Source organism: Sphingomonas lacusdianchii, from assembly GCF_022664395.1.
Taxonomy (GTDB): domain Bacteria; phylum Pseudomonadota; class Alphaproteobacteria; order Sphingomonadales; family Sphingomonadaceae; genus Sphingomonas; species Sphingomonas lacusdianchii.
This window is the reverse complement of the sequence record NZ_JAKRET010000020.1, coordinates 1-55,043: the sequence shown is the minus strand read 5'-3', so window position 1 is coordinate 55,043 and position 55,043 is coordinate 1. Positions and strand designations below refer to the sequence as shown.

Here is a 55,043-nt window from a genome sequence, read left to right as displayed (position 1 = left end):
ATGAGGACCAGGACGCGCGGATCTCCATCTTGGCCAACGGCTCCATGCTGAAAGGCCGGATACGTTTTCGCAGACTGCTCAGATCGTCAGAAACAAACCGCTTGCCGACGGGGCGAGCCATACGTTTCCGCCCGCTGCCGAGACGTGGGCGCGGACCGTGGTGCTGTCGATGCTGTAGTGGCCGGTATCCGCCATGATCTCGGCCAGCGTCACCCCCACGATCTCCCAGACCCCAGCCTCGCTCCATCGACGGAACCGGCGATAGATGGTGTTCCAGTTCCCGTATTTCGGCGGCACGTCGCGCCACGGCGCACCACATCGCAGCCGCCAGAGTATGCCGTTGATAATGGAACGGTTCTGTTCGGGAGGTCGGCCCCGACTCCGGTTCTTGCGCTCGATCGGCAGCAAGTCTTTCAGGATGCGCCATTCCGCCTCGGTGAGATCGCCCCGGCTCAAACCTGCCTCCAAAAGACAGCCTTGAATCAACGGAGAGAGACGGCGTCAATTGCATGAACGCCAAATAGGCGGCAAACAAACGAAATGGAGAAGCCAACACCGACGAGGTTCAGCGTTCTGCCAGAGAACGAGGCTGCTGCCGTCGCTTACCTTAAAGAGCGTGGCTATCCTCCCATGGCGAGCGAAAAAGACGGTGATGGCCTGATCGTACTGATCTTCAAAGCGCTACCTGACGATGAAATGTTTGGGCTGGTCCAGGCGTTGCCAGTCCACCTGAGCGCGAAGGTCGGCATCTTGATGGGCGATCGTCCGCCTTTTACGCCGCGCCCCAACACATGACCTGATTTTGTCCACGCGACCTAGCACCAACAATTATTGATACAGATGGAAAGAGGCACTCGCAGCGAAGCGAGCGCCTTTCCAAACCGACTTCCCATGCGTGGCACCTATCGGCCTGGCTGGTCCGAAGTCGGCAGTGTTAGATGCCGTTCTTCAAATTCGTGTCGGCATCGTGGGTGCGCATGTCTTCTGCCTGGTTCTTGCCGGTCGCGCGCACTGCTTCTGCAGTGTTCCCGAGATTGGCTTCGGCTGCTTCGCTCGTGACGTTATCGGCGGCCTCTTCAAGGTTATCGGCGACCGTTTCCGCGTTCGCTTCGATGCGACTTACTCACTTGCGCCTGCAACGCCCGGTATTGGAATGCGCGCACGACCTCTTTCCCGGCACCCTCCGCGATCAGCGCACCTTGGGCCATTGACCGCCGCTAGGTGAAGATGGCGCCAAGACGGACGCCACTCCCGGAGCATTGACAGTGACGACCCCCATCGACTGTCCTCGTGCTTGTGTCTGCGAAAACCGAACAGGTTTCAATAAATCGGCAAGTTATAGACTGGACAGGTAGATCCAATCGTCTTGAACTGAGACAGTTCTAAAATAATCGAGGGTTATAGAAGCGAAAAGGTGCGGCTAAGGCTAACGCTAAGAAGTTAAGGCTGAATCCGTGAGTGTTTACATATTTTCGCCACCACCTACCGGCCCGAACGAAGCGGAACGCGAACGCGCCGTCGTCGACACAGGTGCAGTTCAGGCTCGAGACGATGCGAAGCTTAATGCGATTTGCGAAGACGCTTGCAGGCTAGTGCGCGGAACATCGTCGCTGCTGTCGATCTTGTACGGTGATACCCAGTATGTGATCGCAGCCCATAGGTTCTCGGTCGGTGCATACAGTCGAAAGAACTCCCTGTCTGGGCATGCGCTCGCCGCCGGGAACGAACTGTTTGTCATACCGGACCTCAGTAGCGACGAACGCTTTGCGGAAAATCCCTGGATCAACGGTGAAAATGCGCGTTTCAAATTTTACGCAGCATCGCTGGTTCGGCCTTACGGACGATTGCCTGTTGGCGTTCTAAGCGTCCTAGACGATAAAGTGCGCCTTACAATCTCGGAACTGGAGCGCAAGGTCATTATGAACGCAGCTAATGAAGCTGCCGAGCGGATCGTACAAATCTCGCAAGATCGAAATATATCACCTGGGGCATCATCCCCGCCTCTCATCTGAACCATTCTGGAAGCATTACCCGTTGGTTACAGTCCGAAGAGGTCGATGGCAGCGAGGCTGGTGACGGAAAAGAAGGTGAGAGGGCAGCGGTCGTAGCGAGTTGCGACGCGGCGCCCGTTCTTGAAGCTTCCGAACATGATCCTGATGCGGCTCCGTCACCAATAGCGCCGTTTGCCGTATCTGACCGGCTAGATGCGTGATTAGCGGCCATGTCTGGGCGGGCAGATTCATAACCCTGTTTTCGAGAAGGGACGGTCGTCGCCGCTATAATGCTCGGACGGTGGACTGCGAAGCGGCGTTACGAACGGTCGATGGTCAGCTGGCCCGCTTATGGGGCAGCCGAACGTCGATTCTAAAAATACTATAGGATTCCTATTTTGATACGGTTACGGCGATTCATCCGTCCCAACTTGGGACATGATGACGGGGCGTACGATGATAGATGCCGCCGACCTTCAGAACGCTGTTCGCGAAGCGATGCGAGAGGCACGCCACGAGACTGACCGAGACATCTGGGAACGGTACTTTTTCGACCCGACCGGCGTTGACCCTCAGGGCGATGAAAATCGTGGTAGTGGAAAGGGGCTGGCGGCCTAGGGTCAGGACTCGTTGATTAGGGTCAGGACTCGTTGATCACAGCCAGAAGATGACGGTGGCAGCGAGAGCGATTGCGGAGAAGAAGGCGGTCGGGCAGCGGTCGTAGCGGGTGGCGACCCGGCGCCAGTCCTTGAGGCGGCCGAACATGATCTCGATGCGGCTGCGACGCCGGTAGCGGCGCTTGTCGTACCGGACCGGTTCGTTGCGCGACCTGCGGCCTGGGATGCAGGGCTGGATGCCTTTGGCCTGGAGGGCATCCCTGAACCAGTCGGCGTCGTAGCCGCGATCACCAAGCAGCCACTGCGCCTTCGGCATGTCATCGAGCAGCGCTGCCGCACCGGTGTAGTCGCTGACTTGGCCCGCGGTCATGAAGAAGCTCAAGGGGCGTCCGTTCGCATCGGCGATGGCGTGAAGCTTGGTGTTCATGCCGCCTTTGGTGCGGCCGATCAGGCGGCCGAGATCCCCTTTTTAACCCGCAGGCTCGATGCCGTGCGGTGAGCCTTGAGGTAGGTTGCGTCGATCATGACCGTCTGTGGCTCGGCGCCAGCTGCAGCCAGACCTTCCATCATTCGCGTGAACACACCGGCCTCGCCCCAACGCTTCCACCGATTGTACAGCGTCTTGTGTGGCCCATAGGCGCTGGGCGCATCTCGCCAGCGCAGCCCATTGCGATTGACGAATACGATGCCACTCAGCACCCGCCGATCGTCTACCCTCGGCCTCCCGTGGCTCTTGGGAAAGAACGGCCGCAGCCGCTCGATCTGCTCATCCGTCAGCCAAAACAGGTCACTCATCCCGGTCTCCTTGCGGAGCCTGAATCAGATCGCGACGCTCACATCAATGGGTCCTGACTCTAAGGATCTGGCGATCGCTCGCGGTCATCAGTCTGCCAAGGTGATTGTGCGCCAAGCCTCCGTTGCCACAGCGCCACCGATAGCAGTTGCTCTGTGAGGCGTTTCTTGAGCGTTAGGTAGGTGTTTAGTCCCGGCATCTGGTGGATCGGATTGAGGATGAACCGATCTGGCTCTGACGTCCAGATCTTGGTGATGTATTCGTAGGGTGTGAGCCCGCTGAGCGTCTTGAGCCGGCGAGCGAAGTTATAGGCGGCCATGAAGTCGGCGAGGTGCGTCCGGAGCTGGTCGTGGCTCTCATAGTGGAAGCGTTTGACGGTCGCTTCCTTGATGGTCCGGTTCATCCGCTCGACTTGTCCGTTGGTCCACGGATGGTTCGGCTTGGTGAGCCGGTGCTCGATCGTGTGGATGCGATACGGCACTGCTTTCAGCAGGTGTTCGAGGAACTCCCAAGCTGTCCGGCGATCGGCCTTGTCGACCAGCTGGGTGACCGCGAACTTGCTGGTGCGGTCAATGCCGACGAACAGGTAGAGCTTGCCTTCGGCAGTCTGCACCTCAGCAATGTCGATGTGGAAGAAGCCGATGGGGTAGCGCTTGAAGCGTTGCCGCTTTGGCTTGTCGCCTTCGATGTCCGGCAGGCGCGAGATGCCGTGTCGCTGAAGGCACCGATGCAGCGCTGAGCGGGTCAGGTGCGGGATCGATGGCTGCAACGCATAGAGATAGTCGTCGAGCGGCAGCAGCGTGTGGCGCCGGAACGCCACAACCATTGCCTCCTCCGCCTCGGTCAGGGTCGTTGAATGAGGGGCCTTCGGCCCGGTTTTTAGATCCTCGACCGTCGCCCTCTTACGCCACTTCGCCACCGTCTTGGGGTTGATCCCCAGCTCCCGGCTCAACGTCGCGAGCGAAGCTTGCGGCATGCTGTATTGCTGCTCGGACGGCGTGCGTGGTCGTGGCGCACCCATGACGTACCTGTCCCATACGGCATCCTTCCATTCCAACGAAAGGATTGCACCATCAAACCGTGGGATCAAACACCTAGGCCTCACGCGACGTAGAGTATGCTAGCCGAGGTAAGCAGCAGACCCGCGGCGGCCAGCGCGAGAACGATCCGCCGACGGGCACCCAACCGTTTCGGGTCTGGAAGCTGGACCATTCCCTGCTCGTTCTGCTCGATAGCGCCGCAGCAGCGACGTTCTCGTTTGTTTACGGTCCCTTAGCGCGAATCTGCCATCAATCGGCGATGGCAAAGGATATGCTAAACTGGCTGAGAATCTCTCACGAGCCAGATATTGTGATCGCCCAATATGGCGAACTCAAGAGACAGGTGCCGCTGTTATACACCTTGCTCGTGCTCAACGCCTGCGCAGTCACGTACACCCACTACGGCTTTGCTCCATTTTGGGCAACGATCGGTTTCCTGGGGGCACTCATCAGCACTTGCTGCTGGCGAATCTTTCGCTGGCTCCGTGCGCCGGATACCGGCGAAATCAGCGTAGAAGTTGCACGTGCGCAGCTAGTTAGCACCACGGTATTGGCGGGGGTACTGGGCGCCATCTTTCTGGTTTGGTCGCTGCTAATGAACGAATATGGCGGCGTCGAACAGCATGGGCATGTCGCGCTGTTCATCGCTGCCACCGTTATAGGGTGCATCTTTTGTTTATCGCACCTTCCTTCCGCAGCTATGCTCGTCACAGCGGTCGTGACCTTGCCGTATCTCGTCTACTATCTGTGGCGTGGGGACCCTGTGTTCGTTGCTATGGCGCTAAACATCGCCTTGGTGACCGGGGTGATGGTTCGCGTTCTGTTGAACGGCTTCCGTGGATTCACGAACATGATCCGCTCAAAGGCGGAACTGGTTCGCGAGCAAGAAGAAACGCAGCGCCTTAGCGTCGAAAACGGGCACTTGGCCTACACCGATATGTTAACGGGATTGCCTAACCGTCGGCATTTCTTCAACCGCTTTGAGGAATGGCTGCAAGCTGCGAAAACGGACAACAGGCAGATGGCAATAGCGGTCCTTGACCTCGACCGCTTTAAGGCAATTAACGACACATATGGCCATGCCTGCGGTGATCGTCTGCTTGTAGAGGTAGGCGCGCGCCTTTCAAACTTTACGAGCGATCGGATCATTCTTGCCCGTTTAGGCGGCGACGAGTTCGGCGTGCTATTCGCTGACCCACCAACCCATGTGCAGACAGCCGCGCAGACAATTTGCAAAGCGTTGGCCAACCCTTTCTATATCGACGGGCGGACTATCACGATCGGTTGCTCCGGGGGCGTTGCAGTCTTTCCGGAAGCAGGCAGTACCGTGCATGAGCTTTTTGATCGGGCTGATTACGCTGCTTACCACATGAAGACATACGATCGTGGCGGCTGTGCAGTGTTTTCGTTTGAACATGAGAACCGGATACGGTCGGAGATTGCAATCGAAAATGCACTGGTAAGTGCCAACTTCGAGACCGAGTTGCACGTTTGCTACCAACCTATTGTCTGCACACAAAGTGGGGATGTATTGTCGATCGAAGCGCTGGGCCGATGGACAAGCCCGGTCATCGGCCTAGTACCGCCTGATCGTTTTATTGTCGCCGCTGAGAAGCTAAACATCATAAACGACCTGACGCTAGCACTATTTCGGAAGGCACTTATCGAATTTAGTGCAATGCCACATTCGATTCGCCTGTCCTTTAACCTGTCGACGAAAGACATTACATCGGTACCTACGTTGGGCAGTATAATTGATCTTATCAACGAAAGCTGCGTTGATCCGAGGCGAATTACATTCGAACTAACGGAAACGGCAGTGATGCGTGATTTCGATGCCGCAGTTCGTGGCATTCAATCGCTTCGCGCGCTTGGCGCACGTTTTGCGCTAGATGATTTTGGTGTTGGTTATTCTAGTCTCGGGCATCTTCGGCGCCTCCCGTTTGACAAGGTAAAGCTGGATCGTAGCTTTATCGAAAACATGGACGAACCGTCCGGGCGCAACATTTTTTCCGGAGTCTTGGCGCTGTGCCGGACCCTCGAGCTCGACTGCGTTGCAGAGGGTGTGGAGACCGAAGAGCAACTCGCTTGGTTGGCTGACCTCGGCTGTCAACGCGTACAAGGTTATCTTTTTGCAAAACCAATGCCGGCACTCGACCTAGCTGCGTGGCTTCTGACACACATGATACCAGATCGAGGCCGCACCTCCGAACTGCGCATTGCATGATCAACGCTTGGCCAGAGTCCGACTTTTTCGAAGTTTATGGCACGTTGCCGTTTGACAGTTAGGTCCTAACAACTGGGTACGCTGGGATCACTTGCGAAACCGCTCTGCTATCGATCGGTGCTGTTGGCTTATGCGACAACCCTTCACGTGAAATTTGCATGATCCGCGCCGCCGCCTTTTCCGCCGCTGCTAGCATAGTTTGCTGCTCGAACGACGTTATCGAAACGCGCGCGGCCGTATCAAGGACGCTGATCGCCGCAACCGGGTACCGGTTCCACGGGCGAGTGAGAGATGCCACGTAATATCGAAAGCGGGCCATCTCGCCGTTAACCCATGGGTTTTCGGAAAACCTTTCGTCCCTAAATAGGGCGAGTGTCGCTAGTGCTCCCGCACCGAGGCTGCCAATAAGCCAACCCTTGTTGCGCTTGATAGTCGCAAGCCAGGACGTCTTGGAAGGGATGCCCTGCTCAGCGGGCTGACGAGACTTTACTGTTTGGCTTTTGAGTCATATGACGTCAACCATTGTGCACTGCACAAGGTCGCTTTGCGGCGTTGAGAAGGCCTGGAACAATGGATGGCTTTGGCAATAATGCGCACATGCTGGTGCAGAGCGGCATATGCCATGCAGGAACCTCGCGTTAACCTTGATAAGCTAGCTTAGGATGGTCGCGATTGAAGTGGTCGCGTTTTGTCCATCAGCGAGCTGTTGAGTTGCGCCATGACCGCCACCGCCCATCGCAAATCGAGCCGACGTCATGTCTTCCTTCGTGCAATAGGCGAACTCCGCGTCGAGCGTTGGCGCTCGATGGGGCTAGCGACTGCTGGTATCCTGGTTGCGATCCTTCAAGTCACCGAACCAGTATTGTTCGGGCGGGCTATCAATGGCCTTACCGCGGGCAGTAACCCGCTTACATTTGTGGGCGTCTGGTGCCTTACCAGCCTCGCTGGGTTTTTCGGTGCGATGGTGATTTCGCTCGTATCGGATCGTATGGCACACCGGCGACGCCTGAACGCCATGTCCCATTTCGTTGAACATTTGCTTGCCCTGCCGCCAGCGTTTCATCTCAAAGCCCGCTCAGGGCGATTGATGCGCATCATGATTGCCGGATGCGATAATCTTTTCGGCCTTTGGCTGCCGTTACTTCGCGAGCAAACCGTGAATGCGGTTATCTTGATCACGCTCGTACCCGTGGCGTTAATGACTAACTGGCGTCTTTCCCTTGTGCTTATCGCACTACTAGGTGGTTATTCCGCAATAAATATTATAGTGATGCGTCGGACGTCGGTAGGGCAGGAGAACGTTGAAAACCGGTTCACGGACATATCTGGCCAGCTTGGCGACCTGTTTGGCAACGTCACGGTGCTGCAGAGCTTCCTTGCGGTGCCGGACGAACTGCGCTCGGTCCGTACGTCGTTACACGAACTACTGCGTGCTCAATACCCTGTGCTGAACTGGTGGGCGGTGTCCGCCGTGCTCACCCGCGGCGCATCGTCGATCGCCATTGTTGCGATCTTTGGAGTTGGCACTGTGCTGGCCCGGCAGCAGTTAGCAACCATTGGCGATGTTGTAACTTTCGTAGGTTTCGCGACGCTGATGATATCGCGACTTGAGCAACTAACATCGTTCATCATTGGTGTCTCACAACGATTGCCATCGCTTGAGCAATTTTATGAGGTTCTTGATGCAGGTTCACATATTGAAGAGCAACCGAACGCGCCCGCGTTGCGCGTGGAGCGTGGGCATGTAACCTTCGACAATGTCTCATTCCGGTATCCCGGCGGATCGGGGCAAGTATGCAACCTGTCTTTCGAAGCCAAGCCTGGCCAGACAATCGCAATCGTCGGGCCGACGGGATCAGGTAAGTCCACGGCACTCGGCCTGCTCCAACGTGCGTTCGACCCCGACAAAGGACGGATTCTGGTCGACGGGCAGGACATTAAAGGCGTGTCGCTCGCCTCGCTTCGTGCATCTACCGGTGTCGTGTTTCAGGAAGCGGGTTTATTTAATCGGACCATCGCAGAGAATATCGCTATCGGTAACCCGGACGCGGCGATGGTCGCAATAGAGAACGCAGCGAAGCTGGCGGGTTGCCACGAGTTTATTATTCGCAAGGAAGGCGGTTATGCTGCGAACGTCGGAGAGCGGGGGCAGGGGCTGTCCGGCGGCGAACGCCAGCGCATTGCCATTGCTCGTGCGTTGCTGAAAGATGCTCCGATCCTCCTGCTCGACGAGGCTACCAGCGCACTGGATGTCGCGACGGAGGCTCGACTTCAAGAAAGCCTCGATCGTCTTCGGCAAGGCCGAACGACCTTCATCATCGCCCACCGTCTTTCGACGATCCGTTCCGCGGACCGGATCGTCGTTCTAGATCAGGGAAGAATGGTCGAAACAGGAGGTTTCGACGAGTTGATTGCGCGTGGTGGTACCTTTGCAATGCTTGCCCGCGATGCCGGCCTTACCGCGGCCGCTAACGATCTCGACGTCAAAGCGTTGGCGGCTTGATGTCTCGATACCTTCGGCAATATGCCTTCCCCGACTTATGCCAAGACCAAAAACATCCGTCCTGATTAAAGCTTACTAATGACAATCAGTTAGGTGGCTGTTTCAACCTTTTGTATTAGACCCAGATTAAAGGAGCCATGTCGTGTGCTGGCAGTCCCGATATGAAACGAAATCAGTCGCTCCGATGAGCGATCGGGAATCCAAGAATAGGAAATTAACGCATTTTTAACGTTAATCCGGCACGAGCGACGGTCTGTTTTCGGGGGGCCGGAGACGAGTATGCAACAGACCGCCATTCAACGTGAAATTGCCCGCGCCAAACATATCATCGATCGGCTGAACGACCATCCGTCGCGTCAGGCAATCGCCAGATACATCGCCGAACTCGAAGCTCGCTTGGTCCCCGTCCGATCTGTCGGACCCGAGATTTTGATTTAGCATTTGTCGGGGACGGATCGAGCCGATCGCCGGCGCATATCGCGCGCGACCTGAGGATTTCACGCAGCACCGTCTATCGCTTCCTGCCGCTGGCCTACACCGACACCCCGGTCAGCTGCTCAACCAGCTGCATCTGGCGCGGCAGGCAGACCGACAGCGCGCAGCGGCCGATGGCGGTCGCCCGTGCCGCCTTGCGCAGCCGCAGGTGATCGCCGCGATCGGTGAGCACCCCGATGATCCGGTCGGCGATGGCGGCGGGGTCGTGGAAGGGGACCAGATGGCCGTTGATGCCGGGTTCGAGGAATTCGAGCACCGGCGCGGTGTCCGATGCGACCATGACGCAGCCGGTCGCCATCGCTTCGATAAACGACCAGGACAGCACGAACGGCACGGTCAGATAGGTGTGGACGCTGGAGACGCGCAGCAGCGACAGATAGTTCGCATAGGACAGCTTGCCGGTGAAATGGACCCGGTCGGCATAGGGGCCGGTGGTCAGCGGCACCTCCAGCTCCATCTGCTCGCGCCACGACCGCCCTTCGGGGGCGGGGGCGCCATAGCTGACCTGATCGCCGCCGGTGATGACGACCTGCGCATTGGGCCGGGCGGCGAGGATCGCGGGCAGCGCGCGGATGAACGACGGATAGCCGCGATAGGGCTCTAGGTTGCGCGCGACATAGGTGATGACCTCGTCCTGCCGCGACAGCGTCCGCCCGTCGGGCAGGCGGAAGCGCGCCGCCGGATCGGGCTTCACCACATCGGTCTCGACCCCGTCGAAGATGGTGCGGATGCGGGGCTGGTAGATGGCGGGATGGCGGCTGCGCTGCCATTCGGTCGGCGCGATGCCGGCATCGGCCATGTCGAGGCTGAGCAGCAGATGCGCGTTGCGCGCCCGCGTGCGACATACGGTGTCGAGATCGGCGGGCTGCGCCGGATCGAAGCCGACATCGGCACCGGCGCCATGATAATAGAATTCGGCATAGCTGAGGATCACCGCACGCGGAAACACGTCGCGCACGAACATCATCTCGCCCCAGCCCGGATGGCCGATCACGATCGTCGGCACGAATCCTTCGCGTTTGAGCCGGAGCAGCGTCCGCGCGACCTGCTGTCCATAGCGGACGCTGGCTTCGTACAGGCGGACATAGTGATGGGTGGTCGGATTGGCCGGACGTGGCGCTTCGTACCCGACGCAGCGGACGCCGGGAATATCGACGCCTTTCCCGCGGGTTACGAAGACGACGCGATGTTTTCCCGATGCCGCCAGTGCCGGGGCAAGATGTTTGAACTGCGCCGGCATGTTCTGGTGAACGAACAATATGTCCAACCACAATACTCCATTTGGGGTAGATGCAAATAAACGAATAATGTCCTGTCAATAGACAGTTAAAGTTATTGAGAATTTACATTCAAGTAACCATTATGTCGCGCGTTTCCGGCAATGGGTCGGGTGAAGGCGATGGCAGGGGGCATGCCGTCGGACGTGGGGGATGGCAGATGGCGAACTATAGCGGCACCACCGGTGGCGACAATTATTCCGGTACCTCCTCGGACGACAGTATCGCCGGCAATGGCGGCAACGACACGCTGTACGGCAATGCCGGGAACGACAGCATCGACGGCGGCGACGGCAGCGACGTGCTATACGGCAATGACGGCAACGACACCGTACGCGGCGGCTTGGGCGACGACTGGATCGAGGATTATCGCGGCAGCAACGTGCTCGATGGCGGGGCCGGCAACGATACCTTCAACGGCGTCGGCTATATGGATGGCGGCAGCACCGGTGGCGCCGACACGATCACCACCGGCGCAGGTCGCGACACGCTGCGCGTCGACGGCTATGGCGTGCGCAATTTCCCGTTGAGCTTCCTCGCCGACACCGTCACCGACTTCACCACCGGCGTGTCGGGCGACGTCATCGACCTGTCCGAAGTCGTCAACGACCTGATCGGCTATAGCGCGGGCAGCAATCCGTTCCTCACCGGGTTCCTGTCGGCGGTGCAGTCAGGCAGCGATACGCTGATCCGCGTCGATATCGACGCCAGTGGCACCGCGCATAGCATCAAGACGCTGCTGGTGCTCAAGAACGTCACCGCCACCGCGCTGATGGCGAGCAATTTCGCGCCGAGCTGGAGCCCGACCGGGGTGGGCGAGACGATCACCGGCACTCCGCTCGCCGACACGCTGACCGGCACCGATTCCAACGATGTGATCGACGGCGGGGCCTTTGCCGACCGGATCGACGGCGGTGGCGGCAACGACACGATCCGCGGCGGATCGATGGCCGATACGCTGATCGGCGGGTATGGCAACGACTCGATCGATGGCGGCGACGGACGCGATTCCATCCTTGGCGGGGTCGGCAACGACACGCTGATCGGCGGCGGCGGCGACGATATCTTCGAGGATAATGCCGGCGCGAACGTCATCAATGCCGGCGCGGGCGATGACGAGATCCGCTATGTCGGTACCGGCCGGGCCGAGGCGGGCGGTGCGGACACGATCACGCTGGGCGCGGGCAACGACACGCTGACCCTCGATGGCTGGGGTCTGTATGCCTATGGCGCGAACCAGCATACCGACATCGTCACCGATTTCACCGTCGGCAGCGGCGAGAACCGCGACGTCATCAACCTGAACGACGTCACCTATTATCTGTCGGGTTGGGATTCGAGCACCAATCCGTTCGCGACCGGCTATCTGCGGCTGCTCCAATCGGGCGGCAACACGCTGCTCCAATATGATCGCGACGGGGCGGGCACCGGCTTTGGCTGGGTATCGGTGCTGCAACTGAACGGCGTGACCGCCAGCGCGCTGACCGCCGCCAACTTCATCGGCTATGCGCCCGCCGACAAGGGCTATGTCCTGACCGGCGGCGAAGGGCGCGACGTGCTGAACGGGTCGCTGGTCGCCGATACCCTGTCGGGCGGCGTCGGCGATGACGTGCTGAACGGCGATCTGGGCAATGACAGCCTCGACGGCGGGGCGGGCAACGACACGCTGAACGGCGGCGGCGGCAACGACACGCTGTCGGGCGGCGACGGCAACGACACGCTGTATGGCAATGCCGGCAATGACAGCCTGCTGGGCGGTGCCGGCAACGACTATTTCTACGATGTAGAAGGCAACAACACGCTGGTCGGCGGCGATGGCGACGACCGGTTCGACTATGTCGGCTATGGCGCCGGCGCGGACCGCTTCGTCGGCGGGGCGGGGCGCGACACGTTCCACACCTATTATTACTATGCCAATCAGGGCGCCGACACGATCGCCGGGTTCGAAGGCGGCGCGGGTGGCGACGTCATCGATGGCTATTGGAACTTCTCGGGCCTCGCCACCGGCGCGAACCCGTTCACGACCGGGCATCTGCGACTGGTCGCGAGCGGCAGCAACACGCTGCTCCAGATCGACCAGGATGGCGGCGGCAATAGCTGGGCGACCTGGCTGACCTTCGAAGGGATCGCGCCCGCAGCCTTTACGCGCGACAATTTCACGCTGGGCTTCGCCCCCAATGCGCAGGGACTGGTGCTGAGCGGCAGCGCGCTGGCGCAGGAGATCAACGGCACCAACGACGGCGATACCATCACCGGGCTGGGCGGCAACGACACGCTGAACGGCGGGTCCGGCGCGGACAGCATCGATGGCGGCACCGGCGACGATTACCTCTATGGCGGCTATCAGAACGACGCGCTGCTGGGCGGCGACGGCAATGATTCGCTTAACGGCAATGAAGGCGACGACGATGTCGAGGGTGGCACCGGCGACGACCGGCTGTATGGCGAAGGCGGCAACGACACGCTGTCGGGCGATGCCGGCAACGACTATGTCGATGGCGGTCAGGGCGACGACAGCCTGATCGGCGGCGATGGCGACGACACGATCATCGCCTATTTCGGCAACGATACGGTCGTGGCGGGCGCTGGCAACGACAGCGTGCAGGGCGGCTATTACAGCTATGCCGGCAATGCGACGGTCGATCTGGGCGACGGCGACGACACGTTCAATAGCGAATATGGCTATGGATCGTCCGATACGGTGACCGGCGGGGCCGGGCGCGATACCTATCTCCTCTCGGCCTATCCGACGACGGTTGCGGGAATGACCGTCATCACCGATTTCGCGACCGGGGCGGGGGGCGACCGGCTGCAGATCGACACCGGTTATTTCTACAACTGGGACCCGTCGACCAATCCGTTCGCCGCCGGCTATCTGCGCTTCACGACCGACAATGGCGCGGTCGTGCTACAGGTCGACAACGACGCCAGCGGCACCGGCTATGCATGGCGGACGATCGCCCGGTTCGAAGGGGTGACGAACCCGTCGGCCTTCACCGCCGATAATTTCACGGCGTGGTTCCGTCCGGGCTTTGCCGGCGCGACGCTGACCGGTGACGCCAACAACCAGCGGATCGAGGGGACGCCGATGGGCGACACCCTTTCCGGGTTGGGTGGGGAGGATTCGCTCTATGGCGGCAACGGCAATGACAGCATCGATGGCGGCAGCGGCAACGACTATCTCGACGGTGGCGAGGGCAACGACACGCTGCTCGGCGGGGCGGGCAACGACACGCTGGTCGGGCAGAATGGCAATGACAGCTTGTCGGGCGGTGATGGCGACGACACCTTCAGCAGCTACGAACAGGGTAACGACACCTTCGACGGCGGGGCCGGGGATGACAGCTTCGGTTATTCCTATGGCGACGACAGCTTCGTCGGCGGCGACGGTGACGACAGTTTCGGCGACTATTACGGCGCGGATAGTTTCAGCGGCGGCGCCGGCGACGACCGGTTCGACTATGTCGGCCATTCTCAGGGCAATGACAGCTATAGCGGCGGCACCGGGCGCGACCGCTACAATCTCTATTACCTGTTCAACCAGGCCCCAATCGTCAGCACGATCACCGATTTCGCCACCGGCAGTGGCGGCGACCTGATCGTCCTCGATCAAGCCGGGCTGTCGCTGGGTGGCGGCACCGGTATGGATGCGACCAAGCTGATCTCGGGTGGCTGGATGCGGTTGCGCCAGGTCGGCAGCGATACCGCGATCGATTTCGACCAGAATGGCGGCGGCGACAATTTCCAGCAATATCTGCTGCTGAAGAACGTCACCGCAACCGCGCTGACGCCCGACAATTTCACCCCCGACCTGCGCTCGACCGGCGTCTATGCGGTGCAAAGCGGCACGACCGGCGCCGACAGCTTCACCGGCGCAGGCCGCGACAATTATTCGGGGCTGGCCGGCAACGACACGATCAACGGCGCCTATGGCGACGACACGCTCTACGGCAACGAAGGCGCGGACTCGATCAGCGGCGGCGAGCGCAACGACCAGTTGTTCGGCGGCATCGGCAACGACACGCTCGACGGCGGCGAGGATGATGACGCCCTTTATGGCGAGGCTGACAACGACCTCCTGTCCGGCGGCACGGGCAATGATTATCTCGACGGTGGGGTGGGTCTCGACACGCTGATCGGCGGCGCGGGTAGGGACAATCTGTATGGCGGCGAAGGCAATGACAGCCTCGATGGCGGCAGCGGCAATGACAGCCTGAACGGCCATACCGGTAACGATACTATCTTCGGTGGCGACGGGAACGATACGATCGACGACTCCGCCGGCGCGAACGTCCTGTTGGGCGGAGCCGGCGACGATGTGTTCCGCTATATCGGCTACAGCTATAATGGCGGCGTCGATACGATCACCGGCGGCGATGGACGCGACACCTATGTCCTTGAGGGGCTGAACCCCGGCAATGTCATTGCCGACCGCATCACCGATTTCGCGGTCGGGGTGGACGGCGATATCGTCTCGCTGGCATCGATTACCAGCTATTGGACCGGCTATGTCGCCGGGACCAATCCGTTCGCGACCGGCTATTTGCGACTGGTGGTCAGCGGCAGCGACCGGGTGTTGCAGGTCGACTGGAACGGAGCCACCGGGGGCGCGACCTGGGTCGACCTCATCACCTTCGCCGGCAAGGCAAGTGCGACCTTCACCCGCGACAATTTCCGGATCAGCGATCAGGGTTACGATCCGACTGCGACGGGGATCGCCATCACCGGATCGGCCCATGACGATGTGATCGCGGGCACCGGCGACGGCGATACGCTGAACGGTGGCCTCGGCAATGACACGATCGACGGAAACAGCGGTCACGACGCCGTGACCGGTGGCGATGGCGACGACTGGCTGTACGGCGAACAGGGCAACGACACGCTGTCGGGCGATGCCGGCAACGATCAGCTGCGCGGCGGGGCCGGTAATGACAGCCTGGTCGGCGGCGAGGGCCGGGATGCGATTTATGGCGATACCGAAAACGATACGCTGATCGGCGGCGACGGTGCCGACACGCTCGATGGTTCCTATGGCGACGATTATCTGTCGGGCGACGCCGGCAACGATACGCTCGACGGATCCTATGGCAACGACACGGTGCTTGGCGGGGCGGGCGATGACCGCCTGTATGACGGTGCCGGCAAGAACGTCCTCGATGGCGGCGACGGCGACGATTATTTCGACTATGTCGGCTATAGCGACGGCAGCAACGCGTCCGACAATACGATGACCGGCGGCCTCGGCCAGGATCGCTATGTCCTGTATAATTCGACCAACCTCGGCAAGCTGACGATCACCGATTTCGCGACTGGGGCGAATGGCGATGTGTTCGATCTGGCGGTGCTGTTCGGGCAGCTTCAGAATTATAACGGCACGGTCAATCCATGGACCGACGGGCATCTCCGCCTGACCGCCGATGGCGGTACCGACACGTTGTTGCAGATCGACCGTGACGGCGGCGGCAATGCGTGGACGACGATCGTCCGGTTCCAGAACGTCCTGCCCGCCGCGTTCCAGGCGGTGAACTTCACCGGTGGCTGGAGCACCGACGGCACGGGCCAGTCGTTGCTGGGCAGCGACGGTGACGATCGGGCCACGGGATCGAACGACGCGGATACGCTGACCGGCGGCCTCGGCGACGATACGTTGAGCGGAAGCAACGGCAATGACAGCATCGTTGGCGGCGCGGGCAATGACTCGCTGAACGGCGACAACGGCAACGACACCATCGTCGGCGATGCGGGCAACGATACGATCGACGGCTCTTACGGCAATGACAGCCTGGTGGGCGGGGCCGGGGACGACACGATCGACGGCAATTTCGGAAACGACTCGATCAGTGGTGGCGCGGGCAACGATCGCCTCTCCGATGGCGGTGGTCGGAACGTCATCGATGGCGGCGATGGTGACGATTACTTTGACTATGTCGGCTATAGCGACGGCGGCGATCCGACCCAGAACACGCTGACCGGTGGCCTTGGCCGCGATACCTATGCCTTCTACACCTATCACCTGCGCTACCCGGCGGCGGGGACAGGGGTGACGGTCATCACCGACTTCACCGCCGGCACCGGTGGCGACATCATCCGCCTCGACGGAAACTACATGACCGGGCTCGACGGCGGCAATCCGTTCGAAACCGGCCATATGCGGCTGTTGCAGGACGGTGCCGACACGCTGTTGCAGGTCGATTACGACGGCACCGCCGCCACGCTTGGGTGGCAGACGGTCGCGCGGTTGCAGAATGTCGTCGCGACCGCGCTGAACTATGACAATTTCGCGAACGGCGTCGGCCCGGTCGGCGTGGTCCGCACCGGCACCCAGTTCGGCGACGATATCGACGGCACCGGCAGCCCCGACCGGATCGACGGGCTGGGCGGTGATGACACGATCGATGGCGGCATGGGCCGCGATACCATCACCGGCGGCGCGGGCCGCGACCGGATCGATGGCGGGCAGGGCGACGACAGCCTGTCGGGCGGCGACGGCAATGACTGGTTCCGCGACCAATATGGCCAGAACACTATCTCGGGCGGCGATGGCGACGACACGTTCAGCATCGTGCGCGGGCAGGCGTTCGGCGAGGCCGGCGACGATTTCTTCGAAGGGCTGGGCGAGGACGATAGCGTCGACACGCTCGACGGCGGTGCCGGTCAGGACGTGTTCCGGCTGAGCGGTTATCCCCTGCGCTATTATGCGGGCACTACCGCCGACGTCATCCAGAACTTTACCGCAGGCGCGGGTGGCGACGTGCTCGACGTGTCGAACGTCATGGCCTATTTCAGCAACTACACCGCCGGGCAGAACCCGTTCCTGACCGGGCATATGCGCCTGCTGGGCGCGGCAGGCGAGTTGTTCCTGCAGGCCGATTTCGACGCCGCCGGTACGTCCAGCGGATGGAAGACGATCGCGATCCTCCGCAACATGGACACCTCCATCTCCGAGGAACTGACGCTCTACAACTTCACCCCGTCGATCTCGCCGAGCGGCATCGGCCTGCTGATCCAGGGCAGCGAGGCGGCGGACTCGCTGCCCGGGTCGAACTCGAACGACACGATCGAGGGGCTGGGCGGCAACGACACGATCGACGGCAATGGCGGCGACGATTCCGTCTCGGGCGGGGCGGGCGACGACCGGATCGAGGGCGATACCGGCAACGACACACTGCTGGGCGACGCCGGCAACGACACCATCACCGACCTCTATGGCACCAACCGGATCGATGGCGGTGCGGGCAACGATTATCTGAGCGGCACCGGCACCCTGCTGGGCGGGGCGGACAACGACCAGCTTTACGGGTCGGGCAGCCTCGACGGTGGCGACGGCAACGACGCGATTGCGCTCTACAGCGGCACCGCGGCGGGCGGGACCGGCAACGACACGCTCGACGCGAGCTCGGCGGGGGCGGGCGTGCAGATGACCGGCGATGCCGGCAACGACAGCCTGCGCGGATCGGCGCTGGCCGACCGTCTCGACGGCGGGGCCGACAGCGACACGATCGACGGTGGCGCGGGCGCCGACACGCTGCTGGGCGGGGCGGGCGACGACATCCTGTTCGCCGGCGCCGGGGCCGACAGCGTCGACGGCGGCAGCGGGTCGGACGTGGTCCGCGTCGCCGGGCGGATGGCCGATTTCTCGATCACCGCCGGGGCCAATGGTACCACGATCCTGACCGATCTGCGCAGCGGCAGTCCGCTGGGCACCGACACGCTGTCGGGGGTCGAGCTGCTCCAGTTCGACGACGACGAATATGCGCTGGTCAGCACGCCGGGCATCTTCTGGCAGGATTCGGCCGGCATCGACGATCGCATCCCCAATGCGACGATCACCTCGGCCAATCTGGCAGGCGACGACACGCTCTATGGCAATTCCGGCTTCGACATCATCGATGCCGGGTTCGGCAATGACTCGGTGCGCGGCGGCGTTGGCAACGACGTGCTCTACGGCCAGTCGGGCCGCGACACGCTGGAGGGTGGCGAGGGCAACGACACGCTGTGGGGCGGCACCGGTCAGGACGTGCTCGACGGTGGCGACGACGCCGACTGGCTGTATGGCGAGGGCGGGTCGGACACGCTGCGCGGCAGCACCGGCAACGACCGGTTGGAGGACAGCCTCGGCAGCAACCGCCTGTCGGGCGATGCCGGCGACGATACGCTGATCGGAACCGGCACGCTGGAGGGCGGCATCGGCAACGATGCACTTTCGGGCAGCGGGCTGCTCGACGGTGGCGTTGGCAACGACAATATGTCGGGCGACGGCACGCTGATCGGTGGCGACGGCGTCGACACGCTGTCGGGGTCGGGGACGCTGCTCGGCGGGATCGGCAACGACGCGATCGGCATCGTGTCGGGAATCGCCTATGGCGAGGCGGGCAACGATACCCTCTCCACCGCCTATCCGTGGAGCGGGCCGGTCACCATGGACGGCGGGGCGGGCGACGATCGCCTGATCGGCTTCTATGGCACGCGCGAGACGCTGCTGGGCGGCGACGGGGCCGACACGCTGTCGGGCGGACGTGGTGGCGGTATCACGATCGATAATGACAGCCTCGACGGCGGGGCGGGCAACGACACGCTTGACGGTGGCGATGGTGACGACACGATCGTCGGTGGCGGCGATTACGACGTCGCGCTCTATAGCGGGACGCGCGCCTTCGCCTCGGTCATCCGTGACGGCAATGGCGGTTATATCGTCGCCGACAACCGTGAAGGGCGCGGTGTCGACGGTACCGATCAGGTGCGCGGCATCACCACGCTGCGCTTCACCGACCTCGATTTCGACGTGACCGCCGCCAATACCGGCATCGTCGTCGCCGGCACGACCGCTGGCGACAGGCTGACCGGCACCGCGTTCGACGACAGCATCACCGGCGGCGACGGCAACGACAGCATCGACGGCGCGGCCGGCAACGACCGTATCGTCGCCGGGACCGGCGCGGACAGCGTCGCCGTCAGCGCCGGCAACGACGTCGTCTATGGCGAGGCCGGGTCCGACACGATCGACGGCGGCATCGGCGCCGACTGGATCGATGGCGGCGCGGACGGCGACAGCATCGCTGGTGGCGACGGCAACGACACCATCGTCCAGAGCGCGGGCGCCGACACGATCGACGGCGGCGCGGGCGACGACCGCATCACCGACTATGCCGACAATGGCAACATCCTGTCGGGTGGTGAGGGCAACGACACGATCGGTGGCAATGGAACTCTGCTCGGCGGTCTTGGCAACGACAGCATCACCGGCAGCGGCGTCCTCGACGGCGAGGGCGGCAACGACACGCTGAGCGGATCGGGGCTGGTGCGCGGCGGCGACGGCAACGACGTCGTCTATGTGTCGAGCGGCAGCGGACAGGGCAATGACGGCAACGACACGCTGTCGGGCTATTATGCTACCGACCTGTTGCTCGACGGCGGATCGGGGGCGGACTCGATCACCGGCGGCAGCGGCAGCGACACGCTGCTCGGCGGTGCGGGCGACGACACCATCTGGGCCGGCGGCGGGGCCGATACCGTCTATGGCGGGTCGGGCTTCGACAAGCTGGTCTATAACGGCCGCCGCTCGGACTATAGCATCGTCAACAACAGCGACGGCAGCATCACCGTCCAGGACCTGCGCAGCGGCAGCCCCAACGGCACCGACCGCGTCTATGGCGTCGAGCTGCTCCAGTTCGACAGCGGCGATGAACAGACGCTGCCGGGCAGCAATGTCGGGCTGGTGCTGACCGGCACCGCGTTCGACGACATATTGATCGGCGACAGCGGTAACGACACCATCACCGGGCTGGCTGGCAACGACCGCCTGGGCGGCGACGACGGCAACGACATCATCGATGCCGGGGCGGGCAACGACGTGCTGACCGGCGATTCCGGTTCGGATACGCTGACCGGCGGCACCGGCAACGACTATATCGACGGCGGTACCGGCACGGATTCGATCAGCTCTGGCGACGGCAACGACACCGTCTATGGCGGTCTGGGCGACGATACGATCGATGCCGGGGCGGACGCCGATCTGGTCGAGGATTATGGCGGGTTGAACCGCATCCTCGGCGGCACCGGCAACGACACGCTGAACGGCAACGGTTCGCTCTATGGCGGCGACAATGACGATCGCCTCTATGGTACGGGCCTGTTGTCGGGTGATGCCGGCAACGACAGTCTCACCGGCTTCGGCACGCTCGACGGCGGGACCGGCGCGGATCTGCTGCTGGTCGGGACCGGCGGCACCGGCACCGGCGGGGCGGGCAACGACACGCTGTCGGGCTGGTCGCCGAGCGGGATCGACGGCGCGCAGACGCTGGACGGCGGGGCCGACAACGACGCGATCTATGGCAATTGGGGCGCGGACAGCCTGATCGGCGGCACCGGCAACGATTGGCTGTCGGGCGGTGATGCCAGCGATACGCTGGTCGGCGGCGATGGCGAGGATACCGCCTCGTTCGAGATCGCGCGCGAGACCGCATCGGTCGTCCGCGACGGCAATGGCGGCTATTTCGTCGTCGACAATCGCCGCAACCTCGGCACCGATCGCCTGTCGGGCATCGAACGGGCGAGCTTCACCAACGCCGCCTTCGCTTTGTCGGCGACGACGGCGGGCATGGTGTTCACCGGATCGGCGGGCAACGACACGCTGACCGGCACCGAACTGGATGACTCGATCAGCGGCGCGGGGCTGCCCGCCGGGGTCACCGCGCCGGCCAACGGGATCGACGATCCCGATCAGGACAAGGGCGACGACCGCCTGTTCGGTCTGGGCGGCAACGACCGCATCTTCGGCGGGCGCGGCGCCGACCTGATCGACGGCGGTGTCGGCTATGACGTGCTCGACGGCGGGGCCGACAACGACACGCTGCTGGGCGGCAGCGACGACGACCAGCTGTTCGGCGGGGCGGGCAATGACAGCCTAGACGGCGGTCTCGGCAACGACACGATCGATGCCGGCAGCGGCAACGACCGCGCCGATGGCGGCGAGGGCGACGACGTCATCACCGGCGGCGGCGGCACCGACGAACTGATCGGCGGTACCGGGCGCGACACGCTTTCTGGCGACGGCAGCTTGAGCGGCGGCGATGGCGACGACGTCCTGTCGGGCAGCGGCCAGTTGCTGGGCGAGGCCGGCAACGACACGATCTGGATCGGATCGGGCAACGCGCTGGGCGGTGACGGCAACGACGCGATCACCGGTTACGGCATGTTGCGCGGGGAAGCCGGCAATGACGTGCTCGGCGTCTATACCGGTGCCGTCGGCTATGGCGATGCCGGCAACGACACGCTGTACGGCACTGCGCCCGGCGGCATCGACGGCGCACAGACGCTGGACGGTGGCGAGGGCGACGACGCCATCTACGGCAATTATGGCGAGGATTCGCTGCTCGGCGGCGGCGGTGCCGACTTCATCTCGGGCGGTGCCGGCAACGACTATATCGATGGCGGCAGCGGCGGCGATTTCCTGGCCGGCAATGGCGGCAACGATACGATCGACGGCGGCGGATCGGGGGCGCTGACCCCGGACATCGTCCGCTATTACGGCAATCGCAACGACTTCACCGTGACCGAGAGCAACGGCGTCGTCACCGTGACCGACAACCGCCCCGGATCGCCCGAGGGCACCGACACGCTGACCAATGTCCGCGTGCTGCGCTTCGACGATGCCGATTACATCGCCAAGGCCAATCCGGGCGTCTATCTGCGCGGCGGATCGGGCAACGACACGATTGGCGATATCACCACCGGTTCGTCGTCGGGCGTGGTCAACGTCATCAACCCGTCGGGGCCGCGCTTCGCCGGATCGGGCGACGACACCCTTGAGGGCCAAGGCGGCAATGACTCGATCCGCGGCCTGGCAGGGGAGGACAGTATCCTTGCCGGTGCCGGCAACGACAGCATCGACGGCGGGACCGAAGCCGACCGCATCTATGGCGAGGCGGGCGACGACCTGCTCGACGGGGGCGACGACGACGATCTGGTCGTCGGCGGCACCGGCAATGACTCGATCTTGGGCGGAATCGGCGAGGATATTCTGGCCGGTGGCGACCTGACCATCACCCAACCGGTCGATCCGGTCACCGGTCTGCCGATGGGTGGTCCGGTGCTGAGCGTCGAGACGATCGGCGGCGGCAACGACACGCTGCGTGGCGGCGGCGACGACGACAGCATCTATGGCGGTTCGGGCCTCGACAGCCTGTTCGGCGATGCCGGCAACGACCTGATCTATGGCGGCATGGATGCCGACACGATCGACGGCGGCACCGGCGACGACGCGCTGTATGGCGAGGATGGCAACGACATCCTGACCGGCGGTTCGGGCATCGACACGCTGTCGGGCGGGGCGGACAATGACGTGCTGTCGGCCTTCGGCGTCCTGTCGGGCGATGCCGGCAACGACACGCTGAGCGGCGGCGGCACGCTGTCGGGCGGCGACGGGGCCGATATCCTGACCGCGGGCAGCGGCAACGACCTGCTCGACGGGGGCGAGGGCGACGATACGCTGACCGCCGGCGATGGCAGCGATACGCTGATCGGCGGGGCGGGTACCGACCGCGCCATCATCGGCGGCGTGCGCGCCAACTTCACCGTCGCGGCGGGCGATGGCGGCTTGTACGTCATCGACAATCGCGGTGGCGGCGGCACCGATTTCCTGACCGGCATGGAAACGATCCAGTTCGCCGATGTGACGCAAGGCGCGGTCGGCGGCAGCGTGCTGCACGGCGACGACGGCGCCAATGCGCTGACCGGCACCGCGCTCGACGATTATATCCTCGGGGAATCGGGCAACGACACGCTGATCGGCGCGGTCGGCAATGACCGCATCTTCGGCTATAACGACGATGACTCGATCGCGGGCGGTGCCGGTTATGACGCGCTGTTCGCCGGGGCCGGCAACGACACGGTCGATGGTGGCGACGACGACGATCTGATCGACGGCTTCGACGGGGCCGACAGCCTGATCGGCGGGGCCGGCAACGACACCGTCACCGGCGGCTTCGGCAACGACACTATCGATGGCGGCATCGGCAACGACCTGTTGAACGGCGACGCCAATCACGACAGCCTGTTGGGCGGTGCGGGCAACGACACACTGGGCGGCGGATCGGGCGACGACACGCTCGACGGCGGGGCCGACAACGACGTGTTGAGCGACAATGACGGTGCCAACCGCATGGATGGCGGTGCCGGCAACGACACGCTGTCGGGGACCGGCACGCTGCTCGGCGGGCTGGGCAACGATCAACTGAGCGGTTGGGCCGGCGCATGGCTCGACGGCGGGGCCGGCGACGACACGATCGGCGGCAGCGGCGCGAACCTCTATGGCGGCGACGGCAACGACCGCATTACCGGATCGTCGGGGGCGGACACGCTGACCGGCGGCGACGACGGTGGTGCCGATACGCTGGAGGCCGGCGGCGGCAACGACGTGCTGCTGGGGGGAGGCGGCGACGACCGGTTGGTCGGCGGCGGCGGCAACGACCGGATCGATGGCGGCAATGGCTATGACATCGCCGTCTATTCCTCGGTCCGCGCCGACTATACCATCACCCAGGAATCGCCCGGCGTCTTCCGCGTCGTCGACAATCGTGGTGGCCTCGGTCCCGATGGCGACGATACGATCACCGGCGTCGAACTGCTGCGCTTCACCGATCAGGATCTGGTACCCAGCGACGGCAATACCGGCATCGTCTATGACGGCAACGACGCCCCCGACAATCGTGTGGGTGGCGAGGGCGACGACACGCTGCGCGGCTTTGGCGGCAACGACACGCTGGATGGCGGGCCGGGCGGCAATGACAGCCTCGACGGCGGTAACGGCAACGACGTCCTGATCGGCGGCACCGGCAACGACATCCTCGACGGCGGCGACGGCATCGACACGATGACCGGCGGCACCGGCAACGACCTGTACCGGGTGGAGGATGCGGCCGATGTGATCGTCGAGGCGGCGGGCGGTGGCATCGACACGGTCAAGGCCGACCTGCCCGGCGGATCGGTGGCGACGATCAGCACCTATTCGATCGCGTCGCTGACCAATGTCGAAAACCTGACCTATACCGGGGGCCTGCGCTTCGTCGGTACCGGCAATGCGCTCGCCAACGTCATCACCGGCGGCGCGCTGGCCGATACGTTGAGCGGTGGGGCCGGCAACGACACGCTGATCGGTGGGACCGGTGCGGATTCGATGATCGGCGGCACCGGCGACGATACCTATGAGGTCGATCTGTCGACCGACATCGTCGTCGAATCCTCGGGCGGGGGCACCGATACGGTCCGCACCGCGCTCGGCAGCCTGACCATCGCCTCGTTCGCGAATGTCGAAAACCTCGTCTATACCGGCACCGCCAGCTTCGTCGGCACCGGCAATGCGTCGAGCAACCGCATGACCGGCGGCGCGGGCCACGACACGCTGTCGGGCGGATCGGGCAACGATACGCTCGACGGTGGCGCCGGCGTCGACCGTCTGGAAGGGGGGGCGGGCAACGACACCTACGTCGTCGACACCACCACCGACACGCTGGTCGAACTGTCGGGTGGCGGCACCGACACGATCGTCACCGGCCTGTCGAGCTGGACGCTGGCGCTGTATTTCGAGGCGGTCACCTATACCGGCACCGCAGCGTTCACCGGCACCGGCAACGCATCGGCCAACACCCTGACCGCCGGCAGCGGCAAAGACACGCTGCGCGGCGGTGCCGGCGACGACAACCTTATCGGCGGGGCGGGCAATGACTCGCTGGTCGGCGAGGGCGACGACGATACGCTCGACGGGGGTGCCGGCGACGATACGCTCGAGGGTGGGCTCGGCGACGACGTCTATGTCCTTGACGGCAACGACGTGCTGGTCGAGGCGGCGAATGCCGGCCGCGATACGGTGCGCACCGCGCGCAGCAGCTACACGCTCGCCGCCAATTTCGAGAATGTCGTGTTCACCGGCACCGGCGCGTTCACCGGCACCGGCAACGAACTGGCCAATGCGCTGACCGGTGGCAGCGGCAACGACCTGCTCTATGGCCTGGTCGGCAACGACACGCTGAACGGCGGGGGCGGCGCCGACACGATGGACGGCGGCGTCGGCAACGACACCTATTATGTTGACAACGTGGCCGATGTGATCGTCGAGGCGGTCGGCGGCGGTACCGACACGGTCGTGACCTCGCTTGCCAGCTTCACCCTCGCCGCCAATTTCGAAAGCCTGAGCTATAACGGAACCACCGGCTTCACCGGCATCGGCAACGACGTCGCCAATGCCCTGACCGGCGGTAAATATGCCGACTCCCTGACCGGTGGTGCAGGCAACGATACGCTCAGTGGCGGGGTCGGTGCCGACACGATGACCGGCGGCACCGGCGACGACAGCTATGTCGTCGACAATGCCGGCGACGTGATCGTCGAGGCGGCGGGCGAGGGCACCGATACGGTGACCACCTCGCTGCTCAGCTATACGCTGGGCGCCAACGTCGAGAAGCTCGTTTATTCGAGCAGCAAGGCCTTCACCGGCATCGGCAACACCCTCAGCAATACGATTACGACCGGCAGCGGTGCGGACCTGTTGCAGGGTCTCGACGGCAACGACACGCTGTCGTCGGGTAGCGGCAACGATACGCTGGAGGGTGGCGCGGGCAGCGACGTGCTGACCGGCAGCACCGGCGGTGACGTGATGACCGGCGGTACGGGGGCGGATCGCTTCGTGTTTACGAAGGTCAGCGACTTCGGGACGGCCGACCTGCTCGACCGGATCACCGACTTCGTCGCGGCGGACGGCGATCGCATCGACTTGGCAGCGATCGATCCGTCGAGCGCCAGCGGGAACCAGGCGTTCACCTTCATCGGCACCGCCGCGTTCACGACGACGACCCACACGACGTTCGAGCTGCGCTACCAGGCGGCCGCCGACGGCTATCTGCTGGTGCAGGGCGACAGCAATCGTGACGGCGTCGCCGACTTCGCGTTCCTCGTCTACGCGACGTCGCTCAGCGCAGGTGATTTCGTGCTGTAATGGATCGGGAGCGGTCGGTGCTGCCCGGCACCGGCCGCTTGGGTCGACATCGCTTTTTGCAATGCAACATTTTTGGGTCCGGAAAACCCGATCCTGCCCCGGATCGAAGCGCTTCGCCCTGTGCGACGTCGCAGCCAAAGGGGTTGTTGCGTGCCCGTTCCGGGGCTAGGCGGGTTCCATGCGGCGATGCGCCGGGCGGGCAAAGGGTGCTACGAACATGAAGATCGCGGTTTTCGGACTTGGCTATGTCGGCATGTCGAACGCGGTGCTGCTCGCGCAGCACAACACGGTCGTCGCCGTCGACATTTCGGACGACCGCGTCGCGCTGGTCAATGACCGCAAGTCGCCGATCGTTGATGCCGAGCTGGAACGATTCCTCGCCGAACGCACGCTCGACCTGACCGCGACCACCGATGCCGCGCAGGCGCTCGACGGCGCCGACTATGTGATCGTCGCCACCCCGACCAATTATGACGTCCATACCGACAAGTTCAACACCAGCTCGGTCGAGGCGGTCATCATCGAGGCGGCGGCGGCTGCGCCGAACGCGACGATCATCGTCAAGTCGACCATCCCGGTCGGCTTCGTCGACGAGGTCCGCCAGCGGCTGAACGCGCCGAACGTGGTGTTCAGCCCCGAATTCCTGCGCGAAGGCCGCGCGCTGTACGACAATCTCCACCCGTCGCGGATCATCGTCGGCGAACGGTCGGAGCGCGCGAAGATTTTCGCCGACCTGCTGCTGCAGGGTGCGGAGAAGAAGGATGCACCGATCCTCTTCACCGACAGCCGCGAGGCGGAGGCGATCAAGCTGTTCGCCAACACCTATCTCGCGATGCGCGTCGCCTTCTTCAACGAACTCGACAGCTATGCGATCGCCGGCGGCATGGACACCAAGCAGATCATCGAGGGCGTCGGCCTCGATCCGCGGGTCGGCATGCACTACAATAATCCGAGCTTCGGCTATGGCGGCTATTGCCTGCCCAAGGATACCAAGCAGCTGCTCGCCAACTATTCGGAAGTGCCGCAGAACCTGATCCGCGCGATCGTCGACGCGAACCGCACCCGCAAGGATTTCCTGGCCGACCAGATCATCGCGCGTCGCCCGAAGAAGGTCGGCGTCTATCGCCTGACGATGAAGGCGGGATCGGACAATTTCCGCCAGTCGTCGATCCAGGGGATTATGAAGCGGGTGAAGGCGAAGGGGATCGAGGTCGTCGTGTACGAACCGACCCTCGACGGGGACAATTTCTTCGGGTCGAAGGTCGTCAAGGACCTCGAGGCGTTCAAGAGCGATTGCGACGTCGTGATCGCCAACCGTGCCGCGCCCGAACTGGCGGACATCGGCGACAAGCTGTTCACGCGCGACATCTTCGGGTCGGACTGACCGGTCCCCCGTCGCCGCGCAAGGGGTTCAGCGCGGCGGCAGAAGCCTTTTACCCCCGTCCCATTCGCGCCAGCAGGCTGACCAGATCGGCCTGCCGCGACACGCCGGTCTTGGCAAAGATGTGGCGGAGATGGACGCGCAGCGTCGTCTGGCGGCAATCGCGCGCTGCCGCCGCCGATTCCAGCGAATGCCCAGCCATCAGCAGCGCGGCGAGCGCGACCTCGCTGGGGGTCAGGTCGAACGCCTCGCGCCAGAGCTGCGTCGCCGGGGCGGGGCGTTCGGCCGGGTCGATCAGCGATACCACCGCCGCGCCGGGCGTCGCGTGCAGCAGCCGCATCGGCCATGGCACCGGCCGCGCGATCAGGATCAGCGGCGTGCGGCCGGGCGCGGGGTGATAGCGCAGCGCCGCCGCCTCCGGCGCGATCCGCGCGATGGCGCGGGCGAGCACGGTATCGATCCGCGTCTGTTCGCACGGCAGCAGCGTCCAACGCGCTACCCCGTCGCCGCCGGTGACCAGCAGCGCGTCGCAGGCGGGCGTCGTGCGCAGGATGCGACCATAGGCGTCGATCAGCGCGCCGGCCTCGTCCGCCTGATCGACGCGCCCCTGCCAATACAGGTCGCGGCCGGGATCCCCCGATCCCTGGTCCGCGACCTTCCCCCATTCGGTCGAAACGACCGTGCGTACCCCCGTCATATGGCTCCCCCGAACCGGTCGTTACCGAAGGGTGAAGGCTATGCCCGCCGCAACGGAATCGTCCGGTGGCAAGGTGTCGCAAAGCGTCGCATCGGGTGGTGGCGCGGCAAAATCGTTGAAGAATCAGCCGGATCGCCCGGTCAGGCGGGTTCGATCCGTGGCTGTACCAGTGCCGTCAGCGCGGCATCGATCGCCCGGTCGCCGGCAAAGCGCGCGCGGATGCGGCGGACGAATCCGGCCGATCCCCATCGTTCGCCCCGCGCCCGCGCATTGTTCAGGATCGCGAGCAGCGTCGCCCGGTCACCCGCCACCGCCGCGACGAAGGCGGGCCAGCTATGGTCGGGCGAGTCGTCATTCTGGGTGATCGCGACCGCGCGGCTGAGGATCACGGCATAGGTCGCGGCCGGACCGTTGCCGGCGCGCCGGTCGCTGTCGATGGTCCGCTGGAGCGCGGTGCTGTAGGTGATGAGCTCGGGCTCGCCGCGCGCACGGGCGCGGGCGGCGAGGTGGCGGGCATAGCCGGCAAGATCGCCCTCGGCGAGCGCGGTGACGCTCAGCGCGTCATGGACGCTGGCCAGTGTCGGATATTGGGTGGCGACGGTGGTCAGCAGTGCCTGCGCCTGCGCGGTGCGCCCCGCCGACCACAGGCCCCAACCATAATCGGCGAGCAGCCATGGTGCGCCCGGCGCCAGCGTGCGCGCGGCGTCGAATTCGCGCTGGGCGGCGGGGTCCTCGCCATTGTCGGCAAGAATATTGGCATACCAGAGATGCGCCAGCGGATCGCCCGGGGCATGGCCGATGGCACGGCGGAACAGTTCGCCCGCCAACTGCGGCTTGCCGTCCCACCAATAGGCGATGACCCCGTCGACCCGGTCGGCGACCGCCGAGCGCGGGTCGATCGCCCGCGCCGCCGCCGCCGCCGCCCGCGCCCGGCCGATGCTGAGCGTGTCGGAGGCCGATCCGAATTCGCGGGTCAGCAGCCACGCCTCGGCCAGTGCCTCCTGCACCTCGACATTGCCGGGATGCGCCTGGGCGAGGCGGGTCAGCGTGGCGATGGCGGCGTGCAGCCGGGGCGCGCTGCGCATCGCCACATCGTCGCGCGCGGCGACGAAGCGGGCATGGGTCGCCGTGTCGAGCCGGTCGGCGCTCGGCCCGATCCAGCCGATCGCGGCGATGCTTACTCCCAGCAGCGCCAGCGCGCCGAGCACGATCGGCCAGCGCCGCGGGGGGGCGGGGCGGGGCAGCGCCAGTGGGTCGATGGCTGGCGCAGGTGACGGAGTGGGGGATGGTTCGGAGGGAGCGGGGTCGGGCGGCAGCGTCTCCTGTCCCGAGATCCAGGCGTCGAGTTCATGCGCCAGTGCATAGACGCTGCGGGAGCGGCCGCCGGGCAGGGCATGGACCGGCAAGCCGCGTTCCCGCGACCAGCGGATCGCGGTCGAGCGGTCGCGGCCGAGATAGGCGGCGATCGACTTCCACCCCTCGATCCGTCGTGCCGGCTCCCCGACCTGCGCCATCGTGTTGCCACCCCCCGGTTTTTCCGGCGCTCTGCGGCGCGTTCCTACTCGATACTAGGTACGCAGTGGACCGTCCAGCAAAGGTGGCGAAGTTGCCACGCAACGCATGGTGTGGGGGGTGGGGACGGGTGTCCGGCCGGTCCGGCCGAGCATGACGGGGGCGGGGCGTGTAGGAAAGGGTTATGTGGCCTGCGTCTGCAGGTTGGTAAGGATCCGCTCGACGACAAGGTCGAGGTCGATGCCGCCACCGTTCCGCATTTCGGCGAGACTTTGGGCGATCGAGGCGTTGAGAGCTGCCAGCGGGGCAGCGTCGGCGGGGGGCGGTGTGTCGTTGGCGGACATGGGGCGGCAGGCTATCCTGTCGGAATCGGATCGGAAAGACGGACCGGTCAAGCAATGGAGATCGCCATGACGACGAAGCCAGAAGGCGGTGATGCAAGCGATGATCTCGCCCGGATGGACGCAGCGATCGCGCGGGGGCTGGCCGATGCCGATGCCGGTCGCACCAGCCCGGCCGAGGAAGTGTTCGATCGGCTCGAGGCGAAATATCAGGCGATGCCTCGAACTGGTGTCGATCGGGAGGCGTTACGGGCCGAGATCAATATGCGGTACGGCAACAGCCTGCGCTATCTGAAGGACTAGGACCGATCGATATTTAGCGATTTCAAGGTATTTTCGTCATTCCCGCGCAGGCGGGAATCCATAGCCGCTACCGTTTCGGGTGGATTGGCGACCTCGGCGCATATGGACTCCCGCCTGCGCGGGAGTGACGATAGGGCGTCCGTCGGTCATAGTCCTGCGCGGCGGACCGAATGTCGATCGGCTCCAGGGGCGTATAGCGCGCGATCGATGCGACCTTCCGACCGGAAGCGTCGCCCCAGCGAAGGCTGGGGCCTCACGCGGCTCCTGCTGCACGCTATCACCGGAGATCCCAGCCTTCGCTGGGATGACGTCTGGTTCGACCGGAAGCGACGCTACTGAGATAGTCTACATATCGACAGGTCGACCCGTTGCCTTTGCTGCCATGCCCTGTACGTCGACCCGCGCCTTCAGCCTCGCTCCCAATAGCGCGGTGCCGCTGATCTTGCGCTGGACGAACAGGGTTTCGACATGGGGCACATGCCATGTCGTGCGATCGGTAGCCAATGCGCGGGCTTCCTCGCGGACCACCGGCACGAAGGCGCGGTCGCCGAAGTCGAAGGGGCCGGGGCGGGCCATCGCGTCGTCGATCGCGGCGATGATCCGGTCGACGGCGCCGCGATGGGCCGCGACTGCCGCTTCGCCGAGAAAGCCGGTCTCGACCGCCACGTCGCGGATCGTGTCGCGATCGTGGGCGAGGCCGGCGGCGATCAGGCGGCGATACGCGTCGGCGGTGTCGGGCGGCACGGGCCGCGTCGCGCCGAAATCGAGCAGGACGATGCGGCCGCTGTCCGCCTGCCAGCGATAGTTCGCGAAATTGGGGTCGGTCTGCATTTCGGCGAATTCGAACAACTCGCGCAGGACCAGGTCGATCATCGCGGTCATCGCCGCGTCGCGCGTGGGTTGTGGTGCGGTCGCCAGCCCCTCGATCGGGGTGCCGTCAATATAGTCCATGGTCAGGATGCGGGGCGTGGTCAGCGCATCGACTGGTGCCGGCACGACATAGCGCGGGTCGCCGGCGAGCCGCTCGCCATAGCGGCGCATGGCGTCGGCCTCGCGCAGATAATTGGCTTCGTCGGCCAATTGGCGCTTGGCCTCGGCGAGCAGCGGTTTGAGGTCGAGGCCGCGCGGCAACAGGTTGGACACGCGCAGCAGCGTCGCGACATTGTCGACATCGGCATCGATGCTTTCGCGGACGCCCGGATATTGCACCTTGACGGCGAGGCGGCGGCCGTCCTTCAACTCGGCCCGGTGCACCTGCCCGATCGAGGCGGCGGCGATCGGTTTCGCGTCGAACTTGCCGAGCTTGCTGCGCCAGTCAGGCCCCCATTCGGCGATCAGCAGCCGGTCGAGCTGGGCGGGCGGCATGGGCTGGCCCTGATTGCGCAGTTGCGCGAGAATGGTGGCGAGTTCGGGCGGCAACAGGTCGCCCGCGTCCATCGAGATCATCTGCCCCAGCTTCATCGCCGCCCCGCGCAGGTGCGAGAGGCGGTCGGCCATGCGCTTGGCATTGGCGGGGGTGAGGATCAGGTCGCCCATGCGCGGGCGCTCCCCGCTCGCCAGTCGCCGCGCCCCTTCGGCCAGCACGCCTCCGGCGATGCCGCCGGCCAAGCGGCCGAAACCGGACAGGCGCGACAGGCGGCCCGAGGGAACGGCGCGGCCGGGGCGGGTGGGTTCGTCGGTCATGCGGGCGGAGCGAGTGGGGTGGCGTTGGGTTCCCGTGCGTGGGGGACGGCGCTGAAGAAGGTTGGTTCACGCGAAGGCGCGAAGACGCGAAGGAAAAGGAAGATTGGTTCGCGCAGAGGCGCGGAGGCGCGGAGGGGGCGCGTCTCTGGCGGATGTCATCCCGCGCACGCGGCCTTCAGCTACTTGTCAGCGGGGGGAGAGGTGTCTCCCGATCGCGAACGCTCACCCGGATCGCAACCCCTCTGCGCCTCTGCGCGATCTCTATCTTCTTCGCCCTTCGTGCCTTCGCGTAAGCCATTATCCCTTTTCCATGAAAAACGGACCAGAAACGGGATAATGTGCCGGACCACGTGAGACCTGACGGTGAGCCTGTTTTGATGGAAGGAGATGCGACCATGCATATTCGCCCGATCCGCAGCGATGCCGATCATGAGGATGCGCTGCGTGAGATCGAAACGTTATGGGGGTGCCGAGGAGGGGACTGAAGCGGGCGACCGGCTCGACGTGCTGGTGACACTGGTCGAAACCTATGAACGGCAGCGCTGGCCGATCGAACCGCTCGATCCGGTGCGGGCGATCGAGGCGGCGATGGAAATGAACGGTTATACCCGTGCCCAACTAGCCGCGCTGATCGGGCAGTCGCATGCGACCGAGATACTGAGTCGCCGCCGGGCGCTGACGCTGCCGATGATCCGGGCGATTTCGGAAGCGTGGCATGTTCCTGCCGGGGTGCTGGTACAGGATTATGCGCTGACCGGTCGTTAGGGTGGTGATCGGGATGTCGACATGTAGGCGTGTCTAAGCTGTTAGGCGGCTATTGCTGATCAGGCCCTTAATCGGGGTAGGATGACCCGGTCCTTCCCTACATGACCTGCCTCGGGCAGAGGCGAAATGCCCCTCGCACCGACTTGTCAGGCGCGACGATGGCGGTTCGGCAACACCAAGTAATCGCGACCGGTCGTCACCTGCAAAGGATGTAGTACAAATTCTTAATCCTGTATGTCTATTGGCAGGATATGCAAATCCCGGCCCATCCGATCGATCTGACGACGATGTTTTTTGCCAACGGGTTGACGTCGCTTGCGACCGCATTGCTGTTTTTTGGGTTTCTGGCGCGTTACCAATTACCTGACGCGGTCGGACAGTCTGTTGTACTGGGGGGCGGCCTATGGGGTGTTGAGCATCGGTTTCATGATGCTGGCGTCCAATATCGTCGGACTGGTGGTGCCGCGGGGGCAGTTGATCGCGAACCTGGCGATCGATGCCGGGATCGCGCTGTCGCTGGTCGCGACGAACCGGTTGTTCGGCCGCCCCGCGCGTGAGAATTGGCCGATCGCGGTCGCGGTGGTGATCGCGGTCGGCGAAGTGGCCTATGCCCTGTCACGGCCGGTGCCCGATTACAGCGTCATGCTGATCGTCGGCGTCGCGGTGCGCGGCCCGTTGACGGTCGCCACCGGGCTTGCATTGTGGCGCCATGCCGATGCGTCGCATCGCCCGCCGGCCAGGCTGGCGGCGATATTCCATTTCGCCTGGGCCGCGACGATGGCGATGCGCGCGGTGCCGGTGCTGATCGAAACGCAGGATATGCATGCGTTCGAAATCAGTTCGGTCGTGGCGCTGGTCGTCCGGCTGCTGCTGTCGTGGGTGATCGCGATCTGCCTGTTATGGATGATCGCACGGCAGCTCGACGAACGGCTGATCCGCTATGCCAATTGCGACACGCTGACCGGCCTATCGAACCGGCGGGTGATGTGGGAGGCGGGCACGCAGCGCATCGCCGCGCCCGACCGCAACGGGGGCGATGTGGTGCTGATCCTGCTCGACATCGATCATTTCAAGCAGGTCAACGACCGCTGGGGGCATCCGGCGGGCGATGCGGTGCTGGCGATGGTGGCGAAGCGGATCGGCGAAACCGTGCGGCCGGGCGATCTGGTCGGTCGGGTCGGCGGCAAGGAGTTCATGATTCTGCTCGGCACCGCATCGCCTGTTGTCGTCGCCGATCTGGCCGAGCGCGTCCGTTCGGCGATCGAGGCGACGCCGATCGTCGTCGCCGAGGGCTACGAAATCCGCTGTACGATCAGCCTGAGGTGCAGCCGGACCGGCCGGGGCGGCGCGAGCTGGGAAACGCTGATCGCGCAGGCCGATGCCGCGCTCTATGCCGCCAAACATGGCGGGCGCAACCGGGTGGTCGACCATGCCGCGCTTGCCGAAGCGGCGTGATGCAGGTGGGTTGACGTTGCGCTACCAGTTATCCCTTTTACATTGGAATTTTTCGAAAAAGGGATAACGATGCGGTCATGTTAGACCTGACCGCACAACAGACCCGGCAATGGATCGATTGCGAGCAGCTTTACGCCACCTATCGCGACACGACCCGCGAACTGGCGACACGTTTTGCCGGGGCGATGTCGTGGAAGACGGTCAAGGACCGGACCTATCTGTACCGCAAGACGGGCGATACGTGGAAAAGCCTGGGCCCCGAGGATGATCGTACCCGGGAAGCGCATGCCGCCTTTCATCAGGGGCGCGACGCGTTGCGTGTGCGACGCGAGATGCTCGATCAGCGGCTGCGCGAAATGGCACCGGTCAACCGGGCGATGCGCCTGGGCCGGGTGCCGGTACTGTCCGCGCGGATCATCCGTCGGCTCGACCGTGAGCGGTTGCTGGGGGGCGGGCTGAAGATCGTCGGCACGCACGCCCTCTACGCCTATGAGGCGATGGGGGCCGTGCAGTTCGGCGAGGAAGCGATGACCACGATGGACATCGACATCCTGTACGACGCGCGGGTGTCGCTGAAGATGGTCGGCACGATGCAGGCCGACGGACTGATCGGACTGTTACAAGGACTGGACAAGAGCTTTCGCGCCAGCGCGCCGGGCAGTTTCCGGGCGGTCAACAATGCCGGCTATATGGTCGACCTGATTACGCCCGCCGCGCGCTTTGCGACCGTCCCACGGTCGCAGGCGCGGATCGGCGAGCGCGACGACGATCTGGCGGCGGTGGAGATTGCCGGGCTGGCATGGTTGGAAAACGTACCGGTGATCGAGCGGATCACCATCGACGAACAGGGGTTTCCGCTGCTGCTGATCGTGCCCGATCCCCGCGCGTTCCTGTGCCACAAGCTGTGGGTTGCGGGTCGCAACGATCGCGAGGTGATGAAGCAGCGGCGCGACCGGCATCAGGCACATACGCTGGCCGAGATGCTGGCGACCCGGCTGCCGGGAATGCGGTTCGACGATCCGGTACTCACCGCCGTGCCGGCGGCGGTGCTGGCGCCGGGGGCCGATCTGGTCGCGTCGTTTGCCGGTGGTTCGGGGGAAGGTTGGGACGAATGAACGGCGCGATCCGGGCATTACCGGATCGCGCCCTATCCTCAGAACGACGCCGAGATCGTCACGCCGTACGTCCGCGGGTCGCCGGGTTGGCCGACGATCAGGCCGGTATTGCCCGACTGGGTCGCGAGCAGTTCGTAGTAATTCTGGTCGAAGGCGTTGCGCAGCCACAGGAACGCGTTCCATCCGGCATCGGCGCGATAGCCCAAGCGGAAGTTCGCGAGGCTGTAGCCGTCGATATAGGTATAGGCCGAGGGCGACGGGTTGGACGAGAAGCGCGAGCGATAGCTGCCGTCGAAGCCGAGATAGGCATTGCCGTCGGTGGTCCCGATCTTGGCAGGCAGGGCATATTCGGCGCCATAGCTGAACGCCCATTTCGAGATGCCGGGCAGCCGCTGTCCCGATACGTCGCAGGCCGACGGGCTGATCCCGCCCGGCGTGCCCGGCGCACTGGGCGACTGGCCCGCCGCCGCCGTGGTGCCGCCCGACAATTCGGGCGGGCAGGGGGCGTCGACGAAGCGGACGTATTTCGCATCGGTGTACGCCGCGTTGGCGTAGAGGTTGAGCCGCTCGGTCGGGCGGAAGGCGGTGTCGAGCTCGACACCGCGGGTGCGCACCGCCTCTGCATTGGCGAGATAGCCGCGCAGAACGCCCAGCTGTCCGTTGGTCACCGTCGCCTGATAATCGCTGATATCGGTCCAGAAGGCGGCGAGGTTGGCGGTGATCCGCCGGTCGAGCCACTGGGTCTTCACACCCAGTTCGTAATGATTGACCTGTTCGGGCTTGACCTGCGCCGCCGCAAGGATCGGGTTGTTGCTGCCATCCAGCGGCAGGCCCGACAGGTTGATGCCGCCCGACTTATAGCTGCGCGCATAGGTCGCATAGGCATGGATATCGCGCGCCACGTCATAGGCGAGGGTGACGTCGCCCGACACGTTCCAGTCGTCGAAATCGGGCTCGTAACGCTGCGGGGCGAGCACGCCGCGCTGGTCGTTGGTGAGCGTCGTCGATCCGCTGCCGGTGGTGACGACCGAGACGTACGACCCGGTCTTCTTGTCGTAATTGACGCGCACGCCCGGCGCGATCGAGAGTGCGTCGGTGATGTGCCACGTTGCCTTGCCGAACACTGCCGCGCTGGTATTCGAGAAACCGATGGTGTTGCGCGCGGTCAGGCCGTTCAGCACCGCCGGGTTGCAGGCCGCCGCCGTCGCGGTGGCGCAGCCGGCGCTGCCCGGCGCGACATTGCCGGGGTTGAGCAGGAAGCGCGAGGCGGCCGGCCCCTGGACCTGCAACCCCTGCGTATCGATGGTCTGGTGGAAATAGAACAGGCCGGCGACGTAATCGATCGCGCGCTTGCCGTTCGAGGCGACGCGCAGTTCCTGGCTCCACTGGCGCTGCTGCGACGGATTGGCCGACACGGTGGTGATCGGCAGCCCGGTGAAATCGCGGTCGTTCGACGGATCCCAGTCCCAGAAACGCCACGCGCTGACCGAGGTCACCGTCGCGCCGCCAAGGTCGAGATTGCCGACCAGCGAGACGCCGCCCAGCTCCTGTCGCGCGCGCAATGGCGTGTCGAGGTCGGTCAGCCGGTCGAAGGCGTTGGTCGAGGGTGGGGCATAGCCGAACGCACCGGCGAGCGCGGCATATTGCCGGTTCAGCGGACGCTGCGTCGTGCCGGTGCGGACATAGATCTGCGCGCAGCAATCGGGGTTCTGGTGGCCGTAATCGCCGTACAGCGTCACGTCGAGATTGGGCGCGGGCGTCCACAGCAGCTGGCCGCGCACGCTCTGGTTATCCTGCGCATTGGCATAGCCGCCGAGCACGGTGTTGCGGATCGTCCCGCGCCGCGAGGTGACCGAGGCGGAGATGCGCGCGGCCAGTTTGCCATCGACGAGCGGGCCGGAGGCGGATGCCTTGGCCTGGATGAAGTCGTAATTGCCGGTGGTCAGTTCCACGCGCGCTTCGGGGGTGAAGCTGGGCTTGCGGGTGGTGATGTTGATCGCGCCCGCCGTGGTGTTCTTGCCATAGAGCGTGCCCTGCGGCCCGCGCAGGATCTCGATGCGTTCGGTGTCGGTGAAGTCGAACGTCGCAGAGGCAATGCGGCTGTAATAGACGCCGTCGACATAGATGCCGACGCCCTGTTCGATACCGTCGTTGGTCAGGCCGAACGGCGCGCCCAACCCCCGGATATTGGCAGCGGAATTGCGCGGGTTGGTCGAATAGAATTGCAGCGTCGGTTGCAGCTGGGTCAGGCGGTTGACGTTGTACGCGCCGGTATCGGCCAGCGTCGTGCCGCCGATGACCGAGATGGCGATCGGCACGCTCTGCACGGTTTCGACGCGGCGCCGCGCGGTGACGACGATCTCCCCACCGCCCTGCGCGGGGGCGAGGCGGCCGGTGTCGGGGCGCGCATTGTCCTGCGCGTCCGGTGCCTCGGACGGGGTTTCCGGCGTGGCGGTGGCGGGCGCGACCGGTTCGGGCGCCACCGGGGTAGCGACCTGCGCCAGAATCAGCGCCAACGACAATGCCATGCGTAATCTCCCTGTATTGAGTGGGAGAATGGCGGAGGTAGCATTGCCGAGCAACAGAGTGGGGATTTAGGGTGGGGGTAGTTTTGCTTGGGCGGCGATACCCTTCGCCAAGGGTTCAACCATCCGGTTCTTGCGCAAGGTTGATCCAATAACCTTTATCATGGATAGGCTATGGCGGCCATGATATAGGCTGACGATGCGCCGCGACGACCTGTGCCATGCGATCCGCCAGCGGCTCGAACGCCTGCCCGCCCCCTATGCGGCGCATTATGGCGTGGTCCCGCCGCCCCCGCCCGAGGACGCCGTGCCGCTGGGGCAGGGGCTGGCCAGCCACCAGCGCGCGACCGAGGCGCTGGCGCGGATTGATATGCTGGCCGGGCAGATGGGCGATCCCTATCCGGTCAGCCGCCTGCTCAGCCGGCGCGAGGCGGTGAGCAGTTCGTCGATCGAGGGGACGCACAGCACGCTCGACGAACTGCTGACGCTGGAGGAGGAAGCAGGCGACGAGCGGCGCGACGCGGCGCGACAGGTCCGCGACTATGCGCTGATCCTCGACCGGATCGTGCCGCAGGCGGCGGCGCAGCAGCCGGCGATCTTCACGCGCGAGCTAATCGCCGAACTGCACCGGGCGGCAATGCGGAGCGACCCCGATTATGGCGACGTGCCGGGGGTGCTGCGCGACCGGGTGGTGTGGATCGGCGGGGTGCGCGACATCGCCTATTCGCTCTACAATCCCGCCCCGCCAGCGCGGGTGCCGGCGTGTCTGGACGACAGCATCGCCTATCTGCGGGCCGAAGGGATGCAGGTCATGACCCAGAGCCTGATCGCGCGGATGGCGATCGCCCATGCCCATTTCGAGGCGGTGCACCCCTATCGCGACGGCAATGGTCGGGTCGGGCGGCTGTTGCTGCCGCTGATGATGGCCGCCGATGGCAAGGTGCCGCTATACCTGTCGCCCTATATCGAGGCGCATAAGCCGGCCTATTACGATGCGCTGAAGGCGGCGCAGCAGCGGCTCGACTGGGCTGCGATGGTCGCGTTCATGGCCGATGCGATCAGCGGTACGGTCGACGAGCTGATGGCGACGCGCGCAGCGCTGGTCGGGCTTGGGGACAGGTGGCGGGCGCGGCGGCGCTATCGCGACAAGTCGGCGGCGTTGCGCGCGCTCGACCTGCTGCCCGACTATCCGGTGATTACCACGCGGCGGCTCGGCGAACGGCTCGGCGTATCGGCCCCGGCGGCGAATGCGGCGATCGCGCAGCTGGTCGCGGCGGGGGTGCTGGTCGAGCGGACCGGCTATCGCCGCAACCGAATGTTCGTGGCGCAGGAGGTGTTGCAGGTGCTCAACCGGCCGTTCGGGGTGGAGCCGATCGTGGATTAAAGCGGCCGCCCCGCCTGTGCGCGCTCCAGTTCGACGGGGTCGTGGGTGCAGGTGACGGTCACCTCGTCGCGGCGGTCGATCGATAGGGCGCGCAGGCGGGACTGGTTGTCGATGCGGCTGCGCGCGTCGACCTCCATCAGTCGTTGGTAGGCGCGCAGGCCGGGGGTGCAGCGGCGGCGGGCCGATCGCATCTCGCCGCGATAGAAATAGGCGTCGCCGGCATGGAGCAGCCAGCGGCCGTCATCGCGGCGGATCGCGACGCCGGCATGGCCCCAGGTGTGGCCGGGTAGCGGCACCAGCAGGAGTTCGGGGGGCAGCCCGGTCAGGTCGCGGACCGCATCGAAGCCGAACCACGGCTCGCCGCGCGCGCCATAGCGTTGCCAATGGCGCACCCCGTCCAGCTGGCGCGGACGCCAGCGGTTGCGGGCGACGATGCCGGCGCGCGGGCCGGTCGCGTCGTCATATTCGCGCTGCATGACGTGGACGGTCGCGTTCGGGAAATCCTCCAGCCCGCCGGCATGGTCGAAATCGAGATGGGTGACGATGATGTGGCGCACGTCGTTCGCCGTGAAGCCCAGCGCCTCGATCTGCCGGATCGCCGTCTCGTGCTCGCGCAGGCGGATGTTGAGCAGCATCCGCCATGGCACCGTGATGCGCGGATCGGGGTGGCGATGCGGGTGGTCGACGTCTTTGAGGCCATAGCCGGTATCGACCAGCGCCAGCCCGTGCGCATAGGTCTCGATCAGCAGGCAGTGGCAGACGATCTGGCCGAGCGGCCCGACGCTGCGCCCGTCGAACAGCGCCCCGCCCAGCGGGCAGTCGGTGCCGCAATTGAGGTGGTGGATGCGCATGTCTGTTGCTCCCGTTTGTGGTGGGGCAACGGGTGGGGGGTGGATAAGTGTCTTTGGTTGTTCGGGAATCTTGTTAATCTGGGGTAGGAAGAAGGTTTGTTCACGCGGAGGCGCGGAGGCGCGGAGAGAAGAAGGTGTTGGTTCGCGCAAAGGCGCAAAGCACGCAAAGGGGTTGCGTTTGGGACACAGTCCCTCCGCGCCAGCGGCCTCATCAAGTGATCCAGCGGGCACAAAGGTCTACCGATCGCGAGCCGGTCGCCCCGCGCACGACCCCTTTGCGTCCTTTGCGCCTTTGCGCGAAATCACTCACTTCTTCGCGTGAACCAAAAATCTATGCGAACCGCGCCTTCGGAATATGCGTGATCCGGCACGCAAGGTCCGCCTCCCCCGACGCCACGACATAATGGTCGCCGCCGTCGGCGATGCCGGTCGTGAACACCACGTCGCGGACGTACATCTGTTCTTCCAGATCGCGGGTCAGGTCGGCGTTCGCCTCCAGCAGCGGCGCGTGGTCGGTCGCCACCGTCCGGCTCGGGTCGTTCGCGTCGAGGATCGACCAATAGGTGCGATAGACGCCGACGATCTCCTTGGGCTCGACGCCGTGCCACAGCGTCAGCCAGCCCCGATCGGTCAGGATCGGCGGCGTGCCCCCGCCCATGCGTGCCGTCGCGACCGTCGCGGCGTGGGGGCGGATGCCGGGGCGCAGGCACGGCTTCCAGTGGCGCGCATCGGGCGAGGTGGCGAGGTTGATCGACGGGCCGGCACGCCACTCGCTGCCCGGCGGATAGGCGAAATAGAGGTCGCCCAAAGGCCGGGTCTGCGCCCAATATTGCCCGTCGATCGTGCCCTCGAAGATCAGCATGTCCTTGTTCTGATGATCGAGCACGATGTCGGCAAAGGTCCAGTCGAGGCCGTTGTCGGAGGTATAGAGCGTGGTCGAATGGCGCTCCGGACTGATCGAACAGGTCGTCATCAGCCATTGATCGCCGACCTTGCTGATCCGCGCATCCTCGACGCCGTACATCTGGAAATCGCCCTGTGGCGCGATGGCGCGGTCGTAATGGAGCGCGACGACCTCCAGCCCGTCGGGGGTCAGTTCGACCGGCAACAGCCACGACAGCGAGGTCAGCGCCATCACCCGCCAGCGCCCACCGTTCAGCAGAAACTTGCGCGGATCGGCGGTGTCGACGGCGTCCAGCGGCCATGCGTCGAGCACATAGCGCCCGTCACACCAGCGGATATTGTGGATATGGCCGTCGAATTTGGGCTTCCTCAGCGCCTCGGCAATGCGGACCATCATCAGCAGATTGCCGTTGGCGAGCCGCGTCAGCGCCGGGTTGAACGCACCGAGCACATAGGTCTCGACCCCCAATTGCCCGGCGAGCGGCGAGCGCGACAGGTCGATATCGTCGGGGGTCAAGACCAGTTTGTCGACGGCGAAACTCATTCCTCCGCCTGATCGCGCGGCACGATGGTCAGTTGCTGAACGATCGCGCGGCGGGGCTGGGTCAGCAGGTAATGGACGCCGACCGCGATATCTTCGGCGCGCAGCATGGTTTCGTCGGCGATGCGCTCGCGCTGCTCGTCGGGCTGGATATCGGGCAGTTGCATGTCGGAGCCGGTCAGGCCCGGTTCGACATTGCTGACGCGAATGCCCTTTGGCCCCAGTTCGCGGCGTAGCGCCTGGGTAAAGCCCTGAATCCCGTACTTTATCCCGGCATAGATGGTCGATCCCGGCCCCAGCGCATAGGCGCTGGTCGATCCGATGAACACGATATCGCCCACGTCGCCGACACGCTTTGCGGCGTGATGGGCGCTCAGGAGATAGCCGGTGAAGTTGATCGCGATGACCTCGCGCAGCGTCGCCTCGTCGGTGTCGGTGATCCCCTCGGCAGCGACGGCGGCGTTGATGATGGCGATGTCGACGCCGCCCATCTTTTCCTCGGCCGCGGCGAAGAAGCGCCCGACATTGTCGGTGTCGGCCAGATCGATGGCGATGCCGTGGCCTTTGCCGACCTCCCCGATCCGGGCGAGCGCGTCGTTCAGATGGCCTTCGTCACGGCCGCACAGGAACACTTCGGCCCCTTCGCTGGCGAGCAGCACGGCGATGGCGCGACCGATGCCGGTAGTCCCGCCGGTAATCGCCGCGCGACGGCCGGCGAGCGTGGGTTGTTGCGTGTGCGCGTCGGTGGATGGGGTCATGGGCGCTCCTGTCGCTTGTCGGTTCGAAAGCGTGGCAGGGCGAGGGATGTTCCTGCGAAAAGCAGTAACTTGGTTTGGGGGTTGAGGTAACCCGAACCAACTCCGTTCAGTTCGAGCCTGTCGAGAACGGGTTGCGTTCGGGGCAGGCCGGTTCTCTACAGACGCTTCTCGACAGGCTCGAAGCTGCTCGAACTGAACGAAAGAGTGGGAGGAGGGGTAGTGGAGCGGGCCGCCTACCGCCCCTTGAGCGCCGCCTGCTCCGCCGCCGCATCCAGCGGCTCGCCCGCCGCCATCGCCTGTGCGTCGGCCATCAGCGTCGCCATTGGCGAACCGGCCTGGGCATAGGCGGTCCCGCCATTGCCACCCATGCCGCTGCGCAACTGCTCGATCCGCCAGGGTTGCCGGCCCTGCGCACAGGCGATGCCGCCGGTCGTGCCCTGTTCGAAGGTGCGGCACAGGTCGCCGGCGCGGTCGCGGAAGGTGATGCCGATGCGGACCAGGCCGCCGTCCGTGGTGGAGGCGAGTTGCGTGTCGAGCGCGTGGGCGAGCTGCCCCTGTGCGACCGGCATGCCGCCGTCGAAGCCGAGATCGCCACCCGAACGCGGCACCAACTGCCCGAGCAGCAGCCCGGCGACGAGGCTGGCAGCAAGCGCGCCGTACCAGCGTTGCGGTTTCGGTTTTGCGGCGCGGGTCGGGAAAGGGACGACATTGGCGTCGCGCTTCAGCAGCGCCTCGACCCCCGCCGGCATCGGTTGCGCGTCCAATCCGGCGAACGCGCCGCGCAGCTTTGCGGTCAGCGCGCGGTGGCGGTCGACCTCCGCCGCCAGTGCCGGGTCGGCGGCGATGGCGCGTTCGACGCGTTTCGCGGTCAGCGGGTCCAGCTCGCCATCGGCATAGGCGGCGAGCGTTTCGGGGTCGATCGTCATGCCGCTTCTCCCAAGGCACCGAGCAACGCGTCGCGCCCGCGCACCAAGCGCGAGGTCAGCGTGCCGATGGGGATATCGAGGATCTCGGCGGCTTCCTTGTACGCAAAGCCCTCCACCATCACCAGCGCGATGACCTCGCGCTGTTCGGGGGGCAGCTTGCCCATCGCCCGGCCGATATTGTGCATTTCCACCGCCATTTCCTGTTCCCCATGCTGCCCGATCGCATCGCCCTGTTCGGCGGGGACGAAGGTTTCGCCGGCCCGGCTTCGGCTGCGCACCGTGTCGATCCACAGGTTGCGCAGGATGCGGATCGCCCAGGCGTCGATCCGGGTGCCCGGCTGCCACTGGTCGCGGCGCACCAGCGCGCGCTCGACGCCCGCCTGCAACAGATCGTCGGCATCGGCGGGGTTGCGGGCGAGGGCATAGGCCACCCGGCGCAGCCGCGGCAGATGCGGGAGCAATTCGTCTTCGAAGCGCACCTTCGTCCTTTCGTCGCGCCCGGGGATGAAACGGATGGCGCCGCCCGTTTAATCCGGCATGAAGATCGAAAGATCGTATATCAGGCGGGGCGCAATGGGTCGGACGAAAATCTGGGGCATGCTGGCGCTGTTGCTGCCGGTGCCGGCGTCGGCGCAGTTGCTGCCGTCCGTACCGCAATTGCCGTCGCTGCCCGGGGCGGTGGGCGGGGCGGTCGGTGATGTGCGCCGGGCGCTGCCGGTCGAGGAGACGCTGTCGAACGCGCGGCAACTGGTGCGGCAGTCGGTCGAGCGGGCGCGTGACCTCGCGCGGCGCTATCCCGACCGGATCGAGCTGGACCGCGACGGCAATCCGGTGCGCGCGGGCGAGGTGACGCTCACCGATCCCGATCCGGCGCTGCTGAAGCTGGCGGAGGCGGCGGGGTTCCGGGTGATCGCGAGCGAGCGGTTCGAGGAATTGGGCATCGGCTTCGCCCGGCTGCGCGCGCCCGCCGGGCTGTCGGCGGTCGAGGCGGTGCGACGGCTCGGGCGGATATTAGGGGCGGAGCGGGTGGCGACCGATCCCTTGTATAGTGCGAGTAGGGTGGTGCCTTCTTCAAAGCGTACCCCCGCGCAGGCGAGGGTCCAGGGGCGGCAGGCGATGGCGCTGCTTGGCTCTGGACCCCCGCCTGCGCGGGGGTACGGCGCCTTTGCAGGGGCGGCTATGGCTTCCCCTTCGTCCCGTCCCCGTACCCCGGCGAAGGCCGGGGTCCAGTTGGGAAATGCTCTCGATCAATCGCCATCGTCCCCCAACTGGGCCCCGGCCTTCGCCGGGATATGGGGTGTGGGCGGGGGGCGAGTGCTTGCCCCCGGTGCGGGCCGTCGCATCGGCATCATCGATGGCGGCGTTGGCCCCGGCACCCCCGGCCTCGCGGCGCAACAAGGCTTTGCCGAGGGTGCGCCGCGCGCCAACGACCATGCGGTCGCCATCGCTTCGCTGTTGACCGGGGGCGGCGGAATCCGCGCGGCGGCGCCGGGCGCGGCGCTAGTAGTGGCCGATGTCTATGGCAGCGATCCGGCGGGCGGCAGCGCCAGCGGCATCGCGCGTGCGCTGGCGTGGATGGTGCGCGCCCAGGTGCCGGTGGTGGTCGTCAGCCTCGCCGGGCCTGCCGATCCGTTGCTGGCGCGCTTCGTCGCGGCGGCGCGGGCGCGGGGGACGGTGGTGGTCGCGGCGGTCGGTAATGCCGGGCCGGCGGCACCGCCCGCCTATCCGGCCAGCTACCCACAGGCGATCGCGGTCACCGGCGTCGATGCGCGCGGACGGCCTCTCATTGAGGCGGGGCGGGCACGCCACCTCGACTATGCAGCACCGGGGGCGGACATGCTGGCGCTGAACACTGCCGGACAGGCGCGGCCGGTGCGCGGCACGTCGTTCGCCGCGCCGCTGGTCGCGGCACGGTTGTCGACGCTGTGGGACGGTGACGCGGCGGCGGCGCTGGCGCGGCTCGACCGCGAGGCGAAGGGCAAGGGTGCGCGGACCGGGCGGGGCGTCGTGTGCGGGGAATGCCGGACGCCGGTGCGGTAGGGGGCTCGACCTAAGGCCGGATCGACATTCACACGGAACGCGACGAAATTGCTCCCCTCCCTGGAAGGGAGGGGCTGGGGGTGGGTCGGCCTGCGAGGGAAGGTCACGCCCGCCAACGGGCCAACCCACCCCTGACCCCTCCCTTCCAGGGAGGGGAAAGGCTGAATGTCGATTGGCCCTAAGTTTGTACCCCCGCGCAGGCAGGGGTTCAGAGCCAAACAAAACAAAGGGTTGCGGGCGCGGCCCTGGATCCCCGCCTTCGCGGGGATACGGTGAGGCGGACTATCGCAGAGGTCTCGCCTGCGCAGGGCTATGGTTGAGGTGCGGAAATGTGCTCCCTCACAAAAAATCGCACGCTCCGGGATTAAACCGAAAACGGCATCCGTTCTCCTTTTCGAAGCGCCCCTGTGGCGCACCAACAAAGGAGACATTGCGATGAAGACCCTGTTCCTAATGGGCGCGGCGCTGGCCGCAGTGACGATTACCCCGGCTTCGGCGCAGCTGCTGGGCGGCGGTGGCGGCGGTGGGCTGACCGGCGGTCTGGGCGGCAGCCTGAGCGGTGGCCTTGGCGGCAATGTCGGTGGCACGTTCGACCGGACCGTCACCCCGACCATCGACCGTGTCCGCGACCGTGCCGACACCGGCGTCCGCAGCGCCCGTCGCGGCAGCGGCGAGGTGACCACCGAACGCAGCGTCGACCGGCGCAGTGGCCGGGTGCGCGGCGGCGGATCGGCGCGCGGCGATGGTGCGATCGATGGCACCGCACAGGCGCTGGGCGGGACGCTCGGCGGGTCGGGCAGCGGTTCGGGAAGTGTCTCGGGCAGCGCCGATGCACAGCTGATCGGCACCGATGCGGTGCGCTCGACCGTCGGGTCGGCACGTGACCGGGTGCGCAGTGGCGTCGCCACCACCCGCGACCGGGTACAGGGTGCCGCCGGATCGGTGCGCGACCGGGCGCAGGGCGCGGTCGGCACGGTGCAGGGCGGTGCGGGCAGCGTGAGCAGTGCGGCGTCGGGTAGCGGGTCGGGCACGGGTTCGGTCGGCAACGGATCGGCGTCCGGTTCGGGCGAAGGGGCGCTGTCGTTGATGGGCGGCGGGGCAATCCCGGCGCTGAACCCCGGCAGCACGGTGCGCGATGCCAAGGGTGAGGCGATCGGCCGCGTCCGGTCGGTCCGCCGCAACGCCGCCGGCCGGGTCGAGGCGGTGACGATGGCGGTCGGCCGCCGCACCGCGACGCTGCCCGCCGATAGTTTCAACGTGCAGGGCGGCGTGCTGGTCTCGGCAATGGGCGAGGGACAGGTGCAGCGCGCCGCGAAGGATCAGGCGGAATAAGCCGGTTCGGGGCGGCATCACTCCCCACCGAAGCCGTCCCGGCTCGCCCCTTCCCGTGTCGGGAGGGGGCGGGTTTTTTTGGTTCGTGCGAAGGGGAGGCATTGGTTCACGCGAAGGCGCGAAGGCACGAAGAATATAGATTTCGCTCAGAGGCGTAGAGGCGCGGAGAGAAGAAGCTTTTGGTTCGCGCAAAGGCGCAAAGGACGCAGAGTACGTTTGGGGCGCTGCCTCCCGCGCCAGCGGCTTTTATCGCATATTGCAGCAGGCGCAGCGGTCTACCGATCGTGATCCGGTCGTTTGCGTGTAACCCTTTGCGTCCTTTGCGCCTTTGCGCGAAATTCCGTTCTACTCCTTCTCCGCGCCTCCGCGCGAACCAATCTTCTTCGTGCCTTCGCGCCTTCGCGTGAACCGAACAGCCCGCGCCCCAAGCGGAACGCGGGCTCTCCGATCAGAAGCGCAACCGGGCGCCGGTGCTGATCGCGGCGCGGTTGTCGCTCGGTCCGGTCTGGGCCGACGCGGTCGAGAACAGGTCGAGGCCGTCGGTCACGCGCTGGGTCAGGCCCGCCGTGATCGTGCCGACCGTCTGTGCCCGGCTCGCGCCGAGCGCTACCAGGCCGAGCGGCCCGCCGGCATAGCCCGCCACCGCATCGGCACGCTGCCCCTCGATCTGATAGCGCAGGCCGAGCGACACGAACGGGCGGAACGCGGCGTCCGACGTTTCCGCCCGTGCGAAGCCCACGCCCGCATCGGCGAAGCTCGCGACATGCTTGTCGGCGGCGACGGTCAGCACGAACGGACCGCCGGCCTCGACCAACTGATCGCGCGAGGTGCGGATATAGGTCACGCCGGCGCGCGGCCGCAGCGCCCATTCGCCCATGTCGATCGTGTAGTGCGCCGACAGGTCGCCGACGACGCTGGTCAGGTCATAGCTGGCGCGCGAGGCGACGCTGGCCGGCAGTGCGCGGTCGGTATCGGCCTTGCCGCCATAATAGGCGATCGATGCACCGAAGCCGAGCTTGCCGGTTGCATAGCGGCCATGGACGCCCGCGACCCAGCCATCGACGCCGGTGCGCGCGGCGAGTGCGTCGATGCGCTGACGGCTGTTGACGAAGCCGGTAAAGGCCCCGACCGACCATGCGCTGTCGCCATAGCCGATGCCGCCGACAAAGCCGTAGCTGTTGGTGGCGGCGCGCGACACGCCCTCCGACCGATCGGCGGCCAGACGGTACCAGCTGCCCATCGCTTGCCCGAAGGTGAAGCCGCCGGCCTCGCCACGGTTGGTGGCGAAACCCGGACCACGCGCGATGTCGGTCAGGGCGAGCGCGTTCTCGACGCCGACCTGCGTCGCGCTGGCATAGGCTTCGGGGGTCAGACGCGCGAACGCCTGCGCATTCGAACCGCCACCCGACGTCGTCAGCGCCGGCAGCACCGCGAACAGCGCGCTGGTCGCGGGCTGCGTCTGCAGCACGGTGTTGGCATAGGTGACCGATCGGCTAACCTGCGGCGCGAAGCCGGTTTCGTTCACGAACTGACCGAGCAGCTGGATGCGGTCGTTGCGCTGGACGACGAAGCCGAACAGGCTGTCGGGCTTCTGGATCGTGGTGAAGCTGCCGGTGATGCCGCCGCTGGCGGTGATCAGGTCGTAGCTGGTGCCCGGGCGCAGCGTGCCGCCGCTCTGCGTCAGTTGCAGCGTCGAACCCGATGCGATCGCAAGCGTGCCGTTGATGACCAGCTTGTCCTGCACGGTCGGGGTGAATTCGAACAGCGACAGCGAACCCGCGGCGAACGAGACATTGCCGTTGACCGTCATCGTGCCCGGCGACGCGCCGGGGCTGAGGATGCCCGCGACGGTGACGTTGCCGTTGACGGTCCCCGCCGAGCCGAAGGTCGCCCCGCTGCGCACCGCGAACGTCCCGTTCAGCACCGATCCGGCCAGACCGACCAGACGCCCGCCGGTCATGTCGACGCTGCCGAGCGTCGCATTGCCCGAGACGGTGGCGAACCCGCCCGACATTGCCAGCGTCTCGACATTTGTAACGGTGCTGAACGCCGTGTTGCCGCCGGTGATCGCCACCGTATCGCTGCCCGCGCCGCCATCGACCGCGCCGGTAAAGCCGCCGGCGATGGTGAAGCGCTGATCGCCGCTCCCGAAGCGGACCTGCGGCGCGGTGAGCGTCGATCCGCTGGCCACGGTCAGGCTGGTCCCGGCATTGACCACGTCATAGGCGTGGGTGCCGGTCAGGGTCAGCGTGCCAGTGCCTTCGCTGGTGAAGGTTTCGAAGCCGGTGAGGACGCCGCCCAGCGTACGATCGCCGGCGAGGGTCAGGATAACGCTGTCGCTGCCCGCACCACCCGCGACGGTGCCGTTCAGCGTGCTGCCCGTCGTGAGCCGCAGCGCATCGTTGCCCGCGCCCAGATCGATCACCCCGGCCAGCGTGCCGCCCGAGGCGACCGTTACCACCTGCGCCCCGTCGCCGAACGACAGCGGCGCATTGGCGGCGCCGAGTGTACCGGCAACCGTCAGCGATCCATTGGTCAGCGCGACCTGTTCGAACCCGGTCGCGGTTCCGGTCAGTATCACCGCCCCGGCATTGGCGAAGGCGAGCGTATCGCTGCCCGTGCCACCGTCATAGCTGCCGGCGGCGGTCTGCGCGCCGATCGCCAGCATGTCGTTGCCCGCCCCCAGTGCGACCGAGGCGACATCGCCATCGACCATCAACTGCTCGGCGGCGTCCGACCCCGTAACGGTGCCGAGCGAGAAGCCGCCCAGCGTCGCGTTGAGGCCGGTGCCGGCCAGCGTCGTCGTCTGGAAGCTCTGGGTCAGGCCGAGGGTCAGCGTACCGGTGCCCTCGAGCGACAGCCGTTCGAAATTGCTGTGCGCATTCACGCCGGTGCGATTGCCGGCCAGCACGACATTGTAGCTGTCGGTGCCGGTGCCGCCATCGATGCCACCCGCGACGCTGCCGTTCGGACCGTCGACGAAGCTGTCGTCGCCGGCACCCAGCAGCACCGCCCCGCCGATCGTGCCGCGATTGACGACCTGGTCGTTGCCGCCGCCCAGCGTGACGCCGCCAGTGATGGTGCCGTCATTGACGACCGTTTCGACCGCGTCCGATCCGGTGATGGTGAACGCGCCGTCGCTGGTCAGCGTCTGTCCGGCAGCGACGCTGATCGTGCCGCCCGACAGATCGATCGTGTTCAGGCGGAAATTACCGGTGTAGCGGACGTCGCCCGATCCGGTCTGGCTGAAGCGTTCGAAATTGATGAACTGATCGCCGTTCAGCGTGCCACCGCCGGTCGCATCGACGATGAAGCTGTCATCGCCTTCGCCGGCATCGACGGCACCGATCAGCGTCGCCGACAGACGATGCAGGAAGGTGTCGTTGCCGGCGCCGAGGAAGACATCGCCTTCGATCCGGCCGTAATTCTCGATCCGGTCGTCGCCGACGGCAACGTTGATCGAGCCGACGATCGTGCCGGTGTTGATGATGCGGTCGGCGATCGTCAAAAAACCGGTATCTTCGTCCGACGTCTGAATCGCGCCGGCGAGGTAATCGGATGCGGCGAAATAAGCGAAGCTCGAGTTTTCGACATCGGTCAGCCGCGTGCCGGCCCCGCCGCGGATCGTTCCGGCGTTGACGAGGTCGAGCGCGCTTTCGGCGGCCGCGACCGCGACCGATTGCGTGCCGGTCGCCTCGATCACACCCGATGCGGTGTTGGTCAGCTGCGTCGTGCCGCCACTATAGGGGTCGGTTCCGGCTGAGGGCGAAATGACACCCTAAACGTCGGCGTCTTTTGGCCAGAGGTATTCGCCGGTGAGCAGGATGTGCGCCCACCCCAGGGGAGAGACGTGGGCGAGAAGATGGTCGGGGGTGTCCAGCCCTTCGCGTCGCCGCGCGTCGACGGCATGGCCAAGGTGCAGGGTGTTCCAATAGACGATGATGGCGGTGAGCAGGTTTAGGCCCGCGATCCGGTAGTGCTGGCCCTCGGTGGTGCGGTCGCGGATCTCGCCCTGTCGGCCGATGCGCAGAGCGTTCTTCAGCGCGTGGTGCGCCTCGCCCTTGTTGAGGCCGACCTGCGCGCGGCGCTGCATGCCGGTATCGAGAATCCATTCGATGATGAACAGCGTGCGCTCGATCCGGCCGACCTCGCGCAGCGCGGCCGCCAGATCGTTCTGGCGCGGATAGGCGGCGAACTTGCGCAGGATGCGGCTTGGGGCGACCTGCCCTGTGCTCATGGTGGCGGCGCAGCGGAACAGGTCGGGCCAGTTGGATACGATGAGCGCCTCGCGCGCCTTGCCGCCCACCAGGGGACGCAGTTCGGCGGGCGTGGCGGCGGGATTGAACACGTACAGTCGCTTGGACGGCAGATCGCGGATGCGCAGCACGAGGCGGTAACCGAGCATGGCGCTGATCCCGAACAGATGGTCGGTAAATCCGCCGGTGTCGGCGTACTGCTCCTCGATACGCCGCCCGGCCTCGTTCATCGTCAGCCCGTCGAGCAGATAGGGTGCCTCGCTGACGGTCGCAGGGATGGCCTGCGACGCGAATGGCGCGAAGCGGTCGTTGACGTGGGTATAGGCCTTGATGCCGGGATCGTTGCCGTAGCGGGCGTTGACCGTGTTCATCGCCTCGCCCTGTCGCGCGGCGGGGTAGAACTGGCCATCGGCCGAGGCAGTGGTGCCCATGCCCCAGACCCGCGCCATCGGCAGGTCGCCCTGCGCCGCGACCACGACGGCCAGCGCCTGGTCGATCGCCTCGCTCTCGACATGCCAGCGCGCGAGGCGGGAGAGCTGCCAGTAATCGTGCGTGTTGCACGCATCGGCCATCTTGCGCAGGCCGAGGTTCAGCCCCTCGGCGAGCAGGACGTTGAGCAGGCCGATCCGGTCGCCGCACGGTATACCGGTGCGTAGATGGGTAAAGGCATCGGTGAAGCCGAGCGCCGCATCGACTTCGAGCAGCAGGTCGGTGATGCGAACGGGCGGCAGGCGACGGTACAGGTCGAGCAGCAACTCCTCGATCCCGTCTGGCGCATCGGCGGTTAGGCGGTCGATGCGCAGCGTCCCGTCCTCGATGCTGCTATGCGGGATCGTGCCGTTGCGTGCGGCGCGACCGAGCCGGGTGAGGGCATCGGCAAGCCGCGCCTTGCGCTCGGCGAGCCAGACATGCGGGTCGGGCGGGACCGCCAGTTTCATGGCACGCGCAACCGTCATCGGCACGAGGACATGCCGCAGGTCACCATAGCGGTGCGAGCGGTCGAGCCAGATATCGCCCGAGCGCAGGGCGTCGCGCAGGTGGAACATCACCGCGACCTCGCGGAGACGCGCATCGTCGTCGCCCTTTACCCGCAACTGACGCCGCCATTTGGAATGCGGGCGCAGGAAGTCGTCGGTCGCCGGCAGTTGGCCCCTGGCGGCGATAGCGTTCACCGCATCGAGCAGGGGCCGGGCAACCGGCGCGGCTGCCAAGTCGAGGCAGCGGAACATACGCAGCGCATAGCGACGAAAGCGGTGATAGCCCTGATCGACATGGGCCAGCGGATCGTCACCCAGCGTGTCGGTCAGCGTTCTGGCCGTCGCGACGAGGCGGTCGAGCCGGTCCCAGCCCGCCGCGCGGACGACTGCATCGTCCAGCGACGCGCCGTCGCCATGCGCATCGAGCAGCGATCGGCCGAGCATGGCGAACCGGTCCAGCGTCGCGGTGACCGCGCCTCTGGTTTCCGCGGCGCGCGCATCGTGGACCTGCTTCGCCTCGCGCCAGGTCCGGCCGACGATACGGTCATGCGTTTCGATCACCGCATCGGCGGTCGCGGTCGCCCACTCGATGATGCAGACCGCGAGGATGGCGCGACGCCGGTCGGCACTGAGATCGCGCAGGCCATCGGCGAAATAGCGTTCGCCCTGCCGGCGCAGGCGGGCGACGCGGTGCGGCGGGACGCCGGCGAGCAGGTCAGCGCCGAGGTTCATCGCGCGCAGGAACTCCAACCGGTCGAGCAGCCGGTTCGCCGCGGCGGAATTGTTGCCCGGCTCGATCCGGCGCAGCCAGATGAAGCGGCTGATCGCACCCGGCAGCATCTCGGTCGTCAGCCGGTCGAGCCGGGCGCAGGCGACGCGATCGAGACGTGTGGCGATCCGCTTCTCGATATTGCGCTCGGCCGCGACCAGCGCGTCGGCGCACAATCGCTCGATGGTGGTGATCGCCGGCAGGATGGTCATGGTGTCGCGGCAGCGGGCGATGAAGCGCCGGGCGAGATCGTCATTCGAGCGCGCCTGTTCGGCTTCGGTCAGCAGCCAGTCGCGAAACGCGCGTGCTGGTGCGCCCTGACCGGGGAACGTCCTGTAGCCGTAGGTCCGGCGCAGCACCTCCATGTGCTGCTGGCGGGTCTGACGCCGGACGGCATAGCGGACGAGCGTGTCGCCGGCGATGCCGAGCTGGGCGCCGAGGAAGGCGGACACCGGCAGCGGGATCACCTCGCCCGGTGTCAGCATCCGGCCGGGATATCGCAGCGCGCACAGTTGCAGTGCGAAGCCGATCCGGTTCTCCGGGCGGCGTCGCCGGTCGATATGGATCAGGTCGTCATCGGCCAGAATGTAGTGCCGCAGCAGCGACGCCTCGTCGCTCGGCAGGTCGAGCAGCGCCGACCGCTGCCGGGCGCTCAGGATATGGCGGCGCGGCATGGCCCAGTGTCCCTGTTGAACAGAAGTCTGTTTTGGACAACACTGAGCCTACGCAGATCAAGGCTTTTCGGGGCCGGTTTTCGGGAAGGTTCAATTGGGACAACGCGCCGCCATCTACGCCAGGGTCTCGACCGTCGACCAATCGTGTGAGCGGCAGCTGCGTGACCTTGCCGGTTTCGCCGAACGTGGCGGCTATGAGGTGATCGAGGTCTTCCGCGAAACCGCCTCGGGCATGAAGGCCAACCGCTCGGCACGCGGCGAAGTGATGAAGCTGGCCCAAGCCCGCCACATCGATGCGATCCTCGTTACCGAACTCAGTCGCTGGGGACGCTCGACGCAGGACCTGCTCGACACACTCAACCGGCTGTCGGGCTGGCGCGTGTCGGTTGTCGCGATGAGCGGCATGACGTTCGAGGTCGACACGCCGCACGGACGGATGATGGCAACGATGCTTGCTGGCATCGCGCAGTTCGAGCGCGACATGCTGAGCGAGCGGGTTCGCTCCGGCCTTGCCGCGGCGCGGGCGCGGGGTCGCAAACTCGGGCGGCAGACCGGCGACCGCCCCAAATCCGACCGGCTCGGCCCCAGGGTGTTAACGCTCGTCGCCGAGGGCCGCAGCTATCGCTGGATCGCGCGCGACCTCGGCCTCAGCAAGAACACCGTCGCCGCGATCGTTGGACGGGCGCGGGTGGAGACGGCTCCCGATATCAAAATTGCGGAATAAGAATTCTCGGCATCTGATCCTGTCGTAAAGACGCTGAATTATCGTTTGACCACCCGCCAAGGCATGAGCGCCGTAGAAGGTTTCCAGCAAGTTTCCAGGCTCGCTGCGAAGTCGTTCGCCCACGCACCGGGACTACCCGGCTTCAGCCATCCCTCGTAGCGTGATCGCATCAGGTACTCGCCAATCTCAAACGATATCTT

The 55,043-nt window shown here is 65.4% G+C and carries 30 protein-coding genes and 2 pseudogenes; 15 read left to right on the top strand and 17 right to left on the bottom strand.

Going from position 1 to position 55,043, the window contains the following annotated elements:
* Positions 1-78: 78 nt before the first annotated feature.
* Positions 79-456 carry an IS5 family transposase gene (locus MF607_RS19410; protein WP_242121813.1) on the bottom strand — a complete coding sequence of 126 codons (378 nt, stop codon included), beginning with the start codon at positions 454-456 and terminating at the stop codon, positions 79-81.
* A gap of 84 nt (positions 457-540) precedes the next feature.
* On the opposite strand from MF607_RS19410, the gene MF607_RS19405 reads away from it, so the two are divergent.
* Positions 541-795, top strand: a complete 255-nt coding sequence (locus tag MF607_RS19405) for a hypothetical protein (protein ID WP_242121812.1) — start codon at positions 541-543, stop codon at positions 793-795.
* Positions 796-1,454: 659 nt separating this feature from the next.
* Complete coding sequence (locus tag MF607_RS19400; RefSeq protein ID WP_242121811.1) at positions 1,455-2,012, top strand: GAF domain-containing protein; 558 nt, start codon at positions 1,455-1,457, stop codon at positions 2,010-2,012.
* A gap of 26 nt (positions 2,013-2,038) precedes the next feature.
* Here the strand turns inward: MF607_RS19400 and MF607_RS19395 are convergent.
* From MF607_RS19395 to MF607_RS19385, 3 genes and pseudogenes are all read right to left on the bottom strand, one after another.
* Positions 2,039-2,200 (bottom strand): annotated as a pseudogene (locus MF607_RS19395) (IS5/IS1182 family transposase); the annotation flags it as partial.
* A gap of 445 nt (positions 2,201-2,645) precedes the next feature.
* Positions 2,646-3,403 (bottom strand): IS5 family transposase gene (locus tag MF607_RS19390; protein WP_148291698.1). Its coding sequence is split into 2 segments (ribosomal slippage): positions 2,646-3,070 and positions 3,070-3,403, totalling 759 coding nucleotides; the frame shifts between segments, so codons are not numbered across the junction.
* A 182-nt stretch (positions 3,404-3,585) separates the two neighbouring features.
* Positions 3,586-4,438, bottom strand: a pseudogene (locus MF607_RS19385) (integrase core domain-containing protein); the annotation flags it as partial.
* 262 nt (positions 4,439-4,700) lie between these two features.
* Here MF607_RS19385 and MF607_RS19380 point away from each other — a divergent pair.
* The 3 genes from MF607_RS19380 (at position 4,701) to MF607_RS19370 (ending at position 9,609) form a co-directional block, all read left to right on the top strand.
* The gene (locus MF607_RS19380) at positions 4,701-6,668 is read left to right on the top strand and encodes a putative bifunctional diguanylate cyclase/phosphodiesterase (protein ID WP_242121810.1); all 1,968 of its coding nucleotides are present in this window, start codon (positions 4,701-4,703) and stop codon (positions 6,666-6,668) included.
* Positions 6,669-7,386: 718 nt separating this feature from the next.
* The gene (locus MF607_RS19375; RefSeq protein WP_242121809.1) at positions 7,387-9,171 is read left to right on the top strand and encodes an ATP-binding cassette domain-containing protein; all 1,785 of its coding nucleotides are present in this window, start codon (positions 7,387-7,389) and stop codon (positions 9,169-9,171) included.
* Between the two features lie 279 nt (positions 9,172-9,450).
* Positions 9,451-9,609: a hypothetical protein gene (locus tag MF607_RS19370; RefSeq protein WP_242121808.1), complete on the top strand. Its 159-nt coding sequence runs from the start codon at positions 9,451-9,453 to the stop codon at positions 9,607-9,609.
* A 94-nt stretch (positions 9,610-9,703) separates the two neighbouring features.
* Here MF607_RS19370 and MF607_RS19365 read toward each other — a convergent pair whose 3' ends face one another.
* On the bottom strand, positions 9,704-10,933 hold the full coding sequence (locus tag MF607_RS19365; protein WP_242121807.1) for a glycosyltransferase family 4 protein: 1,230 nt from the start codon (positions 10,931-10,933) through the stop codon (positions 9,704-9,706).
* Between the two features lie 170 nt (positions 10,934-11,103).
* On the opposite strand from MF607_RS19365, the gene MF607_RS19360 reads away from it, so the two are divergent.
* Both MF607_RS19360 and MF607_RS19355 read left to right on the top strand, forming a co-directional pair.
* Complete coding sequence (locus MF607_RS19360; protein WP_242121806.1) at positions 11,104-26,931, top strand: calcium-binding protein; 15,828 nt, start codon at positions 11,104-11,106, stop codon at positions 26,929-26,931.
* Positions 26,932-27,148: 217 nt separating this feature from the next.
* Complete coding sequence (locus tag MF607_RS19355; RefSeq protein ID WP_242121805.1) at positions 27,149-28,315, top strand: nucleotide sugar dehydrogenase; 1,167 nt, start codon at positions 27,149-27,151, stop codon at positions 28,313-28,315.
* A 49-nt stretch (positions 28,316-28,364) separates the two neighbouring features.
* Here MF607_RS19355 and MF607_RS19350 read toward each other — a convergent pair whose 3' ends face one another.
* From MF607_RS19350 to MF607_RS19340, 3 genes are all read right to left on the bottom strand, one after another.
* Entirely contained in the window at positions 28,365-29,009 is a 645-nt protein-coding gene (locus MF607_RS19350; protein WP_242121804.1) for a helix-turn-helix transcriptional regulator, read from the bottom strand.
* 140 nt (positions 29,010-29,149) lie between these two features.
* Positions 29,150-30,523: a tetratricopeptide repeat protein gene (locus MF607_RS19345; protein WP_242121803.1), complete on the bottom strand. Its 1,374-nt coding sequence runs from the start codon at positions 30,521-30,523 to the stop codon at positions 29,150-29,152.
* Positions 30,524-30,703: 180 nt separating this feature from the next.
* Complete coding sequence (locus MF607_RS19340; protein ID WP_242121802.1) at positions 30,704-30,865, bottom strand: hypothetical protein; 162 nt, start codon at positions 30,863-30,865, stop codon at positions 30,704-30,706.
* Positions 30,866-30,931: 66 nt separating this feature from the next.
* On the opposite strand from MF607_RS19340, the gene MF607_RS19335 reads away from it, so the two are divergent.
* On the top strand, positions 30,932-31,165 hold the full coding sequence (locus MF607_RS19335) for a hypothetical protein (protein WP_242121801.1): 234 nt from the start codon (positions 30,932-30,934) through the stop codon (positions 31,163-31,165).
* A gap of 345 nt (positions 31,166-31,510) precedes the next feature.
* Here the strand turns inward: MF607_RS19335 and MF607_RS19330 are convergent, their stop codons facing one another.
* Positions 31,511-32,848: an ABC1 kinase family protein gene (locus tag MF607_RS19330; RefSeq protein ID WP_242121800.1), complete on the bottom strand. Its 1,338-nt coding sequence runs from the start codon at positions 32,846-32,848 to the stop codon at positions 31,511-31,513.
* 444 nt (positions 32,849-33,292) lie between these two features.
* Between MF607_RS19330 and MF607_RS19325 the strand changes: the two genes are divergently transcribed.
* From MF607_RS19325 to MF607_RS19315, 3 genes are all read left to right on the top strand, one after another.
* Positions 33,293-33,613 carry a helix-turn-helix domain-containing protein gene (locus MF607_RS19325; RefSeq protein ID WP_242121799.1) on the top strand — a complete coding sequence of 107 codons (321 nt, stop codon included), beginning with the start codon at positions 33,293-33,295 and terminating at the stop codon, positions 33,611-33,613.
* A gap of 336 nt (positions 33,614-33,949) precedes the next feature.
* Positions 33,950-35,068: a GGDEF domain-containing protein gene (locus MF607_RS19320; protein ID WP_242121798.1), complete on the top strand. Its 1,119-nt coding sequence runs from the start codon at positions 33,950-33,952 to the stop codon at positions 35,066-35,068.
* Between the two features lie 77 nt (positions 35,069-35,145).
* Complete coding sequence (locus tag MF607_RS19315; protein WP_242121797.1) at positions 35,146-36,183, top strand: GSU2403 family nucleotidyltransferase fold protein; 1,038 nt, start codon at positions 35,146-35,148, stop codon at positions 36,181-36,183.
* A 38-nt stretch (positions 36,184-36,221) separates the two neighbouring features.
* Here the strand turns inward: MF607_RS19315 and MF607_RS19310 are convergent, their stop codons facing one another.
* On the bottom strand, positions 36,222-38,711 hold the full coding sequence (locus MF607_RS19310) for a TonB-dependent receptor (RefSeq protein ID WP_242121796.1): 2,490 nt from the start codon (positions 38,709-38,711) through the stop codon (positions 36,222-36,224).
* A gap of 196 nt (positions 38,712-38,907) precedes the next feature.
* On the opposite strand from MF607_RS19310, the gene MF607_RS19305 reads away from it, so the two are divergent.
* The gene (locus MF607_RS19305) at positions 38,908-40,092 is read left to right on the top strand and encodes a Fic family protein (RefSeq protein ID WP_242121795.1); all 1,185 of its coding nucleotides are present in this window, start codon (positions 38,908-38,910) and stop codon (positions 40,090-40,092) included.
* Here MF607_RS19305 and MF607_RS19300 read toward each other — a convergent pair.
* From MF607_RS19300 to MF607_RS19280, 5 genes are all read right to left on the bottom strand, one after another.
* Positions 40,089-40,943 carry an MBL fold metallo-hydrolase gene (locus tag MF607_RS19300; RefSeq protein WP_242121794.1) on the bottom strand — a complete coding sequence of 285 codons (855 nt, stop codon included), beginning with the start codon at positions 40,941-40,943 and terminating at the stop codon, positions 40,089-40,091. The genes MF607_RS19305 and MF607_RS19300 overlap by 4 nt on opposite strands.
* Before the next feature lie 331 nt (positions 40,944-41,274).
* The gene (locus MF607_RS19295) at positions 41,275-42,390 is read right to left on the bottom strand and encodes a glycoside hydrolase family 130 protein (RefSeq protein WP_242121793.1); all 1,116 of its coding nucleotides are present in this window, start codon (positions 42,388-42,390) and stop codon (positions 41,275-41,277) included.
* Positions 42,387-43,145 carry an SDR family oxidoreductase gene (locus MF607_RS19290; protein ID WP_242121792.1) on the bottom strand — a complete coding sequence of 253 codons (759 nt, stop codon included), beginning with the start codon at positions 43,143-43,145 and terminating at the stop codon, positions 42,387-42,389. Before MF607_RS19290 ends, MF607_RS19295 begins: the two co-directional genes overlap by 4 nt.
* 233 nt (positions 43,146-43,378) lie before the next feature.
* Positions 43,379-44,071, bottom strand: a complete 693-nt coding sequence (locus tag MF607_RS19285; RefSeq protein WP_242121791.1) for an anti-sigma factor family protein — start codon at positions 44,069-44,071, stop codon at positions 43,379-43,381.
* Complete coding sequence (locus tag MF607_RS19280; RefSeq protein ID WP_242121790.1) at positions 44,068-44,550, bottom strand: RNA polymerase sigma factor; 483 nt, start codon at positions 44,548-44,550, stop codon at positions 44,068-44,070. The genes MF607_RS19285 and MF607_RS19280 overlap by 4 nt, the downstream gene beginning before the upstream one ends.
* Positions 44,551-44,644: 94 nt before the next feature.
* Between MF607_RS19280 and MF607_RS19275 the strand changes: the two genes are divergently transcribed.
* The gene (locus MF607_RS19275; protein WP_242121789.1) at positions 44,645-46,111 is read left to right on the top strand and encodes a S8 family serine peptidase; all 1,467 of its coding nucleotides are present in this window, start codon (positions 44,645-44,647) and stop codon (positions 46,109-46,111) included.
* A 435-nt stretch (positions 46,112-46,546) separates the two neighbouring features.
* On the top strand, positions 46,547-47,443 hold the full coding sequence (locus MF607_RS19270; RefSeq protein WP_242121788.1) for a hypothetical protein: 897 nt from the start codon (positions 46,547-46,549) through the stop codon (positions 47,441-47,443).
* Between the two features lie 448 nt (positions 47,444-47,891).
* Here MF607_RS19270 and MF607_RS22970 read toward each other — a convergent pair whose 3' ends face one another.
* Positions 47,892-51,146, bottom strand: a complete 3,255-nt coding sequence (locus MF607_RS22970) for an autotransporter outer membrane beta-barrel domain-containing protein (protein ID WP_242121787.1) — start codon at positions 51,144-51,146, stop codon at positions 47,892-47,894.
* A gap of 75 nt (positions 51,147-51,221) precedes the next feature.
* Positions 51,222-54,119, bottom strand: a complete 2,898-nt coding sequence (locus MF607_RS19260) for a Tn3 family transposase (protein ID WP_242121786.1) — start codon at positions 54,117-54,119, stop codon at positions 51,222-51,224.
* A gap of 94 nt (positions 54,120-54,213) precedes the next feature.
* On the opposite strand from MF607_RS19260, the gene MF607_RS19255 reads away from it, so the two are divergent.
* A complete protein-coding gene (locus tag MF607_RS19255) occupies positions 54,214-54,843 on the top strand; it encodes a recombinase family protein (RefSeq protein WP_242121785.1) in 630 nt (209 codons plus the stop codon).
* Positions 54,844-55,043 lie beyond the last annotated feature (200 nt).

Bases quoted from the DNA above. Each gene is read 5' to 3' on its own strand.
- MF607_RS19405 (WP_242121812.1), top strand. From the start codon at position 541: ATGGAGAAGCCAACACCGACGAGGTTCAGCGTTCTGCCAGAGAACGAG.
- MF607_RS19380 (WP_242121810.1), top strand. From the start codon at position 4,701: ATGGCAAAGGATATGCTAAACTGGCTGAGAATCTCTCACGAGCCAGAT.
- MF607_RS19375 (WP_242121809.1), top strand. From the start codon at position 7,387: ATGACCGCCACCGCCCATCGCAAATCGAGCCGACGTCATGTCTTCCTT.
- MF607_RS19370 (WP_242121808.1), top strand. From the start codon at position 9,451: ATGCAACAGACCGCCATTCAACGTGAAATTGCCCGCGCCAAACATATC.
- MF607_RS19360 (WP_242121806.1), top strand. From the start codon at position 11,104: ATGGCGAACTATAGCGGCACCACCGGTGGCGACAATTATTCCGGTACC.
- MF607_RS19355 (WP_242121805.1), top strand. From the start codon at position 27,149: ATGAAGATCGCGGTTTTCGGACTTGGCTATGTCGGCATGTCGAACGCG.
- MF607_RS19350 (WP_242121804.1), bottom strand. From the start codon at position 29,009: ATGACGGGGGTACGCACGGTCGTTTCGACCGAATGGGGGAAGGTCGCG.
- MF607_RS19345 (WP_242121803.1), bottom strand. From the start codon at position 30,523: ATGGCGCAGGTCGGGGAGCCGGCACGACGGATCGAGGGGTGGAAGTCG.
- MF607_RS19340 (WP_242121802.1), bottom strand. From the start codon at position 30,865: ATGTCCGCCAACGACACACCGCCCCCCGCCGACGCTGCCCCGCTGGCA.
- MF607_RS19335 (WP_242121801.1), top strand. From the start codon at position 30,932: ATGACGACGAAGCCAGAAGGCGGTGATGCAAGCGATGATCTCGCCCGG.
- MF607_RS19330 (WP_242121800.1), bottom strand. From the start codon at position 32,848: ATGACCGACGAACCCACCCGCCCCGGCCGCGCCGTTCCCTCGGGCCGC.
- MF607_RS19315 (WP_242121797.1), top strand. From the start codon at position 35,146: ATGTTAGACCTGACCGCACAACAGACCCGGCAATGGATCGATTGCGAG.
- MF607_RS19310 (WP_242121796.1), bottom strand. From the start codon at position 38,711: ATGGCATTGTCGTTGGCGCTGATTCTGGCGCAGGTCGCTACCCCGGTG.
- MF607_RS19305 (WP_242121795.1), top strand. From the start codon at position 38,908: ATGCGCCGCGACGACCTGTGCCATGCGATCCGCCAGCGGCTCGAACGC.
- MF607_RS19300 (WP_242121794.1), bottom strand. From the start codon at position 40,943: ATGCGCATCCACCACCTCAATTGCGGCACCGACTGCCCGCTGGGCGGG.
- MF607_RS19295 (WP_242121793.1), bottom strand. From the start codon at position 42,390: ATGAGTTTCGCCGTCGACAAACTGGTCTTGACCCCCGACGATATCGAC.
- MF607_RS19290 (WP_242121792.1), bottom strand. From the start codon at position 43,145: ATGACCCCATCCACCGACGCGCACACGCAACAACCCACGCTCGCCGGC.
- MF607_RS19285 (WP_242121791.1), bottom strand. From the start codon at position 44,071: ATGACGATCGACCCCGAAACGCTCGCCGCCTATGCCGATGGCGAGCTG.
- MF607_RS19275 (WP_242121789.1), top strand. From the start codon at position 44,645: ATGGGTCGGACGAAAATCTGGGGCATGCTGGCGCTGTTGCTGCCGGTG.
- MF607_RS19270 (WP_242121788.1), top strand. From the start codon at position 46,547: ATGAAGACCCTGTTCCTAATGGGCGCGGCGCTGGCCGCAGTGACGATT.
- MF607_RS19260 (WP_242121786.1), bottom strand. From the start codon at position 54,119: ATGCCGCGCCGCCATATCCTGAGCGCCCGGCAGCGGTCGGCGCTGCTC.